Source organism: Pseudomonas sp. NFACC37-1 (assembly GCF_900101575.1).
Taxonomy (GTDB): Bacteria; Pseudomonadota; Gammaproteobacteria; order Pseudomonadales; family Pseudomonadaceae; genus Aquipseudomonas; species Aquipseudomonas fluorescens_AA.
Genome location: NZ_FMUZ01000004.1, coordinates 113,223 through 170,893, shown reverse-complemented (window position 1 = coordinate 170,893; position 57,671 = coordinate 113,223). Strand labels below are relative to the sequence as shown.

Below are 57,671 nucleotides of genomic sequence, written 5' to 3'. Positions count from 1 at the left end.
CGAAACGCGGCAGCACCAGGAACAGGCGACCGGCCGGCTCCTGGACAGGAACACTGGGGCCGTACTTCAGAAGGCGCGCGAGCACCTGCTGTTCGTCGCCGGTCAAACCGCCGGTGACTTCGGCGAAGTGAGCGAATTCAGCATACAAGCCACTGACAGCCGGAACCTTTTGGCTCAGTTGCTCAAGGAGTTTGCTGTGGCGAAAGGCAGAAAGGGCAGGAGCGCCGCGCAGGATCAACATCTTCGGGACAGCCTCGGGAAGGGGGTGTGCTTTGAGGCCGTGCATTCTAGCCTAAACCGCCGGCAACGGCACCCGAAACGGCACGCACGGTGCTGGCCGAATGTCGGTCTTTGCGCATGCGGGGGTATTGGGGCCCCGTACCAAGGTTCGTGCAGAGATATTTTTCAGCGGCGCAAAGCCCGCCACACCCCGGCCGGCCGGTGTTGCGGACATGTTTTGCAACCGCTAGCAGACTGGCCTTTTGCTGTCGAGATATGGCGGTAGGGGCCGTTTGCGTATACTGCGCAGATGTTTTCCCCAACGGCTTTGCGTCCGCGATATGCCAAATGGCTGATCGCAACCGGACTCTTCCTGGTGCTCAGTGGTTGTGTTGAGAAACCCAACACACTGGAGCGCGTAAAGGAGGATGGCGTGCTGCGGGTGGTTACCCGAAACAGCCCTGCCACCTACTTCCAGGATCGCAACGGTGAAACCGGCTTCGAGTACGAGCTGGTGAAGCGCTTCGCCGACGATTTGGGGGTGGAGCTGAAGATCGAGACCGCTGACAACCTCGACGACCTGTTCAGCCAAATCGGCAAGCCCAACGGCCCGGTATTGGCGGCCGCAGGCCTGGTCAGCAGCGAACAGCGCAAGAAGCAGGTGCGGTTTTCCCACGCCTACCTGGAAGTCACCCCGCAGGTCATCTACCGCAATGGCCAGTCACGCCCCACCGACGCGGCCGCCCTGGCGGGCAAGAAGATCATGGTGCTCAAGGGCAGCAGCCACGCCGAACAGCTGGCGCAGCTGAAACAGCAATATCCCGGCATCGAATACGAAGAGTCCGACGCGGTTGAAGTGGTCGACCTGCTGCGCATGGTCGACGAGGGCCAGATCGACCTCACCCTGGTGGATTCCAACGAAGTGGCGATGAACCAGGTGTACTTCCCCAACGTGCGCGTGGCCTTCGACCTGGGCGATGCCCGCAACCAGAGCTGGGCCGTGGCCCCTGGTGAAGACAACAGCCTGCTCAACGAGATCAACAGCTACCTCGACAAGGTGCAGAAGAACGGCACGCTGCAACGCCTCAAGGACCGCTACTACGGCCACGTCGATGTCCTCGGCTACATGGGCGCCACCACGTTCGCCCAGCACCTGCAACAACGCCTGCCCAAATACGAACAGCACTTCAAGGCCTACGCCAAGAAAGAGAAAGTCGACTGGCGCCTGCTGGCCGCGATCGGCTATCAGGAATCGCTGTGGCAACCGGCGGTCACGTCCAAGACCGGCGTGCGCGGCCTGATGATGCTGACCCAGAACACCGCCCAGGCCATGGGCGTGTCCAACCGCCTGGACCCGAAGCAAAGCATCATGGGCGGCGCCAAGTACCTGGCCTACATGAAGGACCAACTGGACGAAAGCATCCAGGAGCCCGACCGTACCTGGTTCGCCCTGGCGGCCTATAACGTCGGCAGCGGCCACCTGGACGACGCCCGCAAACTGGCGGCCAAGGAAGGGCTGAACCCGGACAAGTGGCTGGATGTGAAGAAGATCCTGCCGCGCCTGTCCCAGAAACAGTGGTACAGCAAGACCCGCTACGGCTACGCCCGGGGCGGCGAGCCCGTGCATTTCGTGGCGAACATCCGTCGCTACTACGACATCCTGACCTGGGTGACGCAACCGCAGCTCGAAGGCGACCAGGTGGCCGAGGGCAACCTGCACGTGCCGGGTGTGGACAAGAGCAAGCCGAACCAGGAATCCCCGCAGCTCTGAAGCTGTACACCATCCCGATGCTGTGATGAATCTGTGGCGAGGGGATTTATCCCCGTTGGGCTGCGCAGCAGCCCCAAAGCAGTCAACTCAATCTGCCTGACACACCGAGGCGCCAGATTTTAGGGCCGCTTCGCAGCCCAACGGGGATAAATCCCCTCGCCACAATCAATCAAGCAGGCCTTAAATGAGCAGGCACATTGAGTTATGTGGTGGCATCAGGCTTTCGCGGCAGCCAGGATCAGCGCTTTCATTTCCGCCACCGCCGACTTAAACCCGACGAACAACGCATGGGCCACCAGCGCGTGGCCGATGTTCAGCTCGTTGATGCCCTTGATGGCCGCGACGGCTTCGACGTTGTGGTAGTGCAAGCCATGGCCGGCGTTGACGATCAAGCCCTGGGCCAGGCCAAAGGCGACGCCATCGGCGACCCGCTGCAGCTCGTCGGCCACCTCGGTGGGGGTTTCGGCATCGGCGTAACGACCGGTGTGCAGTTCGATGGCCGGGGCGCCGACCCGCTTGGATGCTTCGATCTGCCGTTCGTCGGCATCGATGAACAACGATACCTCGGCACCGATCTTCGACAGGCGCTCCACCGCCAGGCTGATCCGCGATTCCTGCCCCGCTACGTCGAGACCGCCTTCGGTGGTCAGTTCCTGGCGCGTCTCCGGCACCAGGCAGATGTGCGCCGGGCGGATGAGCTCAGCGAACGCCATCATTTCTTCGGTCACGCCCATTTCGAAGTTCATGCGGGTTTGCAGCACGTCCTTGAGCAGCAGCACGTCGCGCTCCTGGATGTGGCGACGGTCTTCACGCAGGTGCACGGTGATGCCGTCGGCACCCGCCTCTTCCGCGTCCAGCGCGGCCTTGACCGGATCCGGGTAGCGCGTACCGCGGGCCTGGCGCAGGGTGGCGACATGGTCGATGTTCACGCCGAGAAGAATGCGATTGCTGGTGCTCACAAAAAGGCTCCTGAAGGGACAGATAGTCGGCCCACAGCATACGGGTTGATCAGGGCTTGCGAAACAGCTCGCGACTGACCAGGGGCCGACCGCCCAGGTGCACGGCCAGGGCTTGGCGCATCAGCCGCTTGGCCGCCGACAAGGCGCCCGGCGCGCTCCAGTCGGCCTCGGCCATGGCCAGCAGCTCGGCGCCATTGAACAGCCCCGGTTGCAGCAGGTAGACCCGCTCCAGGCCAGCATCCACTTGCAAACGGTAGAGGCCGTCGGCGGCGATGGGCTCGCCGTGCAGGTCGGCGCTCAAGGCGAAGCCATAGCCCAGGTCATCCAGCAGCCGCCATTCGAACGAACGCAGCAGCGGCTCCAGCGGACGGCCTTCTGCCAGGGCCAGCAGCGTGGCGGCGTAGTGGTCGAAGACGGCCGGGTGAGGATCTTCGGCGGGCAGCAGGCGGATCAGCAATTCATTGAGGTACAAGCCGCTGAACAACGCCTCGCCATTGAGCCAGGCGGCGACGCCGTTGCTTTCCATGCGCCCGACGTTCTTCAACTCGCCCCGCCCGCGAAATTCGACTTCCAGCGGCACGAAGGGCCGTGCCAGCGTCCCCGCTTTGCCCCGCGCCCCCCGCAACACCGCCCGCAGCCGCCCTTGGGGCGTGAGGAAGTCCACCAGGGCGCTGCTTTCACGGTAGGCGCGGCTGTGGAGGACGTAGGCGGATTGGCCGGTGGGTTGGGTTGGGGACATGGAAATGGAGTCTCGCTGACGGAGCACAATTTTATAAACGACCCCAAACCAATGTGGGAGCGGGCTTGCTCGCGAATGCGGTGTGTCAGTTAACAATGATGTCGACTGACAGGACGCATTCGCGAGCAAGCCCGCTCCCACAAGGTCCGTGGTGTACTGCCGGATGGATTACAGGTCGCCGTAACCCAACGACCGCAGCGCACGCTCGTCATCGGACCAGCCGCCCTTCACCTTGACCCACAGGTTGAGCATGATCTTGGAGTCGAACAGCAGCTCCATGTCCTTGCGCGCCTCGGTGCCGATGCGCTTGATGCGCTCGCCCTTGTCGCCAATGATGATTTTCTTCTGGCCATCACGTTCGACGAGGATCAATGCATGAATGTGCAGGGTCTTGCCCTGTTGCTTGAACTCTTCGATCTCGACCGTGATCTGGTACGGCAGCTCGGCGCCCATCTGGCGCATGATTTTCTCGCGCACCAGCTCGGCGGCAAGGAAACGGCTGCTGCGGTCGGTGATCTGGTCTTCAGGGAAGAAATGATCGTTTTCCGGCAGGTGTTCGGCAATCACCCGCTCCAGCGCGTCGAGGTTATGGCCATGCTGGGCAGAGATCGGGATGATCTGGGCGTTGGGCAACTGTTCCTGCAACCAGGACAGGTGCGGCATCAGTTCAGCCTTGTCTTCGATACGGTCGGTCTTGTTCAGTGCCACGATCAGCGGGCCGGTGACGTACTGGACACGCTCGAGGACCATCTGGTCTTCTTCGGTCCATTTGGTGCGGTCGACCACGAAGATCACCACGTCGACGTCTTTCAACGCCGCCGAGGCAGTCTTGTTCATGTAGCGGTTCAAGGCCTTTTCGCCACCCTTGTGCATGCCCGGGGTGTCGACGTAGATCGCCTGCACGGCGCCTTCGGTCTTGATACCCAGCATGTTGTGGCGGGTGGTCTGGGGCTTGCGCGAGGTGATCGCCAGTTTCTGGCCCAGGATGTGGTTCAGCAGCGTGGACTTGCCCACGTTCGGCCGACCGACAATGGCGACATAGCCGCAGCGGGTGACGGTTGTATCAGTCATTGCCATTCTCCACGCCCAGGGCGATCAGTGCTGCGGCGGCCGCTACCTGTTCGGCAATACGACGACTCACACCCTGACCCCGGCTTTTTTCATTCAGTAGGACAACTTCGCATTCGACGAAGAAGGTTCGGCAATGCGGCTCACCCTGGATATCCACCACTTCGTAGCGCGGCAGTTCGCAACTGCGCGACTGTAGGAACTCCTGCAAACGGGTCTTGGGATCCTTGTTGGTGTCCACCAGCGTCAGGCTGTCGATCTCGGAAGTCAGCCAGGCCAGCACGCGTTCGCGCGCCATGTCCATGCCTGAGTCCAGGTAGATCGCGCCAATCAACGCTTCCAGGGCATCGGCCAGGATCGACTCGCGACGGAAACCGCCGCTTTTCAATTCACCGGAGCCCAGGCGCAGGTAATCGCCCAGGTCGAAACCACGGGCCAGCACGGCCAGGGTCTCACCTTTTACCAATCGCGCGCGCAAACGCGACAACTGGCCTTCGCGGGCCAGCGGGAAGCGTTCGAACAGCGCCTCGCCGGCCACGAAGTTGAGGATGGCATCACCGAGGAATTCCAGGCGCTCGTTGTTGCGCCCGGCAAAACTGCGGTGAGTGAGGGCCAGGAGCATCAGGTCCGGGTCCTTGAAGGTGTAGCCGAGCTGACGCTCGAGACGGCTTAGAGAAACGCTCACGGTTTACCCACGCTGAGTTCGTGGCTGGATTCCACCGCCACGGTGGCAAGGCACCGTTGGCTTGGGACAATTAACGCTGTGTTCAAAAATGACGTCCTGACTATCGTTGGCTTCATGCCTCCGGGCAACCCTGTGCAGGCTCCAGAAAAGCATTCGGCGCTGTGTTCAACAGCGCCGTGTGGGATTACTTGATCAAGCCAACCCGCGAGAAATTCGGCAGGTGGCTGAGTTTGGGTTCCGGCCAGCTCATCCAGACCGCAAAGGCCTTGCCGACGATGTTTCGGTCCGGGACCATGCCCAGCAGGTCCTTGGGAATGTTCGGATCATCCCAGTAACGGCTGTCGTTGGAGTTGTCGCGGTTGTCGCCCATCATGAAATAGTGCCCCGCCGGCACGGTCCACGAACGGTCCGGCGTTGCGCGGTAGCGGCTCATTTCCTTGCGGATCAGGTGTTCGGCCTCGCCGAGCTTTTCCCGGTAGAGTTCGGCACTGCCCAGCGTACCCGGCTCGGAGCCGAGCAATTGTTCAGCCACCGATTCGCCATTGACGAACAGACGCTTGTCGGCGGTGTAGCGGATCGTGTCGCCCGGCAAGCCGACCACCCGCTTGATGTAGTTGACGTTCGGGTCGCTCGGGAAGCGGAACACCATGACATCGCCGCGTTGCGGATCACCCACCTCGATGACTTTCTTGTCGATCACCGGCAGGCGGATCCCGTAGGAGAACTTGTTCACCAGAATGAAATCGCCCACGTCCAGGGTCGGCTTCATCGAACCGGACGGGATCTGGAACGGCTCCACCAGGAACGAACGCAGCACCAGCACGATGAACAGCACCGGGAAGAACGACTTGCCGTATTCGACCAGCAGCGGTTCCTTGTTGAGCTTTTCGATCACCACACCATCAGGCTGGCTGACGCTGCCCTGATAAGAGGCGATGGCCGCCCGGCGCCGAGGCGCCAGGAACAACAGATCAAGCAACGCCAACAGGCCGCAGACGAACACGGCGATAACCAGCAACAGCGGGAAATTTAGCGACATAGGACCTAACTATCCAACCTGAGCACCGCAAGGAAGGCTTCCTGTGGAATTTCCACGTTACCGACCTGCTTCATGCGTTTTTTACCGGCCTTCTGCTTTTCCAACAGCTTGCGCTTACGGCTGACGTCGCCGCCGTAGCATTTGGCCAATACGTTCTTTCTGAGCGCCTTGACGGTTGTACGCGCCACAATCTGCCCGCCAATGGCGGCCTGGATTGCCACATCGAACATCTGCCGCGGAATCAGTTCCTTCATCTTCTCGGTCAATGCACGACCTTTGTAGTGCGCGTTGTCACGGTGCACGATCAATGCCAGGGCATCGACTTTCTCACCGTTGATCAGCACATCCAGTTTCACCAGATTAGCCGATTGGTAACGATCGAAATGATAGTCCAGCGAAGCATAGCCGCGACTGGTGGATTTGAGGCGGTCGAAGAAGTCCAGCACCACTTCGTTCATCGGCAGGTCGTAGGTCACCTGGACCTGCGTGCCGAGGAACAGCATGTCGTGTTGTACGCCGCGTTTCTCGATGCACAGGGTAATGACGTTACCCAGGTGCTCCTGAGGCACAAGGATGTTGGCCCGCACGATCGGCTCGCGCATGTCCTCGATGGCCGACAGGTCCGGCAGCTTGGACGGGTTGTCGACGTAGAGGGTTTCGCCGTTCTTGAGCAGCAGCTCGAAGATTACCGTCGGTGCCGTGGTGATCAGGTCCAGGTCGTATTCGCGCTCCAGGCGCTCCTGGATGATTTCCATGTGCAACATGCCCAGGAACCCGCAGCGGAAGCCGAAGCCCAGGGCGTCGGAGCTTTCCGGGGTGTATTGCAGGGAGGAGTCGTTCAGGGTCAGCTTTTGCAGGGCTTCGCGGAAATCCTCGAAGTCGTCGGAGCTGACCGGGAACAGGCCGGCATAGACCTGCGGCTGGATGCGTTTGAAACCGGGCAGCACATCGACGTCGGGGGTGGAACTCAAGGTCAGGGTGTCGCCGACCGGCGCCCCGTGGATGTCCTTGATACCGGCGATGATGAAGCCCACTTCGCCGGCCTTCAGGTCGACGGTGGCGGTATGTTTCGGGTTGAAGACCCCGACGCTGTCCACCAGGTGGATCTTGCCGGTGGACTTGACCAGGATCTTGTCGCCCTTCTTCACGCGGCCATGGCGCACGCGTACCAGGGAGACTACACCCAGGTAGTTGTCGAACCAGGAGTCGATGATCAACGCTTGCAGCGGATCTTCGATGTTGCCGGTTGGCGCAGGAATGGTGGTGACCAGGCGTTCGAGCACTTCATCCACGCCCAGGCCGGTCTTGGCACTGCAGGTGACCGCGTCGGTGGCATCGATGCCAATGATTTTCTCGATTTCTTCCTTCACGCGGTCCGGATCGGCCTGGGGCAGGTCGATCTTGTTCAGCACCGGCATGACTTCCAGACCCTGCTCGATGGCCGTGTAGCAGTTGGCGACCGACTGGGCCTCGACGCCCTGGCCGGCATCGACCACCAGCAATGCACCCTCGCAGGCCGCCAGCGACCGGCTGACTTCATAGGTGAAGTCGACGTGACCCGGGGTATCGATGAAGTTCAGCTGATAGGTGACGCCGTCGCGGGCCTTGTAATACAGGGTAACGCTGTGGGCCTTGATGGTGATCCCGCGTTCACGCTCGAGGTCCATGGAGTCCAGGACCTGGGCTTCCATTTCACGCTCGGCCAGGCCGCCGCACATCTGGATGAAGCGATCAGCCAGCGTCGACTTGCCATGGTCAATGTGGGCGATGATGGAGAAATTGCGGATATGACTCAAATCACTCACGGATCAACACTCAAAAAGGCTGCAGGCATGGCCCGCCGAAAAATAGCCGGGAATTGTACCTGATACAGACGCCATTGTGGCGAGGGGATTTATCCCCGCTGGGCTGCGAAGCAGCCCTCGACCTATCAACCCTGGCGATGCGCCAGGGAGGATGCTGGGGACTGCTGGGCAGTCCAACGGGGATAAATCCCCTCGCCACATGAAGCCTGCTTGCCACAAGAATTGGGGTCAACCCGCCCTGCGCAGCAGCCAGAGCCCGGCCAACGCGCAGACAGCCGCGGGGACCAGCACCGCAAACAGCGGCGAGAAACCAAACACCAGGCTCGACGGCCCCAGCAGATCCTGGGCGATACGGAAGGTGAAGCCCACCAGCACGCCGGTAAACACTCGTTGACCAAGGGTCACCGAACGCAGCGGGCCGAAAATGAAGGAAATCGCCATCAACACCAGAGCGGCGGTGACCAGCGGTTGCAACACCTTGACCCAAAAAGCCAGCCAGTAGCGGCCATTGTTCAGGCCCTGGTCCGCCAGATAGTGGATATAGCCCCACAAACCGGTAATCGACAGCGATTCCGGCGCCATCACCACGGTGCTGAGCAACTGCGGGCTGATCGACACGTCCCAACGCTCTTGCGGGGCAGCGACCACCTCGGTGCGCTTGTCATGGAACAGGGTGGTGGTGACATCACTCAGTTGCCAGTGGTCCTCGGCGAAATTCGCGCGCTTGGCGAAGCTCGCTGACAGCATGTGCCGCTGGTCGTCGAAACGATAGCGGGTCACGCCATAGAGGATGCCATTGGGCTGGACCGAGTTGATGTGGATGAACTCGTCACCCTGGCGGTGCCACAGGCCGTGCTTGGCGCTTTGCGCATCACCGCCGCCCTGGGCCAGGGAACGGTTGGCCTGGGCGGTGTTCTCGGTGGCCGGGGCGATGTATTCGCCGATCAACACACCCACCAGCATCAGCACCAGCATCGGCTTCATCACCGCCCAGACGATCCGACCAATGGACACGCCTGCGGCGCGCATGATGGTCAGCTCACTGTTGCTGGCCAGGCTGCCCAGGCCGATCAGGCAGCCGATCAGCGCCGCCATCGGCAGCATGTCGTACAGGCGCCGAGGCGCGGTCAGCAGCACGTAGCTCGCCACGTCCGTCAGGGTATAGGTGTCGCTGACGTCGCTCATTTCATCGATGAAGGCAAACAGGGTCGCCAGGCCAAGGATGATCCCCAGCACCGCGAGAATCGCCATGAACACACTGCTGCCGATGTAGCGGTCGAGTTTAACCACGGGCCACCTCCAGCGCGCTGCGGCGACTGGCCAGTTTCAGGCGCAGGGGTTCCCAATAGAGCAGCCCCAGGCCAATGGCCAGGAAGATGCCATGCACCCACCACAAGCCCAGCGTCGGCGGGATCTTGCCCTTCTCCAGGGCGCCGCGGGCGGAAATCAGGATGGTCAGGTAAGCCATATACAGGAGAATCGCCGGCAGCAACTTGAGGAAACGGCCCTGGCGCGGGTTGACCCGCGACAGCGGGACCGCCATGAGGGTCACGATGAACACCAGCAGCGGCAACGACAGGCGCCATTGCAGCTCGGTGCGGGCACGAATGTCCTTGTTGCCCAACAGGCTGGCGGTGGGCATCGCGTCGCGATCGGTGACTTCGTCGCTGACCTCGGGCTTGGGCAACAGCACACCATAGGTGTCGTACTTGATGGCCCGGTAGTCGGCCTGCCCCGGCTTGCCATCGTAGCGATAGCCATTGTGCAGGATCAGGTAGCGGTTGCCGTCGGGGTTGATTTCCTGTCGGCCCTTCTCGGCCACCAGCACGGAAATGCCACGGTCCTTCTTGCTGTCCGAAGACAGGTTCTTTTGCGTAATGAAGACGCCGCCCAGGTCGATCCGGTCATCCGAGAGCTGTTCGGTGTAGGTCACCCGCGTGCCGTCGCGCAGGGCCTGGAAACGCCCTGGCACCAGGGTGTCGAATTCGGTCATGGCGTCCTGCTGGTTGATCAGCAGCTGGAATTGGTTGGCGCCCTGGGGCGACAGGCTCAGGCTCAGCCAGGCCACCACCAGCGCCACCAATGTGGCCGGGAACAGGGTCATGCGAAACAGCCGTTGCTGGCTCATGCCGGTGGCCGACAGCACGGTCATTTCACTGTCCAGGTACAGCCGCCCATAGGCCAGCAAAATACCGAGGAACAACCCCAGCGGCAGGATCAATTGCAGGAAGCCCGGCAGGCGGAACCCCATGATCAGGAACAGGGAGCCCGGATCCAGGGCACCGGAGGCCGCCTGGGCAAGGTATTTGATGAAGCGTCCGCTCATGATGATGACCAGCAGCACGGCGCTCACGGCGCTCAGGGTCAGCAGGACTTCGCGGGATAGATAACGAAAGACGATCACACCAGACACTCCAGGGTTGTCAGGCTGGGTTTTGTATGAAAAGTGCCTGCGCGACGATCATGCTGCGTTGAAAACAGGCTCGGAATGCTCATTGACAGCCAGTCAACTCCGCTTCCTCGCCTGTTTTCGCCTTGCCTGATCGCCGCTCGGCGACTTTTCATACAAACCCTTAGGCGGCCAAACAAGCAAACGTATCGAGCCGGTCCGCCAACGCGAACCGCCGAAAAAAGAGCCGCATTATCCTGTGATTGGAGGCGCCTGTCACTTCGCACGCTTTAAACCGGTGCTTAAAGCCAAAAGTTAGCGCCGTCGAGGGTTGTCAGGCTCGGCCGCCGGGGTTCAAACTGCGGCCTTTGTCGCCGGCAAGCACCGGCGCTTCTATATAGAAGAAGCTCGCTCAGCGCGCCATTGTGTCGGCGCCTGGCCTCTTGACCATTCACTCAGGGAACCGGACATGGAACTGGTTGTAAAAAGCGTCAGCCCAGAAACGTTGAAAACCGCCACGCTGGTGGTTGCCGTCGGTGAAAACCGCAAGCTCGGCGTCGTCGCCACCCAGCTCGACAGCCTGAGCGGCGGTGCCATCAGCGCCGTGCTCAAGCGCGGCGACCTGGCCGGCAAGGTCGGCCAGAGCCTGCTGCTGCACAGCCTGCCCAACCTCAAGGCCGATCGGGTGCTGCTGGTGGGCGTGGGCAAGGACGCCGAATTGGGCGACCGTCCGTTCCGTAAAATCATCGCTGGCGTGTTGGGCACCCTCAAGGGCCTGGGCGGCGCCGATGCCGTCCTGGCATTGGACGAGTTGGTGGTCAAGGGTCGCGACAGCTACGGCAAGAACCGCCTGCTGGCGGAAACCCTGGTGGACGGCGAATACCAGTTCGACCAGTTCAAGAGCCAGAAAGCCGAACCCCGCGCCCTGAAGAAAATCACCCTGCTGACCATCAAGGCCGCCCAGGCTGAAGTCCAGCGCGCCGTGACCCACGCCACCGCGATTGCCAACGGCATGGCCTTCACCCGTGACCTGGGCAACCTGCCGCCGAATATCTGCCACCCGACGTTCCTCGGCGAACGAGCCAAGGCACTGGGCAAGGAGTTCAAGGGCCTGAAGGTCGAAGTCTTCGACGAGAAGAAGATCAAGGACCTGGGCATGGGTTCGTTCTATTCCGTCGGCCAGGGCAGCGCCCAGCCGCCGCGCCTGATCGTCATGCAATACAACGGCGGCAAGAAGTCCGAGAAGCCATATGCGCTGGTTGGCAAGGGCATCACCTTCGACACTGGCGGCATCAGCCTCAAGCCAGGCGCCGGCATGGATGAAATGAAGTACGACATGGGCGGTGCCGCGAGCGTGTTCGGCACCCTGCGCGCCGTGCTCGAACTGCAATTGCCGATCAACCTGGTGTGCATCCTGGCCTGCGCCGAGAACATGCCCAGCGGCACCGCCTCGCGTCCGGGCGACATCGTCACCACCATGAGCGGCCAGACCGTGGAAATCCTCAACACCGATGCCGAAGGCCGCCTGGTGCTGTGTGACGCCCTCACCTACTCCGAGCGCTTCAAGCCGCAAGCGGTGATCGATATCGCCACCCTGACCGGCGCCTGCGTCGTCGCCCTCGGTGCCCACACCTCGGGCCTGCTGGGCAACAACGACGAACTGATCGGCCAATTGCTCAGCGCCGGCCAGCAAGCCGACGACCGCGCCTGGCAGTTGCCTTTGTTCGACGAGTACCAGGAACAACTGGACAGCCCGTTCGCCGACATCGCCAACATCGGCGGCCCGAAAGCCGGGACCATCACCGCGGCCTGCTTCCTGTCGCGTTTCACCAAGAACCTGAACTGGGCGCACCTGGACATCGCCGGCACGGCCTGGACCAGCGGCGGCAAGGACAAAGGCGCCACCGGCCGCCCAGTGCCCCTGCTGACCCAGTACCTGCTGGACCGCGCCAAGGCCTGACACCAATGACCGTCGTTGGCGTCACCCTCGGGTGGCGCCAGCGGCGGCTCAGGAACCGCAATGACCAAAGTCGATTTCTATATCCTGCCCAGCGCCGATCCGTCGGCGCGGCTGGATTTCGCCTGCAAGCTCGTCGAAAAGGCCTGGCGCATGGGGCACCGCATCTACCTGCATTGCAGCGATGCCGCCCAGCGCGATGACCTGGACGCACGCCTATGGGCTTTCAAGGGCGAGAGTTTCGTGCCCCACGGCCCGGCCGAAAGCGAACCCGAGGGGCTGATCGTACTGGGACTGGGAGATGACTGCGGCCATCATCAGGACCTGTTGGTCAACCTCGACCTGAAAGTACCGGCCTTTGCCCAGCGCTTCGCCCGCGTGGCGGAAGTGGTGGTGGAAGATCCGGCCATCCGACAAGCCGCGCGGGAGAGTTTCCGTTTCTACCGCGAACAGGGCTATCCTCTGCAAGACCACCGTTTACAGCGACTCTGAGCCCTACGATGGACACTCCAAAATCGCCACAAAAGCCCGCGCACCTGTTGGACGACCTCGAGTCGATCCGCCAGTTGCTCGGCGACGACAACCTGCAACCGCCACTGCTGACCGATACGGTCGTGCCCGAGCCGGTGCATGACGAGCAGATTCCCCTGCTGTTCGATCCGATCAACGGCCAGCCCGAACCCGAGCCTGCCGCCAAGACCGAAGCCAAGGGCCCCGACGCCCTGCTGCACCTGGACCGCGAATTGCGCGCTGCGGCGCAGTTGATCATGCAAGACGTCATCGACGACTTCGCCCCGCACATCGAAACCGAGATCAAGCGCCGGCTGGAGGCAAGGATGGAGCGGCTCGTCGCCGCAGCTACGAGCGGCAAGCTTTAAGCTGCAAGCAAAAGCAAAAGCCGGATCCCTCTTGCAGCTTGCAGCTTGTGGCTTGTACCTGCCCCCCCCGCTATACTTCCCGGCTTTTCCTGAATAAATGCCAATAGGGTCCCGCCGCGCATGGATAAGACCTACCAGCCGCACGCCATTGAAACTTCCTGGTACAACACCTGGGAGTCCGAGAATTATTTCGCTCCGCAAGGCGCGGGCGATTCCTACACCATCATGATCCCGCCGCCGAACGTCACCGGCAGCCTGCACATGGGCCACGGCTTCAACAACGCGATCATGGACGCCCTGATCCGTTTCCGCCGCATGCAAGGTCGCAACACCCTGTGGCAACCGGGTACCGACCACGCCGGTATCGCCACGCAGATGCTGGTGGAACGCCGCCTCGAAGCCCAAGGCCAGAATCGCCACGACCTGGGGCGCGAGAAATTCCTCGAGAAAGTCTGGGAATGGAAAGATGAGTCCGGTGGCAACATCAGCCGCCAGATCCGTCGCCTCGGCTCGTCCGTGGACTGGAGCCGCGAGCGCTTCACCATGGACGACGGTCTTTCGGAAGCGGTGAAGGAAGCCTTCGTGCGCCTGCATGAAGACGGGCTGATCTATCGCGGCAAGCGCCTGGTCAACTGGGACACCAAGTTGCACACGGCCATTTCCGACCTCGAAGTGGAGAACCACGACGAGAAAGGTTTCCTGTGGAACCTCAAGTACCCCCTGGCCGACGGCGCCAAGACCGCCGAAGGCAAGGATTACCTGATCGTCGCCACCACACGCCCGGAAACCATGCTGGGTGACGCCGCCGTCGCGGTAAACCCGAACGACGAGCGCTACCAGGCACTGATCGGCAAGTTCGTCGAGCTGCCCCTGGTTGGCCGTCGCATCCCGATCATCGGCGACGATTACTGCGACCCTGAATTCGGCACCGGCTGTGTGAAAATCACCCCGGCCCACGATTTCAACGACTACGAAGTCGGCAAGCGCCACAACCTGCCGCTGCTGAACATCTTCGACAAGAACGCCAACGTGTTGCCGGCGGCCCAGGTGTTCAACCTCGACGGCACGCTGAACGAAAGCGTCGACGGCACGCTGCCGGCCGAATACGCCGGCCTGGACCGCTTCGAAGCACGCAAGCAGATCGTCGCGGCATTCGAGGCCGCCGGCCTGCTGGTCAGCGTCGACGATCACGCCCTGAAAGTCCCGAAAGGCGACCGCTCCGGCACCATCATCGAGCCGTGGCTGACCGACCAGTGGTACGTGTCCACCAAACCGCTGGCCGAGCCGGCGATTGCCGCCGTGGAAGACGGCCGCATCCAGTTCGTGCCCAAGCAATACGAAAACATGTACTTCTCGTGGATGCGCGACATCCAGGATTGGTGCATCAGCCGTCAGCTGTGGTGGGGCCATCGCATCCCGGCCTGGTACGACGAATCGGGCAAGGTCTATGTCGGCCGCGATGAAGCCGAAGTCCGCGCCAAGCACAACCTCGGTCCGGACGTCGCCCTGACGCAGGACAACGACGTCCTCGACACCTGGTTCAGCTCGGGGCTGTGGACCTTCTCGACCTTGGGCTGGCCGCAACAGACCGAGTTCCTGAAGAAATTCCACTCCACCGACGTGCTGGTCACCGGCTTCGACATCATTTTCTTCTGGGTCGCCCGGATGATCATGTTGACCATGCACCTGGTGAAGAACGAAGACGGTACCCCGCAAGTACCGTTCAAGACGGTCTACGTTCATGGCCTGGTGCGCGACGGCCAGGGCCAGAAGATGTCCAAGTCCAAGGGCAACGTCCTGGACCCGCTGGACATCATCGACGGCATCGACCTGGAAACCCTGGTGCAGAAACGCACCTCCGGCCTGATGCAGCCGAAACTGGCGAAGAAGATCGAGAAGGCCACCCGCGAAGAATTCGCCGAGGGCATCGCCAGCTACGGCACCGATGCCCTGCGTTTCACTTTCTGCTCGCTGGCGTCCACCGGTCGCGACATCAAGTTCGACATGGGTCGCGTCGAAGGCTATCGCAACTTCTGCAACAAGATCTGGAACGCCGCGCGCTACGTGCTGGACAAGGGCGAAGACTGCGGCCAGAACGGCGAAGCCTACGAGCTGAGCCTGGCCGATCGCTGGATCATTTCGCAGTTGCAACGCACCGAGGCCGAAGTGACCCGCCAGCTGGACCAGTTCCGTTTCGACCTGGCCGCACAAGCCTTGTACGAGTTCATCTGGAACCAGTACTGCGACTGGTACCTGGAGCTGTCCAAGCCGGTGCTGTGGGACGAGAACGCACCGGTCGAGCGCCAGCGCGGCACCCGCCGCACCCTGGTTCGCGTGCTGGAAGTGGCCCTGCGCCTGGCGCATCCGTTCATGCCGTTCATCACCGAGGAAATCTGGCAGCGCATCGCACCGCTGGCGGGCATCCAGGGCAAGACGATCATGCTGCAACCGTGGCCGGTGGCCAACGAGACCCGCATCGATCCGGCAGCCGAGGACGACATCGAATGGCTCAAGACCTTCATGCTGGGCCTGCGTAACATCCGCGCCGAAATGAACATCGGCCCGGGCAAGCCGCTGACCCTGTTCCTGAAGAATGCCAGCGCCGAAGACCTGCGCCGCCTCAACGAAAACGAAGCGCTGCTCAAGAAGCTGGCGAAGCTCGAGTCGGTGACGGTGCTGACCGCCGGCGAAGAAGCGCCACTGTCGGCCACCGCCCTGGTCGGCGAGATGGAAGTGCTGGTGCCGATGGCTGGCCTGATCGACAAGGCCGCCGAACTGGCGCGCCTGGACAAGGAAATCCTGCGCCTGAAGGGTGAAGTGCAGCGGGTTGGTGGCAAGCTGTCCAACGCCGGTTTCGTCGACAAGGCTCCAGCCGAAGTCATCGAGAAGGAACGGGCCAAACTGGCCGAGGCCGAACAGGCCCTGGGCAAGCTGGCCGAGCAGCATGGGCGGATCTCCAGCCTGTAACGGCGGTTCGTCACTGAAGAAGGAGGCCCTGGTGGCCTCCTTTTTTTCTGCCTGGCACTTTCCTATTCATGCTGAGCCCCCCTAATGTGGGAGCGAGCTTGCTCGCGATAGCGGAGGGTCAGCTTGCATCAATGCTGGATGTGTCGCCGCCATCGCGAGCAAGCTCGCTCCCACATTTGAACTGCGCAGTCATCAAGACCAGTCTGGATGTGGGACAATACCCGCCACTTTTTGAGCCATCCCCGAATCGACCCGCCAATGACCGCCCCCCGCACACCCAAACCTGCACGCCAGAAGCCCAAGTCCACCACCGAGGCCAAAGCCGTGGCGCCGCGGGAAAAGGCCAGCCTACATCCACGCAACCGTCACCAGGGCCGCTACGACTTCCCGGCGTTGATCAAGTCCACGCCTGAATTGGCCAAGTTCGTGATCATCAACCCGTACGGCAAGGAAAGCATCGACTTCGCCAGCCCCGACGCGGTGCGGGTGTTCAACCGGGCGCTGCTCAAATCCTTCTATGGCATCGCCCATTGGGACATTCCGGCCGATTACCTGTGCCCGCCGGTGCCAGGTCGCGCCGACTATGTGCATTTCCTCGCCGATTTGCTCGCCAGCCATAACGACGGAGAGATCCCTCGGGGTGCGGCGGTGAAGGTGCTGGACATCGGCACCGGCGCCAACTGCGTCTATCCGCTGATCGGCTACAGCGACTACCGCTGGCACTTCCTCGGCTCGGAGATCGACCCGACCGCCATTGCCTCGGCCAAGGCCATCGTCCAATCCAATGGTTTGAACAAGGCCATCCAGTTGCGCCAGCAAGCCAACCGCAAGCAGATCCTCCTGGGCCTGCTGGAGGATGGCGAACGGTTCGACCTGACGATGTGCAACCCGCCATTCCACGCCTCCCTGGAAGAAGCCACCAAGGGCAGCCAGCGCAAGTGGCGGGCACTGGGCAAGGCCGATCCGAAGCGCAAGCTGCCGGTGCTGAATTTTGGCGGCCAGGCCGCGGAGTTGTGGTGCGAGGGCGGGGAAGCGCGATTCGTCACGCAATTGATCAGCGAAAGCGCACAATTGGCCAGCCAAGTGTTGTGGTTCAGCACCCTGGTGTCGAAGGTGTCGAACCTGCCGGCGATTCAGGCCGCGCTGAAAAAGGCCGGGGCGCTGCACAGCCACGTAGTGGAGATGTCCCAAGGCCAGAAGCAGAGTCGTTTCGTGGCCTGGACCTTCCAGACCGAGGCCCAGCAACAGGCGTGGCGCCAGGCGCGTTGGGTTCGCAAGGGCTGAATCGGCATAGCGCTCACCACCAATCCTTCAGCCAGCAAAAGAACCCTGTGGCGAGGGGATTTATCCCCGCTGGGCTGCGAAGCGGCCCTAAAAGCAGTCAACTCGGGTGTCAGGTCTTGCGAGCGCTTCGCGCCCAAGCGGGGATAAATCCCCTCACCACAGGCCACTTTTTCCAAGGCAATAAAAAACCGTGCCCGGATCACTCCGAGGCACGGTTTTTTTACAGCGATCTTACTTGTTGACCGCGTCGGTCAGGCCTTTGGCCACAACCAGCTTGATCACTTTCTTGGCAGCGATTTCGATGGCAGCGCCAGTCGAAGGGTTACGGCCGGTACGGGCAGGACGCTCGGTGACTTTCAGCTTGCCGATACCTGGCAGGGTGATTTCGCCGCCGTTTTCCAGCTGATCGGCAACGATTTGGCCCAGTTGGTCCAAAGCGTTACGCGCGGTGGTTTTTGGCGCGTCGATGGCTTCAGCGATGTCAGCGATCAGTTGGTCTTTAGTAAGAGCCATGTAGTGTTCCTTCCCTATCAAATTCATATGGATTGCAGAGTGCAGTGTCAGCCATCGAGCCCGATCTCTCTGGATCAGGCACCCTCGGCAATCACCACGACGGATCGGGGTAATAGATGCCGAAAACCGGGTTTGGTTCGACCTGACAGATGCTGAATGCACGCTTAACGCAGTGACTTCGCGTAAGACCGGGCAAAACTAGCACAACGCCTCTGAAATATCCGCCTCTAGCTACCCATTTGGTCAGCTTTCTTGCGCTAAAACGTTAAAAAAATGCATATAGGCAGTCGGACGGGCCTGAAAGGTCCTTTGCCGGGTTCCAAAACCAGTGATTGCGGTACACTGGGCCCTTTTCGGGGAGCACGCCCTCCTCTCTTTCATCAGCCGAGAAATCCATGCCGATCCGTCATTGCATCGTCCACCTGATCGACAAAAAACCCGACGGCACCCCTGCGGTGCTCCATGCCCGCGACTCCGAACTGGCAGAGTCCACGGCCATCGAGAACATGCTCGCCGACCTCAACGAAAGCTATAACGCCAAGCAAGGCAAGGCCTGGGGCTTTTTCCATGCCGAGTCCGGGGCGCATCCGTTCAGCGGCTGGCTGAAGGAGTACCTGGATGGCGGGAAGGATTTCACCGCGTTCAGTCGGGTGGCGGTGGAACACCTGCAAAAACTGATGGAAGAGTCCAACCTGTCGGTGGGCGGCCACGTGTTGTTCGCCCATTACCAGCAGGGCATGACCGACTACCTGGCCATCGCCCTGCTGCACCACAGCGAAGGCGTGGCGGTGACCGATGAACTGGACGTGACCCCGTCCCGCCACCTGGACCTGGGCCAGCTGCACCTGGCGGCGCGGATCAACGTGTCGGAATGGCAGAACAACAAACAGTCGAAACAGTACATTTCATTTATCAAGGGCAAGAACGGCAAGAAGGTCTCGGAGTACTTCCGCGACTTCATCGGCTGCCAGGAAGGCGTCGATGGCCCCGGCGAGACCCGCACCCTGCTCAAGGCCTTCAGTGACTTCGTCGAAAGCGAAGACTTGCCGGAAGACGATGCCCGGGAAAAAACCAAGACCCTGGTGGACTACGCCAGCAGTCAGGCCAAGCTCGGCGAACCCATGGGCCTGGAAGAACTGTCCGAGTTGATCGACGAAGATCGCCCGAAAGCCTTCTACGACCACATCCGCAACAAGGACTACGGGTTGTCGCCGGAAATCCCGGCGGATAAACGCACCCTCAACCAGTTCCGCCGCTTCACCGGTCGCGCCGAAGGCTTGTCCATCAGCTTCGAGGCGCACTTGCTGGGCTCCAAGATCGAGTATGACGAGGAAGCCGGTACGTTGATCATCAAGGGGTTGCCGACCTCGCTGACCGACCAGCTCAAGCGGCGTAATTGATGCTCGCTAGGGCGCTGAAGAAGTTTCTGCTGATTCTGCTGGTAGTGGTGGCGTACCAGAACTGGGGCAAGATCGAGCGGGTGTTCAACCCATCACAGATGGTTTCCGAGCAGGTCCGAACCCATGCTCGGGTCGTGCTGTATGCCACCGACTGGTGCGGCTACTGCAAGGCCACCCGACGGTTCCTGGATGAGAAAGGCGTGCCGTTTCGCGAGTTCGATATCGAGAAGGACCCCGAGGCGCGCAAGGCCTACGAGGCGCTGGGTGGTCGGGGGATTCCGATCCTCGATGTGAATGGCACGTTGATTCGTGGGTACGAGCCGGAGAATATTCTCAAGGCGTTGATGTAATCGATTTGCCCAATATTACGGTGCGTCAGTCATACCGCCTTCGCGAGCAAGCCCGCTCCCACAGTTGGATCTCATTGAACACAATACCTGTGACCAACACAGTTCCACTGTGGGAGCGGGCTTGCTCGCGAATACGGACTCACATCCAATAAAAGTCCAAAGTCTGCACCATCAGCGAACCTCGATCCGAAACCCGAACCGCGGAAAGTGCACATGCACCACCCCGCCACGCTCATCTTCGCGACGCAGAATCAACTCTTCGCTACCCGCAAACAACAACTCCCCTGCCACCGGATCAACGCCATAGTCCGTCGCGGCGATGGTCACCTGCTGCCCTGCGGTGAACCCGTTCGGCTCTTCGAACGACTCATCCGGCAGCGCTTGCGGTGTCGCGTTGCGGGCAACATCCAAGGCTTCTTCGGCACTTATCTGGCTTGACGCACCATGGCCGAAACCCAGCACCCGCGCCAACCATGCCGAAACAGCCGGATACGCGTCCACCAGCGGCGAGGTCACCGGGGTGCCCTTGAGGAACCACAGCGGATGGGCCATGGCGAAGTCGGCAATCGACGGCTCACCCAACAGGAAATCGCCCTCCTCGCGCTGCAACTGCTGCTCCAGGCGCGCCATGATCGTCGGCCACTGGTGCTTGGCCTGGTTGGCAGGCAAGCGTGTGGTCGTACCACCACTGAACAGCCCGGCGCGGTCGCTGATGAACGCCTTGATGGCTTCAGGCGAGAGCTTGGCGAAACGCACCGCCACGGATTCAGGCTGGAACACCAGGCTCACCGCATGCTGAAACACCACCGAGTCGGCCCAGGCGGCAAAGGACGCGGCCAGCATTTCCCGGCCTTCGGGGAACAGGGCCGGCGAGGCTTTTTCCTGCTCCAGCCGACGGGCGATCAGGGATGTGTCGCAATAGATGTCCGCGCCAATCTGCAATACCGGCGTCTTGCGATAGCCGCCCGTCAGTGCCGTCAGGTCAGGCTTGGGCATCATGGGCGGTATGCTCACCGAACGCCAGGACAGGCCCTTGAAGCCCAGCAGCAGCCGAGCCTTTTCCGCGAAGGGAGACGTTGGGTAATGATGAAGAATCAGCTCTGACATGAGATTCGCCACTGCAGGAAATGAAGTCTTGCAGCTTAGCGCGCCTGACCGGGCCAGCCTACCGGCCTGATAAAGGCCTATCAACCAGGCTGATGAAGCGACAGCGCACTGGCCACCAGGCATTCCTTGGCGCTTTTCCTGAGCTTTTTGATCAGTCGCTCCTGGCGCAGGGCCTCGCCCTTGTCGCGACAGGCCTCGGTATACACCAGGGCCACTGCCGGGCTGGACAGGAAGAAGCGCGCGCCCTTACCGCTTTGATGCTTGGCGAAGCGCCGCACCGGATCATCACTGATGCCGCAGTACAGCGAACCATTGGCGGCCCGTACCAAGTAGACGAACCAGGGTTTGTCCGCTTCGGCTGGGCCTTGCGCAGGCAGATCGGGAGAGAGGTCGGCGGTCGTCACAAGATGTTCAACAGGTGGGCAAAGACAAGCCGCAATCTTATCAGCGACTGCCTTGGAACGCCCGCAACCCCTTCAGCGCCTGGGCCCTGACGGCGTTGCGCACCAGCGGCGTCCACCCCAGCAGCAGGCCCTTGGTGCCCAACGCCTGGCGGGACCAGCGCCACAGATCGAAGCTGTCATGGTGCTCGCAGATCTTGCCATCGCGAAACACGAAGCGCGCCTGGATGTCGTTGATCACGATATTGCCGGTCTGGCTGAACAGGTACGTCGCCACCCAGTGAGCACCGCCGGTACGCTCGTCGCTGCGCACGTTATCGAAGGTCAGGGAAAAGTCCTTGGCCCGGGTCGTCAACATGCGCCACATGTCGCCGGCATCGCGCCCGCGCAGCTCGCCAAACGCCGGATCGCTGAACAGCACGTCGTCGGTGTAACAGGCGCTCATGGCGTCGGCGTCCAGGCGCTGGAAGGCCTGATAAAAACGGGTGATCAAGGCGTTGTGGGCATCACTCATGGACCGGCTCCGAAAAACGTTTCAGTAGGCCTGCACGATAATCTGCCCACGCAGGGAAAACTATCGTCATTCGCCATGAAAATGATATCAACGAAGGTCGGTAACGCGTTCACTCTCGACCCCGACGTACAACGCCCGACCTGCGCCGATGCCCGCGATGATCGCCCCCACGCCAACCACGCCGAAGATCCAGCCGAGGGCGTTCCAGCCACCGGTCAAGTCGTGGACCACCCCCACCGCGAAGGGCCCCAGCGAAGCCAGCGTATAACCGAAGCCCTGGGCCATGCTGGACAGGTTGGCGGCCACATGGGCATCCCGCGAACGCAACACGATCAGCGTGAGCGCCAGGCTGAAGGTTGCGCCCTGCCCCAAGCCCAGCAATATCGCCCAGCCCCACAAGCCATCAATGGGGGCATAGAGGCAACCAAACAGCCCTCCCAAGGTCATGACCATGACGATCACAATGGCCAGGCGCTGGTCCTTGCCACGCGTTGCCAGCCAGGGTGCCGCGAGGGAGCTGATCAATTGCACGATGACCGAGCCGGACAGCACGAGTCCGGCCTGGGTCGGGGTCAGGCCACGTCCAATCAGGATCGAGGGCAACCAGCCAAAGACGATATAGGCCAGGGACGATTGCAGCCCCATGTACAAAGTCACCTGCCAGGCCAGGGGATCACGCAGCAAGCCGCGGACCCGGTACGCCACCTGATGGGCGCCGTGTTTCTGGCCCACTTGCGGCAACCAGAACACCGCAGCCAGCAGCGCCGGGACCACCCAGAATCCCAGGCCCAAGGCCCAGCTGTGTCCAAGGTGCTCGCTCAGCGGCACTGTCGCCCCGGCCGCCAGCGCCGCGCCCAGGCACAGCGCCATGGTGTAGACACCGGTCATGGCACCGGCCTGTCTGGCGAAATCGCGCTTGACGATGCCCGGCAACAGCACGCCGATCACGCCGATGCTCGCACCGGCCAGGATACTGCCGGCGAACAGCCCAACCTGACCGAACGCACTGCGCAGGACAATCCCACCCGCCAGTGCCAGCAAGATCCCCAGCACCACGCGCTCGGCCCCGAAGCGCCGCGCCAGCACTGGCGCCAGCGGCGCGAACAGGCCCAGGCAAAGCACTGGCAACGTGGTCAGCAAACCGGCCTGGGCAGCCGACAGGCCCAGGCTTTTTGACACTTCACTGAGCAGCGGCGCCATGCTCGACAACGCCGGCCGCAGGTTCAGCGCCACCAGGATCAGCCCGAGCAGCAACAACCAGGGCCGGCGCACCGACGGCTGGCTCTGCTGGACCTGGGCGTCGTCGGCTTCGGCGTCGATCAACAGTTCTTCGAGTTCGGCGGCGCGTTTGGGCGCCGTCGAGGTGGCAGGGGCAAGCAGATCGCGGGACATGGAAAGCTCGGGTTCAGGGTTCATTGATCAACTGCCGGCACAGGGCCTTGGCCTGCTCCGGGTCTTGGCGTTCGACGGCTTCGAGAATGTCGACGTGCAGGTCGAACACATGTTGATGGCGCGGCTCGATGTTGAGGCTCTGGCGCAACTGCGCGCCGATGACGCTGGAAAAGTAACGATAAAGCTCGCTGAGCGTTGGATTGTGCGCGGCATCCACCAGCAGGCGGTGGAACACCAGGTCGCAGGCGATGTAATGCTCCAGGTCGCCGTGGTAATGCTCGCCACTGGCCTGGAGCGCCTTGCGCAAGGCCAGCAAGTCATCTTCGGTACGCCGCAGCGCGGCCAGGCCGATGGCCTCGACTTCGAGGATATGCCGGGTTTCCCGGGCCTGGTCCAGCGAACAGCGCGACAGCACCTTGAGGGTATCGAGCGGGTCCACCGTCGCCCGTACATAACTGCCGTCACCCTGGCGAATCTCGATCAGCCCGGAAAACGCCAGCACGCGCATGGCTTCGCGCACGGTGTTGCGGCTAATACCCAGCTCGGCCACCAACTCGGGCTCGGTGGGCAAACGCTGGCCCACGACCCACACGCCATCACTGATGCGCTGGCGCAGTTGGTCCAGGGCTTGATCGACTAAGGATCGCTTAATTAATGGAGAAATATCTGACATGGAATTCACCCCCTCATCCAATCATAGGATGAATTTTCTGACATGTTAGTCAGCTTCGCGTAGGACGGCAACCGCCTAGGGTCAACGGGAGGTAAAGAAACGAGATTTTCGATTAGTAAAAATTACCCTTTGAGGGTAATTTTAAGGACAAGGCACGCCGTTCTATGGAAAAGAACACACCCCACTACGCCTTGGCGGCGATACAGGCAGATGTCAGGCGGCTTAAAGGGAAAGCTTTCACCAGCACTGCGAAGAACACTGCTCGGACGCTCGGTTTAAACGTCTCGGACATGCAGCAGGTCATCCATGAGCTTGAGCGAAAACAGTTCTACAAATCGATGACCACCTATGACGATCATCGAGTCTGGCATGACGTCTACCACGCCAATTCACACGGTCTGCAGATTTACCTGAAGGTGACGTACCGCCCCAGCGGAGGCCCACCGGTAATTTCCTTCAAGGAGAAAAACTCATGAAACACCAGCAATGCTTCAGCTGTGGTGCCCCGGAAGGCATGTTGCATTTCGAAGGCCGCGGCGAAACCATGAGCGTCAAGGGGCTGGAGCGCCGGGTCGATGACTTGTCTGGCTGGGAATGTCAGATGTGCGGCGAAGTCGAGCTCGATTCTAGCTGCTCGGATCGCTACGACCACGCAGGTGATGAGCTGGTCAACGCGGCCAGGCGAATGATCGGCGAAGAGATCAAACGTGTCCGGCGCAAACTGCATCTATCGCAAAAGGAAGCGGTACTGCTGCTATCGGGCGGTGGACACAATGCGTTTTCCCGCTACGAGCGCGGCGAGGTAGTGCCACCCAAGGCGGTGATCTTGCTGATGCGCCTGCTTGATCGCTATCCGCATTTGCTTGCCGATGTCCATGCCTTCGCTGAAGACGCAGACTTGAGGCAATTCAAAACGACGGTGCACAAGGAACACGAGACCCTCACGGCTTGCTGAGCGACCCATTAAAAACAAACCCGGACACGTCCGGGTTTATTTCACTGCCTAAGACCGGATCAATGCAGGATCTGGCTCAGGAACAGCTTGGTGCGATCATTCTGCGGGTTATCGAAGAAGTCGTTTGGAGCGGCCTGTTCGACGATTTCACCCTTGTCCATGAAGATCACGCGGTTGGCCACGGTGCGGGCAAAGCCCATTTCGTGGGTCACGCAGAGCATGGTCATGCCGTCTTCAGCCAGGCCGATCATGGTGTCGAGTACTTCCTTCACCATTTCCGGGTCGAGGGCCGAGGTCGGCTCGTCGAACAGCATGATTTTCGGCTTCATGCACAGGGCACGGGCGATGGCCACACGCTGCTGCTGACCACCGGAGAGCTGGCCCGGGTACTTGTGCGCCTGCTCTGGAATGCGCACGCGCTCCAGGTAATGCATGGCGATTTCCTCGGCCTTGCGCTTGGGCATCTTGCGTACCCACATCGGCGCCAGGGTGCAGTTCTGCAGGATGGTCAGGTGCGGGAACAGGTTGAAGTGCTGGAACACCATGCCGACTTCACGGCGGATCGCTTCGATCTGCTTGAGGTCGTTGGTCAGTTCCACGCCGTCGACCACGATGCGACCCTGCTGGTGCTCTTCCAGGCGGTTGAGGCAGCGGATGGTGGTGGACTTGCCGGAGCCCGACGGGCCGCACAGCACGATACGCTCGCCCTGCTTGACGTTCAGGTTGATGTCTTTCAACACGTGGAACTGGCCGTACCACTTGTTGACGCCCTGCATCTGAATAATGCCTTCAGGGCTCACAGGCTGTTTGATCGCTTCACTCATAAACTACGCTCCTAACGCTTGTGGCCAGTGTCCAGCTTGCGTTCCAAATGCATGGAATAGCGGGACATACCAAAACAGAAAATCCAGAACACCAGGGCAGCGAACACATAGCCTTCAGTGGCCATGCCCAGCCATTTCGGGTCGGCGGCAGCTTGTTTCACGCTGTTGAGCAGATCGAACAGGCCGATAATGATTACCAGGCTGGTGTCCTTGAACAACGCAATGAAGGTGTTGACGATACCCGGGATCACCAGCTTCAGAGCTTGCGGCAGAATCACCAGGCCCATGCTGCGCCAGTACCCCAGGCCCATCGCCGCGGCCGCTTCGTACTGGCCCTTGGGAATGGCTTGCAGGCCGCCACGCACCACTTCGGCCACGTAGGCCGACTGGAACAGGATCACCCCGATCAGTGCCCGCAGCAGCTTGTCGAAGTTCATGCCTTCGGGCAGGAACAGCGGCAGCATCACCGACGACATGAACAGCACCGTGATCAACGGCACACCGCGCCAGAACTCGATGAAGGTCACACAGACCACACGGATCGCCGGCATGTTCGAACGCCGGCCCAGGGCCAGGACGATACCCAGCGGCAGCGCGCCGGCGATACCGACGGTGGCGATCACCAGGGTCAGCATCAGGCCGCCCCATTGGCTGGTTGCCACCGCGGCCAAGCCGAACACTCCGCCGTGCAACAGGCACCAGGCAATGATCGGGTACAGCACCAGGAAGCTCAGGCCGTAGATCGCCTTGCGCGGGAAGCGCGAGATGAACAGCGGCGCTACACCGAGTACCGCCAACCACACGGTCAGGTCTACGCGCCAGCGCAGGTCCATCGGGTAGTAGCCATACATGAACTGGCCGAAACGCTGCTGGATGAACACCCAGCAGGCGCCTTCCTTGGTGCAGTCGGCCTGGGTGGTGCCGACCCAGTTGGCATCGAGAATCGCCCAATCGAGAATCGGCGGAACCACCAGGTAGATCAAGTAGAACGCAAACAACGTCAGCAAGGTGTTGAGCCAGCTGGAGAACATGTTCGCGCGCATCCACGCCACCACGCCGATGCTGTTGCTCGGAGGGGGCATGTCAGGTTTGAAAGTATGGGATGTCATGCGCGTTTCCTCACCGCTCGATCAGCGCAATGCGCTTGTTGTACCAGTTCATCAGCAGGGAAATGCTGATACTGATCGCCAGGTACACGCTCATGGTGATAGCAATGACTTCAATGGCCTGCCCGGTCTGGTTCAGCACCGTACCGGCAAACAACGAAACCATTTCCGGGTAACCGATACCGGCCGCCAGCGAAGAGTTTTTCGCCAGGTTCAGGTATTGGCTGGTCAACGGCGGGATGATCACGCGCAGGGCTTGCGGGATGATCACCTTGCGCAAGGTCGGACCGTTGCGCAGGCCCAGCGAGTGAGCCGCCTCGGTCTGGCCATGGCTGACCGACTTGATGCCCGAGCGCACGATCTCGGCGATGAACGCCGCGGTGTACACGGTCAAGGCGAGGGTCAAGGCCAGCAGCTCGGGAATCAGTACCCACCCACCGACGAAGTTGAAGCCCTTGAGCTGCGGCATTTCCCAATGCACGGGAGCGCCGAAGATCAGCGCGCACAACGCAGGGATCACCAGGAACAGCGCCAGGCCCACCCAGAATTTATGGAACGGCTCGCCGGTCGCTTCGAAACGCTTGTTGGCCCAGCGGGTCATCAGCACGATGGCGACGATCGCCAGCACGACACTGGCCACGAACGGCCAGAATCCTTCCGCCACCAACGCTGCCGGCATGTTCAGGCCGCGGCTGCTGACAAAGAAGGTGTCCCCGAAGTTATGGCTGTTGCGCGGCCCCGGCATGGTCAGGAACACCGCGAAATACCAGAACAGGATCTGTAGCAGCGGTGGGATGTTGCGGAAAACCTCCACATACACGGTGGCTACTTTGGCGATGATCCAGTTTTTCGACAGTCGGGCCACGCCGACAATGAAACCAAGGATTGTTGCCAGGATCACGCCGATGAACGTCACCAGCAGAGTGTTGAGCAACCCGATGACAAAGACGCGGGCATAACTGTCCGCTTCGGTGTAGTCGATCAGGGTTTGAGCGATGCCAAAACCGGCACTGCGCTCCAGGAAGCTGAAACCGGAAGTGATGCCCCGGTGCTCGAGGTTGGTCTGCGTGTTATCGAACAGAAACCAGCCCAGCGAAATAACCGCCACGATGGTGACGATCTGAAATACCCACGCACGCACTCGTGGATCGCTGAGGCTGAGCCTCTGCTTAGGTGCGCCGATTGAATTTTGCATGAAGTGCCCCGCAAGGAATGGAACAGAACATCACCCGGTGGTTGGCCCACCGGGTGATAGAACCATCAGCGCACTGGTGGTGCGTATTGAATGCCGCCAGCGTTCCACAGAGCGTTCAGGCCGCGATCGATTTCCAACGGAGTGCCCTTGCCGAGGTTACGCTCGAACACTTCACCGTAGTTGCCGACTTGCTTGACGATCTGTACGACCCAGTCTTTCGGCAGTTTCAGGTCCTTGCCGTATTCCCCGTCTGCACCGAGCATACGCGCGACGTCAGGGTTCTTGGTGGCCTTGGCTTCAGCTTCGACGTTTTTCGAAGAGATACCGGCTTCTTCAGTGTTGAGCATGGCATAGCCAGTCCAGCGCACAACGGCCAGCCACTCGTCATCGCCATTACGCACGACCGGACCCAGAGGCTCCTTGGAGATGGTTTCCGGCAGAACCACATAGTCCTTCGGCGAAGCCAGCTTGCTGCGCTGGGCGAACAGTTGGGACTTGTCGGAAGTCAGCACGTCGCAACGGCCGGATTCCAGCGACTTGGCGCTTTCATCGGAGGTGTCGAAGGTAATCGGGGTGTATTTCAGGCCGTTGCCGCGGAAGTAGTCGGAAACGTTCAGCTCGGTGGTGGTACCGGCCTGGATGCAGATGGTTGCACCGTCCAGTTCCTTGGCACTCTTGACGCCCAGCTTGTTGTTAACCAGGAAGCCGATGCCATCGTAATAAGTGATGAAGCCTGGAAATTTCAGGCCCATGCCGGCATCACGGGAGCTGGTCATGGTGGTGTTGCGCGACAGGATGTCGATTTCGCCGGATTGCAGTGCGGTGAAGCGCTCCTTGGCGTTCAACTGGCTGAACTTGACCTTGGTCGCATCGCCGAATACCGCAGCGGCAACGGCACGGCAGAAGTCAGCGTCGATACCGACGATCTTGCCGGTCGAATCAGGCACCGAGAAACCCGGCAAGCCATCACTCACACCACATTGCACAAAACCTTTCTTCTTCACGGCATCCAGGGTTGCACCCGCCTGAGCGAACCCGCTGACACCCAGTACTGCTGCTGCAGTGACGATTGCCAGGGTGGATTTCAGTAACTTCATTCAAACCTCCAGTTTTGCTCTTGTTGTGTCGGAGCTCGAGCCCTGTCGCACCCTTTTGAGGCATTGCCGACCCTTGTTGGCTTTTTTTAGGGTCAACCGACGTCTGGACCTTCGCTATGAGTCTAATAATGAGGATGTCCGTAAACAGTGGTCATGCTCATCTCTCACCAATCGGCCGAACGGGCTGTAGCCCTTCACGTTCGCGAAGCCCGTAGCGGCTGCTGGCGAACATTCATCACCGGATTTCTGATATCCCATGCGACGCGTCTAACTGATAGTGTTACCGCGCAGCGTAAGAATCATCACTCAGCAACCCCATAGCAAAGCCCGTACCAGACCGCTGCGCTTGGGCCATGTAGAACACGTCAAGACAAAAACTTTCAACTTTGCGACATCTAATTAACTGAGGCACCGGGAACGCACTGTAATCACGCACTGATTGGGCGCACCCGCACAGATTTGGAGCACGACCATGACCGACCCCTTGATTCTCGAGCCCAGCGGCACTGTTGACGCGTGCGTTATCTGGCTCCACGGCCTGGGCGCCGATCGTTATGATTTCCTGCCAGTGGCCGAAATGCTGCAGCAAAAACTGCTCACCACACGTTTCGTTCTACCCCAGGCGCCAACCCAGCCAGTAACGATCAACGGCGGCTATGAGATGCCCAGTTGGTACGACATCCGCGCCTTGAGCCCGGCGCGGGCCATTGACGAACAGCAACTCGAAGCCTCGGCGCAACGGGTCATCGACCTGGTCGAAACCCAGCGAGCCAGCGGAATAGACGCCTCGCGGATTTTCCTCGCCGGTTTTTCCCAGGGGGGCGCGGTGGTCTATCACACCGCCTTCGTGAAATGGCAGGGGCCACTGGGCGGCGTGATCGCGCTGTCTACTTATGCACCGACGTTCAGCGATGAACTGCAATTGTCGGCCAGCCAGCAACGCATTCCGGTCCTGGCCCTGCACGGCCAATACGACGAAGTGGTACTCAACCCCATGGGCCGGACCGCAAAAGAGTACTTGAAGCAGCATGGTGTCACCGTGACATGGCAGGAATACCCAATGGGCCACGAAGTGTTACCCGAGGAGATTCATGACATCGGCACCTGGCTGGCCGAACGGTTGCGCTAAGAGGCCAAACGCCACGCCGGTCCTTTGACGATCCCACTACGCCGCGCCCGTTTCTTGCATTACACTGGCCGGCGTACATTCCTTAACCAATCGATGAGATGACCGTGCTCAAAGCACTCAAGAAGATGTTCGGTAAAAGCGAGGCCGAGCAACTCGCGCCTGGCTCCACTGCGCCGACCCACGGCCCGAGCCGTACCGATGCGCAACAACCGCGCCGGACGGCCCCCGTCGCACAGGCGAAAAAAGAACCCGTCGCCCAGCCTGTTACGCCCCCCGAGCCCGAGACACCCCGCAACGAAGCCCCCCGGCCGCGCCGCGAACGCGCACCCAAACCGCCGGTCGTCGCCTGGAAACTCGAGGACTTCGCCGTAGAACCCCAGGAAGGCAAGACGCGCTTCCACGACTTCAAGCTCGCCCCGGAACTGATGCATGCCATCCAGGACCTGGGTTTCCCATATTGCACGCCGATCCAGGCGCAAGTGCTGGGCTTCACCCTCGCCGGCAAGGACGCCATCGGTCGCGCCCAGACCGGCACCGGCAAGACGGCCGCGTTCCTGATTTCCATCATCACCCAGCTGCTCCAGACCCCACCGCCCAAGGAACGCTACATGGGCGAACCGCGGGCACTGATCATCGCGCCGACCCGCGAGCTGGTGGTGCAGATCGCCAAAGACGCCGCCGACCTGACCAAGTACACCGGCCTGAACGTCATGACGTTCGTGGGCGGCATGGATTTCGACAAGCAGCTCAAGCACCTCGAAGCCCGCCATTGCGACATCCTGGTCGCCACGCCGGGCCGTCTGCTGGACTTCAACCAGCGCGGCGACGTGCACCTGGACATGGTCGAAGTGATGGTACTGGACGAAGCCGACCGCATGCTCGACATGGGCTTCATCCCGCAAGTGCGCCAGATCATTCGCCAGACCCCACCCAAAAGCGAACGCCAGACCCTGCTGTTCTCCGCCACTTTCACCGAGGACGTGATGAACCTGGCGAAGCAGTGGACCACCGACCCGGCCATCGTCGAGATCGAAGCCGAGAACGTCGCCAGCGAAAACGTCGAGCAACATATCTACGCGGTCGCTGGTGCCGACAAGTACAAGCTGCTCTACAACCTGGTCAACGACAACGGTTGGGAGCGCGTGATGGTGTTCGCCAACCGCAAGGACGAAGTGCGGCGCATCGAAGAACGCCTGGTGCGCGATGGCGTCAACGCGGCCCAACTGTCGGGCGATGTGCCACAGCACAAGCGCATCAAGACCCTCGAAGGTTTCCGCGAGGGCAAGATCCGCGTGCTGGTGGCCACCGACGTGGCCGGTCGCGGGATTCATATCGACGGGATCAGCCATGTGATCAACTTCACCCTGCCGGAAGTGCCGGATGACTACGTGCACCGTATCGGCCGTACCGGGCGTGCCGGGGCCGCCGGGGTTTCGATCAGCTTCGCCGGTGAAGATGATTCCTACCAGTTGCCGTCGATCGAGGCGCTGCTGGGACGCAAGATCAGCTGTGAAATGCCGCCGACCCATCTGCTTCGCCCGGTTGAGCGCAAGCGCTCCTGACCGTCGCGACAACGAACAGAAAGCGCAGCCCTGAAAGCTGCGCTTTTTTTTCGCCCGGGATATTGCCCGAATAAACTAAAAGTCCATAATAGACAAATTAGTTTAAGTGGCACTCCGGAGCCCACGATGCCCAGCACGCCCTACGTGATGAACCAAGTCCAGGCCCGAGAACTGCTCGGACAAATCGACGTGCCGCAGATCCTGCGCAATCTGTTCCGCGATCTCGCCGCCGGGCAAGCGGTGCAGCCCGCCCAGCAACTCGTGGAATTTCCCCAGGGGGCCGGGGACTTCATCAACTACCTGGGCGTGCTGGCGCAAGACCAGGTCTATGGGGTCAAGACCTCGCCCTATATCGTGCGCGAGCAAGGCCCATTGGTGACCGCCTGGACCTTGCTGATGTCGATGCAGACCGGCCAGCCGCTGCTGCTGTGCGACGCCGCCGAGCTGACCACCGCCCGTACCGCCGCCACCACCGCTGTCGCCGTCGATGCCCTCGCCCCGCACAACGCCAGGCGCCTGGCGGTCATCGGCAGCGGCGCGGTGGCCCAGGCGCACGTGCACTACGTCAAGAACCTGCGGGACTGGCAAGGCATCCGCCTCTACTCACCAGGCCTGAAGACCAAGTCGGCACAGGAACGTGCCTCGCTCACCGGCCTGGATCCGCGCCTGCAAATCACCGACACCCTCGAAGCGGCGCTGCAGGACGTCGATGTGGTGATGCTCTGCACTTCGTCCGCCAAAGCAGTGCTCGACCCGCAGACCTTGGGCAAATCGGCGCTGATCACCTCCATCAGCACCAACGCCCCACGCGCCCACGAAATACCGCCCCAGCGCCTCAACGACATGGACGTGTTCTGCGACTATCGTCAGACCACCCCGGGCTCGGCCGGTGAAATGCTGATCGCCGGCGAACAGCACGGCTGGGAGGCATCGCGCATCGTCGGCGACTTGCCTGAATTACTCAGCGAACACGTGGCGCGTCCCGACTACCAACGCCACGTATTCTTCCGCTCGATCGGCCTGGGGCTGGAGGATGTTGCGCTGGCGAATGCGCTTTACCGTTTGCACCGCAATATCTGACACAACTCGATTTCCTGTGGGAGCGGGCTTGCTCGCGAAAGCGGTGTGCCAGCCACATCAATGTTGAATGTGCTGCCGCCTTCGCGAGCAAGCCCGCTCCCACCAGGGTCTGGCGAACGCCCGGCAATGTGCTCTACAGGAGAGCTTCATGACCTCAGCAGACTTCATCATCATCGGCGGCGGCATTGCCGATGCTTCCACCGGTTACTGGCTGGCGCCCCACGGCCGGGTGATTGTGCTCGAACGCGAATCCCATCCGGCCTATCACTCCACCGGACGTTCGGCGGCGCTGTACACCGCCGCCTACGGCACCCCGCAGGTGCGGGCGCTGACCCAGGCCAGCCGGGATTTTTTCGACGCCCCGCCGGCCGGTTTCTGCGAGCACCCATTGCTCAGTCCACGGGGCGAAATGACCGTGGATTTCACCGGTGACCCGGCCGAGCTGAACAACCAGTACCTGAGCGCCAAGGCCACGGTGCCGCAGATGCAACTGCTCAGCGCCGATGAAGCCTGTGTGCGGCTGCCGATCCTGCGGCGGGACAAGGTCCACGGCGCGATCTATGACCCGACGGCCTGCGACATCGACACCGACGCCCTGCACCAGGGCTACTTGCGCGGCATTCGCCGCAATGGCGGTGAAGTGCACACCGACAGCGAAGTACTGGGCCTGAGCCGCGACGACCAGGGACATTGGCAGGTGAAGACAACCAGCCAGAGCTTCACCGCCCCCATCGTGATCAACGCCGCCGGTGCCTGGGCCGATCAGGTGGCCGACCTGGCTGGCGCCCGGAAGCTGGGGCTGCAGCCCAAGCGGCGTGCGGCATTCATCTTCGCCGGCCCCGAAGGCGTGGATATCCATGACTGGCCGATGCTGGTGAGCCTGGACGAATCCTTCTACATGAAGCCCGACGCCGGCATGTTCCTCGGCTCGCCGGCCAACGCCGACCCGGTGGAGCCTCACGACGTCCAGCCGGAAGAGCTGGACATCGCCATGGGCATCTACCAGATCGAAGAAGCCACCACCCTGACCATCCGCCGCCCGACCCGTACCTGGGCCGGATTGCGCAGTTTCGTCCACGACGGTGATCTGCTGTCCGGTTTCGATCCACAGGTGCCTGGACTGTTCTGGGTCGCGGCCCAGGGCGGCTACGGCATCCAGACGTCACCGGCCATGGGCCAGGCCAGCGCGGCGCTGGTGCGTGGCGAACCGCTGCCCGAAGCCCTGGCCCGTTTCGGCCTGAGCAGCGCCATGCTCTCCCCCGAGCGCTTGGGGTGAGCCAACCGGCGTGACGCATCGCCACGATTGCGGCACACTTCCCGCGCCCCTGTTCCACGGGGCGCTGACGCTGCCTGGAGCCCTGTCATGACCGCTTCGCCATCCGATCCGGCGCTGGAAAACTTCCGCACCATCGCCGACGCCATCGCCACGCTGTTCTACCCCCACGCCGAAGTGGTGCTGCACGACCTGCGCAGCCAGAAAGTCGATTACATCGCCAATAATCTGTCCAAGCGCGAGATTGGCGACGATTCGTCCTTGGAAGACATGCTCAGCGAGGACGTCAGCGAACGTAATATCGGGCCGTACGAGAAACTGAACTGGGATGGACAGAAGATTCGCAGCCTCAGCAGCGTCCTACGCGACGCCCACGGTCATCCGCTGGCGGTGCTGTGCATCAACCTGAATATTTCGCTGTTCGAGAATGCCAAGGCCGCGCTGGATTTGTTCCTCTCGCCGGGCAAGTTGATTCCCCAGCCGGATTCACTGTTTCGCGATGACTGGCAGGAGCGGATCAACACCTTCCTGCACGCCTGGATGCGCGAGCGTCAGCTGAGCCTGAACCTGTTGACCCGCGATCACAAACGCGAGCTGGTGCTGGCGCTGCATGCCGAAGGCGCGTTCAAGGGCAAGAGCGCGTCCAACTATGTGGCCAATGTGCTGAACATGGGGCGGGCGACGGTGTACAAGCATTTGAAGGAGTTGAAGGGCTGAGACCTTGGATTGCCTTTGCTGACGCCTTCGCGAGCAAGCCCGCTCCCACAAGGGATTTGCGCTGAACTCAAGATTTATGTTCGACGAAGATCCAATGTGGGAGCGGGCTTGCTCGCGAAGGCGATGTATCAGTCGCCGAAGATGTCTGACTTGAAATACTTGCCCTGGATCTCCTGGTACTTCCCATTGGCCCGAATCCCATCGATGGCCTTGTTCAAGTCCGCCACCAGTTGGGTATTGCCTTTGCGCACCGCGATACCGGCACCCTCACCGACGTATTTCGGATCCTTGAGTTCGGGACCGACAAACGCGTAGCCCTTGCCACGGGGCATGGACAGGAAGTCTTCCAGCGGGATGGTGTCGGCGAAAATTGCGTCCAGGCGACCGGACGCCAGGTCCATGTAGATTTCTTCGTTGTTGCTGTAGCGCTTGACGGTCACACCCTTGGGTTCAAGCACCTCTGTGGCGTAGCGGTCAGTGGTGGTGGCCCGTTGCACGCCCACGGTCTTGCCCTTGAGGCTGGCGTACTGGTCATCGACCACCGCCCCTTCCTTCATGACCAGGCGCGATGAGGTGAAGTAGTACTTGTGGGTGAAATCCACCGACTTCTTGCGCTCTTCGGTGATGGTCATGGACGACAGCGCCAGGTCGATTTTCTTCACCTTGAGCGACGGAATCAGCCCGTCGAACTCACCCTCGATCCATTCGCACTTGACCTGCATCTGCGCGCACAGGGCATTGCCGATGTCGTAGTCGAACCCCTCGATTTTCCCTTCCGAGGTCTTGGAAGCAAACGGCGGATAAGCTGCCTCGATGCCGATGCGCAAGGTTTTCTCAGCGGCGAACAGGCTGCTGGAGGCCAACAGGCTCAGGGCCAGGCCAGTGATGAGGGGAAGTTTGCTCATGATGTTCTCTCGCGGGTTGTTGTTGGTTTGGCAGAGAAAGGTGGACACGGCTGATTTGTACTTATAAATCCATACTGGACTTTAATGTACACATCGTCAATCGGTAGGCAGGGGGATGTGATGGGTGGCTGATGGCCTCATCGCGAGCAAGCTCGCTCCCACACTGGATCTTTATGCATCAAGGATCCCCTGTTGGAGCGAGCTTGCTCGCGATGACGGACTCATGGCTTGCGAAACAACAACAGGGGACTTACTGCTTCCAGCGATCCGCCGCCGCATGATCACTGTCCCGCCCTTCAACCCAGCGCGGGCCGTCGACGGTGTTTTCCTTTTTCCAGAACGGCGCACGGGTCTTGAGGTAGTCCATGACAAAGGCGCAGGCGTCGAACGCCGCCTGGCGATGAGCACTGGCGGCCGCGACGAAGACTATCGGCTCGCCCGGTTCCAGGGCACCGATGCGGTGCAGCACTTCCAGCTTGAGCAACGGCCAGCGCTGCTCGGCCTCGATGGCGATCTTGCCCAAGGCCTTTTCAGTCATGCCCGGATAGTGCTCCAGGAACATCCCGGATACGTCGAGGCCGTCATTGAAGTCGCGCACGTAGCCGACGAAGCTCACCACCGCCCCCACGCCGACATTGGCCGCGTGCATCGCGTTGACTTCGACGCCCGGGTCGAACGGTTCGACCTGCACACGAATCGCCATGCTTCAGCCTCCCGTCACAGTGGGGAAGAACGCGACTTCGTCACCCTCCTCCAACGGTTCATCGAGCTGGCACAGCTCTTCGTTGCGCGCGCACATCAGGTTCTGCTCCCTCAGCACGTCGGCACCGTCACGCTGGGCAAGCAGCACGCGCACATCGTCGACCGTGGCGAAATCGCCTTCCACCTTTACCGCATCCACACCAAGTGCTTCACGGTAACGGGCAAAGAATTTCACGGTAATCTTCATGACGCATCCGCCTGGAAATGGCCGCTCTTGCCGCCGAGTTTCTCCAGCACTCGCACGCCTTCGATGGTCATGCCACGGTCGACGGCCTTGCACATGTCGTAGATGGTCAGCGCCGCAACGCTGGCGGCGGTGAGGGCTTCCATCTCCACGCCGGTCTGCCCCGACAGTTTGCAGCGGGCGACAATGCGCACCCGGTCTTCGCCCTCGGCGTTGAGCTCGACCTTGACGCCGGTGAGCAGCAACGGGTGGCAGAGCGGAATCAGGTCACTGGTTTTCTTGGCCGCCTGGATGCCGGCAATGCGCGCGACGGCGAACACATCGCCCTTGGGGTGACCGCCGCTGACGATCATCTGCAGCGTGTCGGGCAGCATGCGCACAAAGGCCTCGGCCGTGGCTTCACGGAACGTCACGGCCTTGTCGGTCACGTCGACCATATTGGCGCGACCTTGGGAATCGAGATGAGTCAGCACAGGGTTACTCCTGATCGGGAATGTCGATTGTAAACCTGTGGGTCAGATTCCGGCAGGGTTGATTGTCGCACCCCACTTGCGTATCGGACTCGAAAGTCAGCGCAAAACCTTGTGGGAGCGAGCTTGCTCGCGATGGCGGTGGGTCAGACACTTATTTTTTATCTGATACACCGTCATCGCGAGCAAGCTCGCTCCCACAGGTTTTTTGTACAGCCATAAAAAACCGGGCGGCTTGAAGGCCGCCCGGTTGGGTTGGGGTTACAGGTGGGATTCGGCGTATTCGGCCAGGATCGAGCGCGGTACGCCCTGCAGGGTGATGTGGACCCCGTTGGGGAAGTCCTTGAAGCGTTCGGTCAGGTAGGTCAGCCCGGAGCTGGTCGCGGACAGGTAAGGGGTATCGATCTGCGCCAGGTTACCCAGGCACACCACTTTGGAACCGGCGCCGGCACGGGTGATGATGGTTTTCATCTGGTGCGGGGTCAGGTTCTGGCATTCGTCGATCAGGATCAGGCTCTGCTGGAAGCTGCGCCCGCGAATGTAGTTGAGGGATTTGAACTGCAACGGCACTTTGCTGAGGATGTAGTCGACGCTGCCATGGGTGCTTTCGTCATCCATGTGCAAGGCTTCGAGGTTGTCGGTGATCGCACCCAGCCACGGTTCCATTTTTTCCGCCTCGGTGCCAGGCAGGAAACCGATCTCCTGGTCCAGGCCCTGCACGCTGCGGGTGGCGATGATGCGCCGGTAGCGCTTGCTGACCATGGTCTGCTCGATGGCGGCGGCCAGGGCCAGGATGGTCTTGCCGGAACCGGCGGCGCCGGACAGGTTGACCAGGTGGATATCCGGGTCGAGCAAGGCGAACAGGGCCAGGCTCTGGTAGATGTCACGTGGCTTGAGGCCCCAGGCTTCCTGGTGCAGCAGCGGCTCCTGGTGAAGGTCGAGGATCAGCAGTTTGTCGACCTGGATTTCCTTGATCCAGCCGACGAAGCCTTGTTCGTCGATGATGAACTCGTTGATGTGCACGGCCGGCAGGTTGTCGATCAGTTGCACCTGGTGCCAGGTGCGGCCATGGTCCTGGCGAGTCTCGACCTTGCTCACACGATCCCAGAAGGAGCCGGTCATGGTGTGGTAGCCGTTGGGCAACAGCGAAACGTCGTCAACCAGTTGGTCGGTGCTGTAGTCCTCCGCCGCGATCCCGCAGGCGCGGGCCTTGAGGCGCATGTTGATGTCTTTGGTCACCAGCACCACGGACTGGTCCTTGTTGCGCGCGTGCAGGTCGATCAACTGGTTGATGATGATGTTGTCGTTCAGGTGTTCAGGCAACACCAGGTTGGGCTCGGTGCGCTTGCTCATCAGGATCGAGAGCAGGCCCTTGGGACCGCTTTTGCCGCGCTGGATCGGCACGCCGAGCTCAACGTCTTCCGGGGAGGCATCCCCCAAGGTCTTGTCGATCAGGCGGATCGCCTGCCGGCATTCGGCCGCAACGCTATGGTGCCCGCTCTTGAGCTTGTCCAGCTCCTCAAGCACGGTCATCGGGATGGCGACGTGGTGTTCTTCGAAGTTCAGGAGCGCGTTTGGATCGTGGATCAATACGTTGGTATCGAGTACATAGAGGATTGGCTGGTTGGAGGAAGGGCTACGTCCGTGGTCATCCATACTCGGTCACCTATGTGGGGGCCATTCGACGCAATACCGTGACAGTGCTGCGCCTCGAGGTAGCCACCGAATTCACCCGCGAGGATTCAGGTGAACTGCACACAATCTGGGTCTTGGAAGACGCCACCTGTGTTGCAGGTTTCGGCGGTCTGACTTCTTGATACTCCAAAAACCATGACAGGAAAAAGCACTTTGACGCTTTTTTGAAGTTTATTTTTCAGAGTGACGAATAACCCTTGGCGTACCGCCGTCGCGCCGTTAAAGTCGGAAGTCCGGTTGTCATGAATGTGTCCCGGATTTTCCTCCTTCCCCAATGTTTCCGGGCCTTTCCCGGTTTCAGCGAAACGCCTCCTGACAGTCCGCCCAACCGATCCCGCTCTGCGCCGTTTGCGCCATGAGCCAGGGCATCGCCGTTTTCACTCCATCCTGCTTGGCGTTGAAATTGATCACCCCGTGGCGCCACAGGAGCATCAGGGTCAGCACACGCTGGGCGCTTTGCTCAGGCTTGAGCCGATTGCCGCTGTCCTGAGGATCGATGTCCCACAGCGCCACCTGCAGGCCCTGCTGTCGGAAAAATCCTTCGGCATCGCCACGACGCTGGCCTTGGGGCGGGCGGAACAGCGGCACGTAATTCTCGGGCAGCTTGCCCTTGACCAACTCGACACTGCGCCGGACCGAGTCTTGCCAGTCCTGCCAATGACTGTGGGAACGGAACTCCCAGCCCTGCACACCCACGCACTGTCCCGCATACAACATCTGGAGACTGTTGACCGAGCGCTCTTCCAACCGCGCCTGGATGTCCTTGCCCAACACGAAGAAGGTGCCGTTCATGTTCGCCTTGCGCAGGTATTCGGTCAGCCACGGGGTGTTGTCCGGCACCACGTTGGCGGCGCTGTCGAAGGTCAATAGAAACAGCCGGTCGTTCATGTCCTCGCCGTTGCGCTCGTATTCGCCAAAACGGGCGACTTCACTACTGGTTTGCGGAAAAAGCGCGGCTTTGCGTAGCAGTTCATCACGATATTGCGTATGAAAGATCTGGCTCGGTGCCGCCCACTTGATGTAGTAGGAGTCGTCATCGAGATGGAACCTGCGGGCCTCTTCACGCAGGGTCGCCATGTCCTCGACCAGGTAACAGAAAGAGGCATCCTGATCGCAACTGCGCTGGGCAAAGTTGTAGTTGTTCAGTAATCGTTGCCACAGCCGGGCGCGAAGGGCGTCGATCGCGGCCATATTGACCGTGCGCAGCCCCAGGTACTGCTTGAGCGCGATTTCGTCCATGGCATCGACGTCCAGCAAGCCCCGGGCGAACATCAGGATCTCGGCCCGCGAAGCCACGTCGAACAGCGTCGGGCTGGTGAGTTGTTCCGGCCAGGTCGTGCGGTCCAGGGTGGCGACGTCGTTGGGCGCCGCGAGGACGCCGAAGCTCAACAGCCAGGCCGATAACAGAAGGGCGATACGCAAAAGGGATGTCTCCATAACGAAACCCGCGCGGCATCATAGCCGATCTGTGGCGAGGGGATTTATCCCCGCTGGGCTGCGCAGCAGCCCCAACAAAAGTGGAATCAATCTGATTAATGAGGTTGCCGCGATGCAGGCGACACGGTCCATCTGCAAGACTGCGTCATCGTTCATCGCGAGCAAGCTTTGCTCCCACAGACTTTGCTCCCACAACTCCCTCGCCACAAAAGCCCATCAATGCTCGCCCATCCATCACCTATTGCCTCGATAGCTGGAGTCCACCCGGACAACCCCCTAGAATCGCCGAACCTTCAAGGAGACGATTGCATGCTGATGGTGATTTCCCCCGCCAAGACCCTCGATTACGAAACACCGCCGGCCACCGCGCGCTTTACCCAGCCGCAGTACCTGGATCACTCCCAGGAGCTGATCGAACAACTGCGCGAACTCTCGCCGGCACAGATCAGCGAACTGATGCACGTCTCCGACAAGATCGGCGGCCTCAATGCCGCGCGATTCGGCAGTTGGACGCCAGCGTTCACCCCAGCCAACGCCAAGCAGGCGCTGCTGGCCTTCAAGGGTGACGTGTACACCGGCCTCGATGCGCAAAGCTTTGGCGAAGCCGACTTCGACTATGCCCAGCAGCACTTGCGCATGCTCTCCGGCCTCTATGGCCTGCTGCGCCCACTGGACCTGATGCAACCCTATCGCCTGGAGATGGGCACGAAGCTGGCCAATGCCCGCGGCAAGGACCTGTATGCCTTCTGGGGCACGCGCATCAGCGAATGGCTGAACGAAGCCCTGGCCGAACAAGGCGATGACGTCCTGTTGAACCTGGCGTCCAATGAATACTTCTCGGCGGTCAAGCGCAGCGCACTGAAAGCGCGCGTCATCGATACCGAATTCCGCGACTTGAAAAATGGCCAGTACAAGATCATCAGCTTCTACGCCAAAAAGGCCCGGGGCCTGATGAGTCGCTTCGTCATTCAAGAACGCATCAACGACCCTGCGGCACTCCGCCAATTCGATGTTCAGGGTTATCGCTTCAACGCACAACAATCGAGCCAGGACAAACTAGTGTTCTTGCGCGATCATGCTCCCGAATAAGGCATAACCTTATATCGCCCCTGATCGGGGGCTTCGATCAAGCCCCGATCTGTCATCTTAGTTCCCCGCCTGTTTCGCCGGTTTCATGACGTCAATTAATCGCCCCACTCCCCCTCTAACTTTTCTTTCACTCGACACTCGTCAGTTTTTTGCGTAGTGGCACCAAAATTTTTTATCCGTAGTGGCACAAAACCATCCACCTCTCCTAACTCCCCATTAATAAAGGATGAAACGGTAAGTGCCATCATATTGAGGGCAGTGCCATCTTGGATAATATTTCGAAAAATTTCGAAAATCGCGATGAGCGGATCGGAACTATGTGAAATTGCACGGCTCATACCACCCGTAACGATTCTCACGGAGCGTGTAAGAGATGACTTACATAGGCCGTCGATCCAAGTAACCAAGTTGTCATGGCAATTTAGCGAAACGGTCGCCTATTTGGATCCATCTTATAAAGGACAGGAGATAACGCACCATTACTATCCCCTACAAGGCCAAGGCTGCGCCCCTATAACGTGCTCACCCGAGCACACAAGCTTCTGATTTTGTGGGCTTTTGCCAGGGATCAGAGGTGAGAGACTTTTTGCACGAGCGTTCTTGATTTACAGGGACTGGCTGCATAACAGGGCAGGTCATAACAACTAGGCCGCTTTGCGCACAACTTGAGTGCACTTATTTAGACACTCGGAACTTTGTATGCCTGCACACGGCACTGTGGCGCCTGCATTCCACACTTCCGAGTGCTCGATGACCGCTGAACACTATTAACTCCGGCCATTTAATGGCGTGAAAACAGAGGTAAATGCGATGCGCATTAGCATATTTGGTTTGGGTTACGTCGGTGCAGTATGTGCCGGTTGCCTGTCTGCACGGGGCCATGATGTAGTTGGCGTGGATGTCGCCAAAGACAAAATCGACATGATCAACGCCGGTAAATCGCCGATCGTTGAACCTGGTCTTGGCGAGCTATTGGCGCAAGGCATTCAAACTGGCCGACTGCGCGGCACGACCAACTTCGCCGAAGCGATTCGCGATACTGACCTGTCGATGATCTGCGTCGGTACACCGAGCAAAAAGAACGGCGACCTGGAACTGAACTACATCGAAGCGGTGTGCCGCGAGATCGGTTTTGTCCTGCGTGACAAGACCACCCGCCACACTATCGTAGTTCGCAGCACCGTATTGCCAGGCACTGTGGCAAACGTTGTCATTCCGATCCTGGAAGACTGCTCCGGCAAGAAAGCCGGCGTCGATTTCGGTGTCGCGGTCAACCCTGAGTTCCTGCGTGAAAGCACCGCGATCAAAGACTACGACCAGCCGCCGATGACCGTTATCGGTGAGTTCGACACCGCCTCCGGCGATGTCCTGCAGTCGCTGTACGAAGAACTCGATGCGCCGATCATCCGCAAGGACATCGCCGTCGCCGAGATGATCAAGTACACCTGCAACGTGTGGCACGCCACCAAGGTGACCTTCGCCAACGAGATCGGCAACATCGCCAAGGCCGTCGGCGTCGATGGTCGTGAAGTGATGGACGTGGTCTGCCAGGACAAGACCCTGAACCTGTCCCAGTACTACATGCGCCCGGGCTTCGCTTTCGGCGGCTCCTGCCTGCCCAAGGACGTTCGCGCCCTGACCTACCGCGCCGGCGCCCTGGACGTGGAAGCGCCACTGCTCAACTCGCTGATGCGCAGCAACGAGTCCCAGGTGCAGAACGCCTTCGACATCGTTTCCAGCCACGACAAGCGCAAAGTCGCCCTGTTGGGCCTGAGCTTCAAGGCCGGCACCGACGACCTGCGTGAAAGCCCGCTGGTGGAATTGGCGGAAATGCTGATCGGCAAGGGTTTCGACCTGAAGATCTACGACAGCAACGTCGAATACGCCCGCGTCCACGGTGCGAACAAGGATTACATCGAGTCGAAGATTCCTCACGTCTCGTCCTTGCTCAACGCCGACTTCGATTCGGTGATCGACAGCTCCGACATCATCATCCTGGGTAACCGCGACGAGAAGTTCCGCGCGCTGACCGAAAACGTACCAGAAGGCAAGCAGGTCATCGACCTGGTCGGTTTCATGTCCAAGGCCACCAACCCGAGTGGCCGGACCGAAGGCATCTGCTGGTAAGTCTGTTTGCCGGCCGGGGCATGCCTCGGTCGGCCTTTCGCCTGCCTTAACCCATCGGGCCGCCCACAAGGCCCGCCCGAGATAGAGACGGATGCAGATTATGCACAGGCTAAAGCACGGCCTGCTTCAGGCCGCCGGTTGGCTGTTTTACTTGAGTTTATTGATGGGCATCGCCATGGCGCTGCCCACGTCCACGTTCGACTCCGAATCCAAGGATTTCATCTTCCTGATCGGCGCCGTGGGCATCTGGCGTTACTCCATGGGAGCAACGCATTTCGTGCGCGGCATGATCTTCCTGTACATCGTCTACCCCCACCTGCGCCGCAAGGTCCGCAAGCTGGGCAAGGCGGCGGATCCGTCCCACGTGTACCTGATGGTCACCAGCTTCCGGATCGACGCGCTGACCACTGCCCAGGTGTATGGCTCGGTGATCCGCGAGGCCATCGACTGCGGGCTGCCCACCACCGTGGTCTGCTCCATCGTGGAAATGTCCGACGAATTGCTGGTCAAGAGCCTCTGGGCCCGCATGAACCCGCCTGAGCGGGTCAAGCTGGACTTCGTGCGCATCCCTGGCACCGGCAAGCGTGACGGCCTGGCCTACGGCTTCCGCGCCATCTCCCGTCACCTGCCGGACGACCGCGCCGTGGTCGCCGTGATCGATGGCGACACCGTGCTCGCCGAAGGCGTCGTGCGCAAGACCGTGCCGTGGTTCCAGCTGTTCGGCAACGTCGGCGGCCTGACCACCAACGAGTTCTGCGAAGTGCGCGGCGGCTACATCATGAGCGAGTGGCACAAACTGCGCTTCGCCCAACGCCACATCAACATGTGCTCCATGGCCTTGTCCAAGCGAGTGCTGACCATGACCGGGCGCATGTCGGTGTTCCGCGCCACCGTGGTCACCAACCCGGACTTCATCGCCGACGTGGAAAGCGACTCGCTGCAACACTGGCGCCTGGGCCGCTTCAAGTTCCTGACCGGTGACGACAAGTCGAGCTGGTTCAGCCTGATGCGCCTGGGCTACGACACATTCTACGTGCCCGATGCGGCGATCAACACCGTCGAGCATCCGCCGGAGAAGAGCTTCATCAAGGCCAGCCGCAAGCTGATGTTCCGCTGGTACGGCAACAACCTGCGGCAGAACTCCCGGGCACTGGGCCTGGGCATGCGCCGTCTGGGCCTGTTCACCTCGGTGGTGCTGTTCGACCAGCGCGTGTCGATGTGGACCTCGCTGCTGGGCCTGACCGTGGCACTGATCGCCAGCTTCAAGTACGGCACCGCGTTCATCCTGGTGTACCTGCTGTGGATCGGCATCACCCGGTTGCTGCTGACCCTGTTGCTGTCGTGCTCCGGACACAAGATCGGCCCTGCCTACCCGGCGATTCTCTATTACAACCAGATCGTCGGTGCCCTGGTGAAGATCTACGTGTTCTTCCGCCTTGACCAGCAGTCCTGGACCCGCCAGCCCACCTCACTGACCCGTGATCTCGCCAGCTTTCAACGTTGGTTCAACACTTGGTCGTCTCGGACCATGACCTTCTCCGCCGGCAGCATTTTTGTCGCCGTGCTGCTGACGATGGTCTGACCGGACTTGAATGAATTAACTAGGAAATCGCCCCTATGAACACCGCCGTGAATGTCAACGTAGTGCATGAATCCGAAGCCCAGCGCCAACATGCCCGGGTCAAAATCCCAGCCAAGCTGCGCTTCTTCGGCCCCGACCGTACGCCCATGGAAGTCAAGGTCCTGGACCTGTCCGCCGGTGGCCTGTGCTTCAACGCCGGCCAACTGCCGCTCAAGGTTGGCGAGACCTACAAGGCTCGCCTGCAGTTCGTGATCGACAACCTTGGCCTGGCCATGGACGTGGAGTTGCAGATCCGCTCCTACGACCGCCAGACCGGCCGCACCGGTTGCCAGTTCCAGAACCTGGAGCCGCGGGACATCTCGACACTGCGTCACATCATCACCTCGCACCTGGCCGGCGACATCGTCGGTGTCGGTGACGTGCTGGCGACCCTGCAGCGCGACAACTTCACCAAGGCCCGCAAGCAGAAAGACGAAAACGGTGGCATGAGTGCCATGGGTCGCCTGCGCGCCGTGACCTTCAGCCTGGGGGTCTTCGTCGTTGGCCTGGCGGCGTTCGGTTTCATCTTCAAGTCGGTGTACGGCATGTACTTCGTCAGCCACGCCCAGGCAGGCCTGGTGAACGTACCGGGCATGGCCATCACCATGCCGCGCGACGGCACCGTGCAGAGCCTGGTCAAGGCCGACGGTGTGGCCGCCAAAGGCGCGCCGCTGGCGACCTTCAGCACCAGCATGCTCGACGTGCTCAAGGGTCACCTGGACGACAACCAATTGCAGCCGGCCAAGGTCGAGGAGCTGTTTGGCAAGCAAATGACCGGCACCCTGACCTCCCCGTGCGACTGCATCGTGGCCCAGCAACTGGTCGCCAACGGTCAGTACGCCAGCAAGGGCGACGTGATCTTCCAACTGGTCCCACGGGGCACCGAAGCCAACGTCGAAGCGCGCTTCTCCTATCGCCAGTTCAGCGACGTGCGCCCAGGCACCCCGGTCAGCTTCCAGGTCGCCGGCGAAGACACCCCCCGTACCGGCAAGATCGTCAGCAGCACCAGCCTGAAAAGCGCCGACCTGTCCTCCGATATCCGTGTGCTGATCCAACCTGACGAACCCCTGGACAGCGCGCTGGCCGGCCGTCCGGTAGAAGTCACCAGCGACCGTGGCCCGAACCTGAACTGGCTGATCGACAAAGCCATGGCCGTCGGTATTTAAGTCGAGGATATGCCCGTGACCACTCCACAAAACAACAATGCACCGCATTCCCTGTGGGAGCGAGCTTGCTCGCGATGGGATCGACGCGGTCTGTCTGGTACACCGAGCGGCCTGCATCGCGAGCAGGCTCGCTCCCACACAGGATATGCGTTGTGTGCTCTGGCGCTGGCAGTCAGTCTTAGCGGCTGCGCCGGCCTGCCCGACCAGCGCCTGGCCAACGAAGCGCTCAAGCGCGGCGACACGGCGCTGGCACAGCAGAACTACCAGCAACTGGCCGACCTGGGCTATAGCGAGGCCCAGGTGGGCCTGGCCGATATTCAGGTGGACAGCCGCGACCCCGAGCAGATGAAAAAAGCCGAGGCGACTTACCGCGCCGCGGCCGATATCTCGCCACGGGCCCAGGCTCGCCTGGGTCGCCTGCTGGTGGCCAAGCCCGGTTCCACCGAAGCGGAAAAACACGAAGCCGAAGGCCTGCTGAAGAAAGCCTTCGCCAACGGAGAAGGTAACACCCTGATCCCGCTGGCGATGCTGTACCTGCAATATCCCCACAGCTTCCCGAACGTCAACGCCCAGCAGCAGATCAGCCAATGGCGCAGCGCCGGCTACCCGGAAGCGGGCCTGGCGCAGATTCTGCTCTACCGCACCCAGGGCACCTACGACCAGCACCTGGATGAAGTCGAGAAGGTCTGCAAGGCTGCGCTGGCGACCACGGACATCTGCTACGTCGAACTGGCCACGGTCTATCAGAAACGCGGCCAGCCGGAACAGCAGGCCGCATTGCTCAAGCAGATGCAGGACGGTCACGCCCGTGGCGTCGTCTCCGCCCAACGCGTGGACAGCGTCGCCCGTGTCCTGGCCGATGCAAGCCTGGGCAAGACCGACGAAAAGACCGCCCAGTCGTTGCTCGAAGGCATCGCCCCTGGCTACCCCGCAGCCTGGGTCAGCCTGGCGCAACTGCTCTACGACTTCCCGGAACTGGGTGACGTCGACAAGATGATGCAATACCTGGAAAACGGCCGCGCCGCCGACCAGCCTCGCGCCGAGCTGTTGCTGGGCAAGCTGTACTACGAAGGCAAGTGGGTCCCGGCCGATGCCAAGGCCGCCGAGGCGCATTTCCAGAAAGCCGTTGGCCGCGAAGTGGCCGCCGATTACTACCTCGGCCAGATCTATCGCCGCGGTTACCTGGGCCAGGTGTACTCGCAAAAAGCCCTGGACCACCTGCTCAAGGCCGCCCGCAACGGCCAGAACAGCGCCGACTTCGCCATTGCCCAGCTGTTCTCCCAGGGCAAGGGCACCAAGCCCAACCCGGTCAACGCTTATGTGTTCAGCCAGTTGGCCAAGGCGCAGAACACCCCGCAAGCCATCGAGCTTGCCCAAACCCTCGAAGCACAATTACCGCCGGAACAACTTGCACAAGCGCAACGCCTGCTACAACAAGAGCAGGCCATTCGCGGCGCAATGAGCCCCGATACGCTGGAACTGCAAGCCCTAAAAGAAGATGACGGCGAGGAACCTCTATGAAGCTTTTGAAGCTCAATCCTTTTGTGCAGGCTGGTATTGGCCTGTCGTTTGCGCTGCTGTGGTCCTGCCCGACCCTGGCGGCACTGACCGAGAGCAAGAATTTCGGCCTGGAAGTGAAGATCACCGGCCAGTCCGAAGACGACCGTGACCTCGGCACCCAGAGCGGTGGCGACGTCAACGGTGTCGGCCTGGACCTGCGTCCCTGGGTCTACGGTGAAAGCGAAAGCGGTGCCTGGAGCGCCTACGCCATGGCCCAGGCCGTGACGTCCTCCGACATCATCGAGACCGACACCCTGCAACAGTCCGATGGCAGCACCCAGCAAACCGACAGCGGCGATCGCGAAGCCAAGAAAAGCTACCTGGCCATGCGCGAGTTCTGGATCGGCTACCGCGGCCTGACCCCCTACCCGGGCGAGCAGTTGAAGTTCGGTCGCCAACGCCTGCGCAATGACGACGGCCAATGGCGTGACACCAACATCGAAGCCCTGAACTGGACCTTCGACACCACCTTGCTGCGGGCCAACCTCGGCATTGCCGAGCGTTTCAGCGAATACCGCACCGACCTCAAGGAATTGTCTCCCAAGGACAAGGATCGTATGCACGTCTACGGCGACGTGGGTTACCAGTGGATGCCAGGCCAGTGGGCCGGTATCCGCGCCCACCACTCCCATGACAATGGCAGCCTCGACTACCCGACCCCGGGCGAAGCCACCGACACCCTGGACAAGACCCAGAACGGCGACTTGACCTGGCTCGGCCTGGAAGCCAACAGCGACGCCTACAACTGGCGCAACACCAACACCGTCAACTACTGGGCCAGCATCACCGGCATGACCGGCGACCGCGACACCGTCAACCCGCTCAATGCCGACGGCACGCGCCCGACAGAAGCCAAGCACAGCGATGATGTGGACGGCTGGGCCACTGACCTGGGTATCCGCCTGCGCCTTGACCCGCAATGGCAGGTCGGTGCGGCCTATGCCCGCGCCAGCGAGGACTACGAACAGAACGGCCTGCAAAGCAACCGCTCGAACTTCACCGGCACCCGCTCGCGGGTCCACCGTTTCGGCGAAGCCTTCCGAGGCGAAATGGCCAACACCCAGAGCGCCAGCCTGTTCGGTTCCTGGCAGTTGCGTGACGAATACGACGCCAGCCTGGTGTACCACAAGTTCTGGCGCGTGGACGGTAACAAGCCGGTGGGCAGCAACGGCATCAACGCCGTGGAAAACAACACCGATGACGTGACCGGCGCGATCCTGTCCACCTCGACCCTGCCGCTGCGTGATGGCGACAAGGACCTGGGCCAGGAAGTCGATCTGGTCGTTACCAAGTACTTCAAGCAAGGCCTGCTGCCGGCCGCGCTGAGTCAGTCCATTGATGAGCCGTCGGCGCTGGTGCGCTTTCGTGGCGGTGTGTTCAAGCCAGGCGACGCCTACGGCAAAGAGGTCGATTCGTACATGCATCGCGCCTTTGTCGACGTGATCTGGCGCTTCTGATGCGAATGGCCATGGGAGTGCCCGATATGAACCGCTACCTCAGGAACAGCCAGGCGATGAAAGGTTCGATCAGCCTGTTGGTCGCAGCGATGCTGCTGGCCGGCTCGCCGGCGTTCGCCAACGTTGAACCGGTGGTCAAACCGGGCAACGTGGTCAAGGAACTGCAACGGGCCAAGACCTACACCGTCAACAGTGCACCGACCGCACCACTGGAACTGGCCAAGCCAACCCTGCCCGACCTCTCCGGCTACACCGCCGAAGCGGTCGCGGCAAAAATCGTCCGCACCAAGCCCGGCAAGGTCAGCGTGCGTCGGATGATGCAGGAAAACGCCTTGAAGGACTTCATCGGCGGCGACAACAAGATGGCCGAGTGGGTCGTGCGTCAGCACGGTATCCCACAGGCCATCTTCCTCGACGACGGCTACATGAACCTCAAGGACCTGGCCAAGAAGGCGCCCAAGTACATCATCGAAACTTCGCCAGGCATCTACCTGGCGAAGATTCCGATCGTGGTCGGCCAGAAAGGCATCCTGGAAATCGACAAACAGACCCAGGAACTGCGCCTGTCCCAAGAGGGCGGCTCGTTCCTGGTCAACGATGGCCATATGTTCATCCGCGACACCAAGGTCACCGGCTGGCGTGAAAAGGACAACGGCCCCGCCACGTTCCGCTCGCCCAAGGAATTCCGTCCGTTCCTGCTGGCCTGGGGTGGCACCGAGACCTACATCGTCAACACCAAGATGGCGAGTTTCGGCTACGCCAACAGTAAGTCGTACGGGGTGAGTATTTCCCAGTACACGCCGAACATGGCCAAGGTCCTCAAGCGTCCGGAACCGACCGGCTGGATCATCGGTTCCGAGTTCTCGGACATGTGGTACGGCTTCTACTGCTACGAAACCCGCGACTTCGTGGTCAAGGGCAACACCTACAAAGACAACGTCGTCTACGGCATCGACCCCCATGACCGTTCCCATCGGCTGATCATTGCCGACAACACCGTCTACGGGACCAAGAAGAAGCACGGGATCATTATTTCCCGTGAGGTCAACGACAGCTTCATTTTCAACAACCGCAGCTACGACAACAAACTCTCGGGCCTGGTGATCGACCGTAACAGCGTGAACAACCTGATCGCCTACAACGAGATCTACAAGAACCACACCGACGGCATCACGCTCTACGAGAGTGCTGACAACCTGTTGTGGGGCAACAAGGTGATCAGCAACCGCCGCCACGGCATCCGGATTCGTAACAGCGTGAACATCCGCCTCTACGAAAACGTGTCCATGGCCAACGGCCTGACCGGTATCTACGGTCACATCAAGGACCTGTCCGACACCGACCGTGACATCAAGCTCGACCCGTTCGACGCCGAAGTCTCGCTGATCGTGGTCGGCGGCGAACTGGCTGCCAACGGCAGTGGCCCGCTGTCCATCGACTCGCCGTTGAGCGTCGAGCTGTACCGCGTGTCCATGCTCGCGCCGACCAAATCCAGCGGCATCAGCTTCACGGGGATCCTTGGCGAACGCCAGGATGAAATTCTCGACCTGCTGGTACGCCAGCAGAAAGCCGTGCTGATCGACCCTGTCGAACGCCAGACCGAATTGCGGGACTGAGGATGACCTTTATGAACCCACAGATGATCAAACTTTTGGGCCTGTCCGCCCTGACTGCCGGCATTCTCGCCGCTGCAAGCGGCGCGCGCGCCGATGAAATCAAGGCACCGAGCTTCACCGCCGAACCGTGCTGCAACCTGTGCCCGGCGGCCCATGATGCGAAGAACTACACCACGCGCTACCAGCAGAACTTCACCACGCTGGTGCAGGCCCAGGGCGACTGGCTGTTCCGGACCCAGGAAGACCTGCGCACCGAGTTCAACACCACCCCCGCCGGCTACAAGCGCATGCAACAGTTGCACGATGCGTTCAAGGCAAAAGGCGTCGAGCTGGTGATCGTCTACCAGCCGACCCGGGGCCTGGTGAACCGCAACAAGCTCAACCCACAGGAAAAGGCCGCCTTCGACTACGAGAAAGCCCTGACCAACTACAAATCCATGCTCGGCCGCTTCGCCCAGATGGGTTATGTGGTGCCGGACCTGTCGCCGCTGACCAACGAAAACCTGCCCGAGACGCTGCCGGCCCACGATTTCTATTTCCGTGGCGACCAGCACTGGACGCCGTATGGCGCCCAGCGCACCGCCAAGATCGTCGCCGAGAAGGTCAAGCAGATCCCGGCCTTCGCCGACATTCCCAAGCGTGAGTTCGAGACCAAGAAGTCCGGCCGCATGGGCAAGACCGGCACCCTGCACAACATGGCCGGGCAGCTGTGCGGCACCAGCTATGCGATCCAGTACATGGACCAGTTCACCACCGAGCCCAAGGGCGAGGCTGGCGACGGCGACCTGTTCAGCGATTCCGGCAACCCGCAGATCACCCTCGTGGGCACCAGTCACAGCGGCAAGAACTACAACTTTGCCGGTTTCCTGGAAGAAGCCATCGGCGCCGACATCCTCAACGTCGCCTTCCCTGGCGGCGGTCTGGAAGGCGCGATGATCCAGTACCTGGGCAGCGAAGAGTTCCAGAAGAGCCCGCCGAAAATCCTCATCTGGGAATTCTCGCCGCTGTATCGCCTGGACCAGGAAACCATCTACCGCCAGATGATGGCGCTGCTGGACAACAACGGTTGCGAAGGCAAGCCGGCACTCATGAGCAGCAAGACCGCGCTCAAGCCAGGCAAGAACGAATTGATGGTCAATACCAAGAACATGGATCTGCGTAACAGCAGCCACCAGGTCGACATCCGCTTCGCCGATACCTCGGTGAAAACCTTGCAAGCCACCCTCTGGTACATGAATGGGCGCCACGAGGATATCAAGATCGAAAAACCGGATACCTCCGACACCGACGGACGTTTCGCCTTCCAATTGCGCACCGACGAGGACTGGGCTTCGCAGAACCTGCTAGCCGTTGAAGTCCAGGGCCCTGAAGCCGGTAAAGAGCCACTGCAAATCGAAGCGAAAATCTGCAAACGCAACGCATCTCCGCAAGCCGGGCAACAAACGGCTCAAATCGGACAATGAGGTCTCGTCTCATGACCAGTACCACGCGCACCCGAACGTTGAAAACGCTGCTGGCGCCCTCCCTGCTGACCCTGGCGCTGTTCGCCGGGGCCACGCAGGCCGCGGCCCCGCTGCGCCCGCCACAGGGTTACTTCGCACCGATCGAAAAGGTCAAGGCCGGCGACGCTGCCAAAGGTTGCGACGCCACGCCGACGCCCTACACCGGCTCCCTGCAATTTCGCAGCAAGTACGAGGGCTCCGACAAGGCCCGCGCGACGTTGAACGTGCAATCGGAAAAAGCCTTCCGCGACAGCACCGCCGACATCACCAAGATCGAGCGTGGCGTCAGCAAGCAAGTCATGCAGTTCATGCGTGACGGCCGCCCCGAGCAGTTGGAATGCACGCTGAACTGGCTGACCGCCTGGGCCCAGGCCGATGCGCTGATGTCCAAGGACTTCAACCACACCGGCAAGTCCATGCGCAAATGGGCGCTGGGCAGCATGGCTTCGGCCTATGTGCGCCTGAAGTTCTCCGAGTCGCGCCCATTGGCCAACCACCAGGAGCAGGCGCAACTGATCGAAGGCTGGTTCAGCCGGATGGCCGATCAGGTGGTCAGCGACTGGGACAACCTGCCGTTGGACAAGACCAACAACCATTCCTACTGGGCCGCCTGGTCGGTGATGGCCACCTCCGTGGCAACCAACCGTCGCGACCTGTTCGACTGGGCTGTCAAGGAATACAAGGTCGGCGTCAACCAGGTCGATGCCGACGGCTTCCTGCCCAACGAACTCAAGCGCAAGCAACGGGCCCTGTCCTACCACAACTATGCCCTGCCGCCGTTGGCGATGATCGCCAGCTTCGCCCAGGTCAACGGCGTGGACCTGCGCCAGGAAAACAACGGCGCCCTCAAGCGACTGGGTGACCGGGTGCTGGCCGGGGTGAAAGACCCGGACATCTTCGAAGAGAAGAACGGCGACGAGCAGGACATGAAAGACCTGAAGGTCGATTCGAAATTCGCCTGGCTCGAACCGTTCTGCAGCCTCTACACCTGCTCCGAGGATGTGTTGGAGCGCAAGCATGAAATGCAACCGTTCAAGACCTTCCGCCTCGGCGGGGACTTGACCAAGGTGTACGACCCTTCGCGGGAAAAAGGTGAGAAAGGAAGCTGACTCACCGCTGGTCGTTCCCACGCTCTGCGTGGGAATGCAGCCGGGGACGCTCTGCGTCCCAAAAAGCCGAACGCGGAGCGTCCGTAGAGGCATTCCCACGCAGAGCGTGGGAACGATCATGCAATAGCCCCCCGGTTTTCATGGGGGGGTTTGGGGGGGCTCTGGCCCTTGACTGTTGATTCAACATGGAGAGATCGGGATGGTATTTTCATCCAACGTGTTCCTGTTCCTGTTCTTGCCGATCTTTCTCGGCTTGTACTACTTGAGCGGGCAACGCTATCGCAACCTGCTGCTGCTGATCGCCAGCTACGTGTTCTATGCCTGGTGGCGGGTGGACTTCCTCGCCCTGTTCGCCGGCGTGACCCTGTGGAACTACTGGATCGGCCTGAAAGTCGGCGCCGCCGGTGTGCGCACCAAACCGGCCCAGCGCTGGCTGTTGCTCGGCGTGGGCGTGGACTTGGCCATCCTGGGCTATTTCAAGTACGCCAACTTTGGCGTGGACAGCCTCAACGCCATCATCACCGGCTTCGGTCTCAACCCGTTCATCCTGACCCACGTGTTGTTGCCGATCGGGATCTCGTTCTACATCTTCGAGTCCATCAGCTACATCATCGACGTCTATCGCGGTGACACGCCGGCGACCCGCAACCTGATCGACTTCGCAGCGTTCGTGGCGATTTTCCCGCACCTGATCGCCGGCCCCGTGTTGCGTTTCCGCGACCTGGCCGACCAGTTCAACAACCGTACCCACACGCTGGACAAGTTCTCCGAAGGCTGCACGCGCTTCATGCAGGGCTTCATCAAGAAAGTGTTCATCGCCGACACCCTGGCGGTGGTGGCCGACCATTGCTTCGCCTTGCAGAACCCGACCACGGGCGACGCCTGGCTCGGCGCCCTGGCCTACACCGCGCAGCTGTACTTCGACTTCTCCGGCTACAGCGACATGGCCATCGGCCTGGGCCTGATGATGGGTTTCCGTTTCATGGAAAACTTCAAGCAGCCCTACATCAGCCAGTCGATCACCGAGTTCTGGCGCCGCTGGCACATCAGCCTGTCGACCTGGCTGCGTGACTACCTCTACATCACCCTGGGCGGTAACCGCAAAGGCACGCTGATGACCTATCGCAACCTGTTCCTGACCATGCTGCTCGGTGGTCTGTGGCACGGCGCGAACATCACCTACGTGATCTGGGGTGCCTGGCACGGCATGTGGCTGGCCATCGAAAAAGCGGTGGGCATCAACACCACGCCACGCAGCATCAACCCGATCCGCTGGGCGCTGACTTTCCTGCTGGTGGTGATGGGCTGGGTGATCTTCCGGGCCGAGAACCTGCACGTGGCCGGTCGCATGTACGGCGCCATGTTCAGCTTCGGCGACTGGTCGCTGTCGGAACTGACTCGCGCCAACCTCACCGGTCTGCAGATCGCCACGCTGGTGGTGGCCTACGTGACCCTCGCCTTCTTCGGCCTGCGGGACTTCTACACCAACCGTCCGCCGGTCAAGGCCAAGCCTGAGGTCAACACCGAGGCCAACGGTCCTGCCACCGCGCAGCCGGGGATGATCAAGGCCGTGCCGGGTGACAACCCAGCGGCGATCCATGAGCCGGGCTACACCGTCGGCGTCGAGGCCCAGGTGCAACCGGCCTATTGGACCGTGGACTGGTCACGCTACGTGATGCGTGCCTTGGTGCTGCTGCTGTTCATTGCCTCGATTCTCAAACTTTCGGCGCAAAGCTTCTCGCCGTTCCTTTACTTCCAGTTCTGAGGGATCTGAATATGACCCGCTCATTACGCATCTTCTACGTCGTGCTGTTCATGCTGATCCTGACAGCCCTGGGTATTTGGTCGATGCGCAGCTTCTTCGGCTTCAGCACCAACCCCGACGCGACCGTGCTCAACGGGCGCTGGGCCAAGGCCGTGGAAACTCACTACGACGACGAGTTCCCGATCAAGCGCCTGGGCACCAACATCTGGGCCGCACTGGACTACAAGCTGTTCAATGAAGGCCGCAAAGGCGTGGTCCTGGGCCGCGACCAATGGCTGTACAGCGACGAAGAGTTCAACCCGATCGTCAACGAAGAGCTGAACCTGCAAGGCAACTACGCGCTGGTCGAAGGCGTGCGCCAGAAGCTCAAGGAGCAAGGCATCACCCTGGTCATGGCGATCGTGCCGGCCAAGGCACGGCTGTACCCCGAGCACCTGGGCGAAGTGAAGCCATCGAGCATTCACACCAACCTCTACCAGGATTTCCATGCTCGCGTCGCGGCCGACAATATCCTCGCGCCTGACCTGCTCGGCCCGCTGCAACAGGCCAAGCAAAGCGGCCAGCAAGTGTTCCTGCGCACCGACACCCACTGGACCCCGGAAGGCGCCCAGGTCGCTGCCGAGAACCTGGCCAAGGCCATTGCCGAGCGCACGCCACTCAACGGCGAGCCGCAGCGCTTCGTCACCGAGCCTGCAGAAAAAATCACCCACAAGGGCGACCTGCGCCAGTTCCTGCCGCTGGACCCGCTGTTCGAAAACCTGATGCCAGCCCAGGAGCCGCTGGTCAAGCGCAACACCCGCGAAGCCGACGACCAGCCGGCCGGCGACGACGCGCTGTTCGCCGATGCCCAGGTGCCCGTGGCCCTGATCGGCACCAGCTACAGCGCCAACCCTAACTGGAACTTCGTCGGTGCGCTCAAGCAAGCCCTGCACAGCGATGTCGTGAACTACGCCGAAGACGGCCACGGCCCGATTCTGCCAATGCTCAGTTATCTCAAGAGCGATGCCTTCAAGAACAGCCCGCCACAGGTGCTGATCTGGGAGTTCCCTGAACGTTATCTGCCCGTGAACAACGAAATCGGCGACGCCGACCCACAGTGGGTCGCAGAGCTCAAGCAAGCCGGCGCTCGCCAACAGAACGTAGCCGCCAACACCCCATCCGAGACGCCCGACCGGGCGCAAAACTGAAAGAGAGGTCCACCATGACTTTCAACACTACTCCTCGCCGTCTCGCTGCTCGCTCCTTCAAGGCCGTTGCCCTCGTCGCCAGCATGAGCGCCCTCTCACTGTCCGCCTTTGCCGGTGACTCGGCCCTGTACGGCCCGGTCGCGCCAAAAGGCTCGAGCTTCGTACGCATCTACAACGCCAGCAACGCCGAAGTCAGCGCCACTGTCGGCAGCACCAACCTCAACGACGTGGCTCCCCTGGCCAGCAGCGATTTCAGCTTCATGCCCGGTGGCGACTACAGCGCCAAGGTCGGCAGCCAGACCGTCCCGGTAAAACTGGCCCCTGACCACTATTACACCCTGGTCAACAACGCCAGCGGCCAGCCTCAGTTGATCGAAGAACCACCGTTCAAGAACAAGCAGAAGTCCCTGGTCCGCGTGCAGAATCTCAGCGACAAGGCACTGACCCTCAAGACCGCCGACGGCAAGACCGAAGTGGTGCCGAACGTGGCCGCCAAGGGCCGTGGCGAACGTGAGATCAACCCGGTCAAAGTGTCCCTGGCCCTGTTCGAAGGCGACAAGAAAGTTGGCGACCTCAAGCCTGTGGCCCTGGAGCGCGGCGAAGCGGCCGTGCTGTACGTCACCGGTTCGGGTAGCAGCCTGTCGCCAGTGTGGGTGAAACGCCCTGTGTCGACACGATAAGAGCAGCGGCGAGCTTCTAGCTTCAAGCGGCAAGCTTTTACTTGCAGCTTGAAGCTTGAGGCTCGCCACTGCCGCAGGAACAAAAACAAGAGAGTGAAACGACAGAACGCAGTAGCTCTAACAACCATTTCGCTTCAAGGAGTAACAACATGATTCCGGTGATCTTGTCAGGTGGTAGTGGCTCACGTCTTTGGCCGCTTTCGCGCAAGCAATTCCCTAAACAGTTCCTGGCCCTGACCGGTGAACACACCCTGTTCCAGCAGACCCTCGAGCGCCTGGTGTTCGAAGGCA

The 57,671-nt window shown here is 61.0% G+C and carries 54 protein-coding genes (2 of these 54 cut by a window edge); 28 read left to right on the top strand and 26 right to left on the bottom strand.

The annotated features are described in order from the left end of the window. Window positions 1–241 carry the start of a phosphoribosylformylglycinamidine synthase gene (gene purL, locus BLP82_RS07050; protein ID WP_092166286.1) on the bottom strand. The gene continues 3,656 nt to the left of window position 1, outside the view, so only the first 241 of its 3,897 coding nucleotides appear in the window; the start codon lies at window positions 239–241; its stop codon lies beyond the left edge, outside the window. Window positions 242–529: 288 nt separating this feature from the next. On the opposite strand from purL, the gene mltF reads away from it, so the two are divergent. Beyond that, window positions 530–1,990 carry a membrane-bound lytic murein transglycosylase MltF gene (gene mltF, locus BLP82_RS07045; RefSeq protein ID WP_092166284.1) on the top strand — a complete coding sequence of 487 codons (1,461 nt, stop codon included), beginning with the start codon at window positions 530–532 and terminating at the stop codon, window positions 1,988–1,990. Window positions 1,991–2,205: 215 nt separating this feature from the next. Here mltF and pdxJ read toward each other — a convergent pair whose 3' ends face one another. The 8 genes from pdxJ to lptF all read right to left on the bottom strand — a co-directional run bounded on the left by pdxJ (window position 2,206) and on the right by lptF (window position 10,689). Then, entirely contained in the window at window positions 2,206–2,949 is a 744-nt protein-coding gene (pdxJ, locus tag BLP82_RS07040; protein ID WP_092166282.1) for a pyridoxine 5'-phosphate synthase, read from the bottom strand. Between the two features lie 49 nt (window positions 2,950–2,998). Continuing rightward, window positions 2,999–3,784 carry a DNA repair protein RecO gene (gene recO / locus BLP82_RS07035; RefSeq protein ID WP_305883175.1) on the bottom strand — a complete coding sequence of 262 codons (786 nt, stop codon included), beginning with the start codon at window positions 3,782–3,784 and terminating at the stop codon, window positions 2,999–3,001. Window positions 3,785–3,856: 72 nt separating this feature from the next. After that, window positions 3,857–4,759 (bottom strand): GTPase Era, encoded by a 903-nt coding sequence (gene era / locus BLP82_RS07030; RefSeq protein WP_072345611.1) that lies wholly within the window; start codon window positions 4,757–4,759, stop codon window positions 3,857–3,859. After that, window positions 4,752–5,441: a ribonuclease III gene (gene rnc / locus BLP82_RS07025; protein ID WP_092166278.1), complete on the bottom strand. Its 690-nt coding sequence runs from the start codon at window positions 5,439–5,441 to the stop codon at window positions 4,752–4,754. Before rnc ends, era begins: the two co-directional genes overlap by 8 nt. Window positions 5,442–5,625: 184 nt before the next feature. Then, the gene (gene lepB, locus BLP82_RS07020; protein WP_092166276.1) at window positions 5,626–6,480 is read right to left on the bottom strand and encodes a signal peptidase I; all 855 of its coding nucleotides are present in this window, start codon (window positions 6,478–6,480) and stop codon (window positions 5,626–5,628) included. A 5-nt stretch (window positions 6,481–6,485) separates the two neighbouring features. Then, window positions 6,486–8,285 (bottom strand): translation elongation factor 4, encoded by a 1,800-nt coding sequence (gene lepA, locus BLP82_RS07015; protein WP_060740809.1) that lies wholly within the window; start codon window positions 8,283–8,285, stop codon window positions 6,486–6,488. 228 nt (window positions 8,286–8,513) lie between these two features. Next, a complete protein-coding gene (gene lptG, locus BLP82_RS07010; RefSeq protein WP_072408974.1) occupies window positions 8,514–9,575 on the bottom strand; it encodes an LPS export ABC transporter permease LptG in 1,062 nt (353 codons plus the stop codon). Continuing rightward, entirely contained in the window at window positions 9,568–10,689 is a 1,122-nt protein-coding gene (lptF, locus tag BLP82_RS07005; RefSeq protein ID WP_092166274.1) for an LPS export ABC transporter permease LptF, read from the bottom strand. Before lptF ends, lptG begins: the two co-directional genes overlap by 8 nt. A 454-nt stretch (window positions 10,690–11,143) precedes the next feature. Between lptF and BLP82_RS07000 the strand changes: the two genes are divergently transcribed. The 5 genes from BLP82_RS07000 (at window position 11,144) to rlmF (ending at window position 17,760) form a co-directional block, all read left to right on the top strand. Next, window positions 11,144–12,634, top strand: coding sequence for a leucyl aminopeptidase (locus BLP82_RS07000; protein ID WP_060740806.1), 1,491 nt, complete (start codon window positions 11,144–11,146; stop codon window positions 12,632–12,634). Window positions 12,635–12,694: 60 nt separating this feature from the next. After that, window positions 12,695–13,123 (top strand): DNA polymerase III subunit chi, encoded by a 429-nt coding sequence (locus BLP82_RS06995; protein WP_092166272.1) that lies wholly within the window; start codon window positions 12,695–12,697, stop codon window positions 13,121–13,123. An 8-nt stretch (window positions 13,124–13,131) separates the two neighbouring features. After that, a complete protein-coding gene (locus tag BLP82_RS06990) occupies window positions 13,132–13,509 on the top strand; it encodes a DNA polymerase III subunit chi (protein ID WP_092166270.1) in 378 nt (125 codons plus the stop codon). A gap of 120 nt (window positions 13,510–13,629) precedes the next feature. Then, entirely contained in the window at window positions 13,630–16,476 is a 2,847-nt protein-coding gene (locus tag BLP82_RS06985) for a valine--tRNA ligase (protein ID WP_092166268.1), read from the top strand. 258 nt (window positions 16,477–16,734) lie between these two features. Further along, on the top strand, window positions 16,735–17,760 hold the full coding sequence (rlmF, locus tag BLP82_RS06980) for a 23S rRNA (adenine(1618)-N(6))-methyltransferase RlmF (protein ID WP_092166266.1): 1,026 nt from the start codon (window positions 16,735–16,737) through the stop codon (window positions 17,758–17,760). Window positions 17,761–17,991: 231 nt separating this feature from the next. Here rlmF and BLP82_RS06975 read toward each other — a convergent pair whose 3' ends face one another. After that, window positions 17,992–18,273, bottom strand: coding sequence for an HU family DNA-binding protein (locus tag BLP82_RS06975; protein WP_007905514.1), 282 nt, complete (start codon window positions 18,271–18,273; stop codon window positions 17,992–17,994). Between the two features lie 395 nt (window positions 18,274–18,668). On the opposite strand from BLP82_RS06975, the gene yejK reads away from it, so the two are divergent. Beyond that, window positions 18,669–19,673, top strand: coding sequence for a nucleoid-associated protein YejK (gene yejK / locus BLP82_RS06970; protein ID WP_014340016.1), 1,005 nt, complete (start codon window positions 18,669–18,671; stop codon window positions 19,671–19,673). After that, entirely contained in the window at window positions 19,673–20,023 is a 351-nt protein-coding gene (locus BLP82_RS06965; protein ID WP_092166264.1) for a glutaredoxin family protein, read from the top strand. The genes yejK and BLP82_RS06965 overlap by 1 nt, the downstream gene beginning before the upstream one ends. 171 nt (window positions 20,024–20,194) lie before the next feature. On the opposite strand, the gene BLP82_RS06960 is transcribed toward BLP82_RS06965, so the two are convergent. From BLP82_RS06960 to BLP82_RS06940, 5 genes are all read right to left on the bottom strand, one after another. Next, a complete protein-coding gene (locus tag BLP82_RS06960; protein WP_092166262.1) occupies window positions 20,195–21,130 on the bottom strand; it encodes a glutathione S-transferase family protein in 936 nt (311 codons plus the stop codon). A gap of 80 nt (window positions 21,131–21,210) precedes the next feature. Next, complete coding sequence (locus BLP82_RS06955; RefSeq protein WP_092166260.1) at window positions 21,211–21,534, bottom strand: GIY-YIG nuclease family protein; 324 nt, start codon at window positions 21,532–21,534, stop codon at window positions 21,211–21,213. Window positions 21,535–21,574: 40 nt separating this feature from the next. After that, the gene (locus tag BLP82_RS06950) at window positions 21,575–22,045 is read right to left on the bottom strand and encodes a nuclear transport factor 2 family protein (protein WP_060740798.1); all 471 of its coding nucleotides are present in this window, start codon (window positions 22,043–22,045) and stop codon (window positions 21,575–21,577) included. 87 nt (window positions 22,046–22,132) lie between these two features. Next, window positions 22,133–23,461: a CynX/NimT family MFS transporter gene (locus tag BLP82_RS06945; RefSeq protein WP_092166258.1), complete on the bottom strand. Its 1,329-nt coding sequence runs from the start codon at window positions 23,459–23,461 to the stop codon at window positions 22,133–22,135. Continuing rightward, on the bottom strand, window positions 23,451–24,110 hold the full coding sequence (locus BLP82_RS06940) for a FadR/GntR family transcriptional regulator (protein WP_092166257.1): 660 nt from the start codon (window positions 24,108–24,110) through the stop codon (window positions 23,451–23,453). The genes BLP82_RS06945 and BLP82_RS06940 overlap by 11 nt, the downstream gene beginning before the upstream one ends. A gap of 164 nt (window positions 24,111–24,274) precedes the next feature. On the opposite strand from BLP82_RS06940, the gene BLP82_RS06935 reads away from it, so the two are divergent. Both BLP82_RS06935 and BLP82_RS06930 read left to right on the top strand, forming a co-directional pair. Then, entirely contained in the window at window positions 24,275–24,586 is a 312-nt protein-coding gene (locus BLP82_RS06935; RefSeq protein WP_092166256.1) for a type II toxin-antitoxin system MqsR family toxin, read from the top strand. Further along, on the top strand, window positions 24,583–25,065 hold the full coding sequence (locus BLP82_RS06930) for a type II toxin-antitoxin system MqsA family antitoxin (RefSeq protein WP_092166255.1): 483 nt from the start codon (window positions 24,583–24,585) through the stop codon (window positions 25,063–25,065). Before BLP82_RS06935 ends, BLP82_RS06930 begins: the two co-directional genes overlap by 4 nt. A 59-nt stretch (window positions 25,066–25,124) precedes the next feature. Here BLP82_RS06930 and BLP82_RS06925 read toward each other — a convergent pair whose 3' ends face one another. The 4 genes from BLP82_RS06925 to BLP82_RS06910 form a co-directional block, all read right to left on the bottom strand. Further along, a complete protein-coding gene (locus BLP82_RS06925) occupies window positions 25,125–25,889 on the bottom strand; it encodes an amino acid ABC transporter ATP-binding protein (protein ID WP_003178331.1) in 765 nt (254 codons plus the stop codon). 11 nt (window positions 25,890–25,900) lie between these two features. After that, window positions 25,901–26,998 carry an amino acid ABC transporter permease gene (locus BLP82_RS06920; RefSeq protein WP_092166254.1) on the bottom strand — a complete coding sequence of 366 codons (1,098 nt, stop codon included), beginning with the start codon at window positions 26,996–26,998 and terminating at the stop codon, window positions 25,901–25,903. Between the two features lie 10 nt (window positions 26,999–27,008). After that, complete coding sequence (locus BLP82_RS06915; protein WP_092166253.1) at window positions 27,009–28,190, bottom strand: amino acid ABC transporter permease; 1,182 nt, start codon at window positions 28,188–28,190, stop codon at window positions 27,009–27,011. Between the two features lie 65 nt (window positions 28,191–28,255). Beyond that, the gene (locus BLP82_RS06910; protein ID WP_072408945.1) at window positions 28,256–29,287 is read right to left on the bottom strand and encodes an amino acid ABC transporter substrate-binding protein; all 1,032 of its coding nucleotides are present in this window, start codon (window positions 29,285–29,287) and stop codon (window positions 28,256–28,258) included. Window positions 29,288–29,759: 472 nt separating this feature from the next. On the opposite strand from BLP82_RS06910, the gene BLP82_RS06905 reads away from it, so the two are divergent. From BLP82_RS06905 to BLP82_RS06885, 5 genes are all read left to right on the top strand, one after another. Further along, on the top strand, window positions 29,760–30,416 hold the full coding sequence (locus tag BLP82_RS06905) for an alpha/beta hydrolase (RefSeq protein WP_092166252.1): 657 nt from the start codon (window positions 29,760–29,762) through the stop codon (window positions 30,414–30,416). Between the two features lie 98 nt (window positions 30,417–30,514). After that, the gene (gene rhlB / locus BLP82_RS06900; protein WP_092166251.1) at window positions 30,515–31,978 is read left to right on the top strand and encodes an ATP-dependent RNA helicase RhlB; all 1,464 of its coding nucleotides are present in this window, start codon (window positions 30,515–30,517) and stop codon (window positions 31,976–31,978) included. 126 nt (window positions 31,979–32,104) lie between these two features. After that, on the top strand, window positions 32,105–33,058 hold the full coding sequence (locus tag BLP82_RS06895; protein WP_092166248.1) for an ornithine cyclodeaminase family protein: 954 nt from the start codon (window positions 32,105–32,107) through the stop codon (window positions 33,056–33,058). Between the two features lie 148 nt (window positions 33,059–33,206). After that, a complete protein-coding gene (locus BLP82_RS06890) occupies window positions 33,207–34,334 on the top strand; it encodes an NAD(P)/FAD-dependent oxidoreductase (RefSeq protein ID WP_092166247.1) in 1,128 nt (375 codons plus the stop codon). Window positions 34,335–34,421: 87 nt separating this feature from the next. After that, window positions 34,422–35,048, top strand: a complete 627-nt coding sequence (locus BLP82_RS06885; RefSeq protein WP_060740787.1) for a helix-turn-helix transcriptional regulator — start codon at window positions 34,422–34,424, stop codon at window positions 35,046–35,048. 128 nt (window positions 35,049–35,176) lie between these two features. Here BLP82_RS06885 and BLP82_RS06880 read toward each other — a convergent pair whose 3' ends face one another. The 6 genes from BLP82_RS06880 to BLP82_RS06855 all read right to left on the bottom strand — a co-directional run bounded on the left by BLP82_RS06880 (window position 35,177) and on the right by BLP82_RS06855 (window position 40,486). After that, a complete protein-coding gene (locus BLP82_RS06880) occupies window positions 35,177–35,953 on the bottom strand; it encodes an ABC transporter substrate-binding protein (protein ID WP_092166474.1) in 777 nt (258 codons plus the stop codon). Between the two features lie 250 nt (window positions 35,954–36,203). Next, complete coding sequence (gene moaE / locus BLP82_RS06875) at window positions 36,204–36,656, bottom strand: molybdopterin synthase catalytic subunit MoaE (protein WP_092166246.1); 453 nt, start codon at window positions 36,654–36,656, stop codon at window positions 36,204–36,206. Between the two features lie 3 nt (window positions 36,657–36,659). Further along, window positions 36,660–36,902: a molybdopterin converting factor subunit 1 gene (moaD, locus tag BLP82_RS06870; protein WP_092166245.1), complete on the bottom strand. Its 243-nt coding sequence runs from the start codon at window positions 36,900–36,902 to the stop codon at window positions 36,660–36,662. Then, window positions 36,899–37,372, bottom strand: a complete 474-nt coding sequence (gene moaC, locus BLP82_RS06865) for a cyclic pyranopterin monophosphate synthase MoaC (RefSeq protein ID WP_058542774.1) — start codon at window positions 37,370–37,372, stop codon at window positions 36,899–36,901. Before moaC ends, moaD begins: the two co-directional genes overlap by 4 nt. A gap of 258 nt (window positions 37,373–37,630) precedes the next feature. Then, on the bottom strand, window positions 37,631–39,025 hold the full coding sequence (locus BLP82_RS06860) for a PhoH family protein (RefSeq protein ID WP_060740782.1): 1,395 nt from the start codon (window positions 39,023–39,025) through the stop codon (window positions 37,631–37,633). Window positions 39,026–39,361: 336 nt separating this feature from the next. Next, window positions 39,362–40,486 (bottom strand): polysaccharide deacetylase family protein, encoded by a 1,125-nt coding sequence (locus BLP82_RS06855; RefSeq protein ID WP_092166244.1) that lies wholly within the window; start codon window positions 40,484–40,486, stop codon window positions 39,362–39,364. Window positions 40,487–40,810: 324 nt separating this feature from the next. Here BLP82_RS06855 and yaaA point away from each other — a divergent pair, with 324 nt between their 5' ends. Continuing rightward, on the top strand, window positions 40,811–41,590 hold the full coding sequence (gene yaaA / locus BLP82_RS06845; RefSeq protein WP_092166242.1) for a peroxide stress protein YaaA: 780 nt from the start codon (window positions 40,811–40,813) through the stop codon (window positions 41,588–41,590). Window positions 41,591–41,685: 95 nt separating this feature from the next. On the opposite strand, the gene BLP82_RS30255 is transcribed toward yaaA, so the two are convergent. After that, complete coding sequence (locus BLP82_RS30255; protein WP_139197820.1) at window positions 41,686–41,928, bottom strand: hypothetical protein; 243 nt, start codon at window positions 41,926–41,928, stop codon at window positions 41,686–41,688. Window positions 41,929–42,400: 472 nt separating this feature from the next. Between BLP82_RS30255 and BLP82_RS06840 the strand changes: the two genes are divergently transcribed. The 12 genes from BLP82_RS06840 to BLP82_RS06780 form a co-directional block, all read left to right on the top strand. After that, window positions 42,401–43,717 (top strand): nucleotide sugar dehydrogenase, encoded by a 1,317-nt coding sequence (locus BLP82_RS06840; RefSeq protein WP_053124910.1) that lies wholly within the window; start codon window positions 42,401–42,403, stop codon window positions 43,715–43,717. Between the two features lie 100 nt (window positions 43,718–43,817). Then, window positions 43,818–45,299, top strand: coding sequence for a mannuronan synthase (alg8, locus tag BLP82_RS06835; protein WP_371914118.1), 1,482 nt, complete (start codon window positions 43,818–43,820; stop codon window positions 45,297–45,299). A 35-nt stretch (window positions 45,300–45,334) separates the two neighbouring features. Then, a complete protein-coding gene (locus tag BLP82_RS06825; protein WP_092166230.1) occupies window positions 45,335–46,504 on the top strand; it encodes an alginate biosynthesis protein Alg44 in 1,170 nt (389 codons plus the stop codon). 9 nt (window positions 46,505–46,513) lie between these two features. Further along, window positions 46,514–48,025 (top strand): alginate biosynthesis TPR repeat lipoprotein AlgK, encoded by a 1,512-nt coding sequence (algK, locus tag BLP82_RS06820; protein WP_092166228.1) that lies wholly within the window; start codon window positions 46,514–46,516, stop codon window positions 48,023–48,025. A gap of 5 nt (window positions 48,026–48,030) precedes the next feature. After that, window positions 48,031–49,521 carry an alginate export family protein gene (locus BLP82_RS06815; RefSeq protein WP_092166464.1) on the top strand — a complete coding sequence of 497 codons (1,491 nt, stop codon included), beginning with the start codon at window positions 48,031–48,033 and terminating at the stop codon, window positions 49,519–49,521. Window positions 49,522–49,547: 26 nt separating this feature from the next. Continuing rightward, window positions 49,548–51,137 carry a mannuronan 5-epimerase AlgG gene (algG, locus tag BLP82_RS06810; protein ID WP_092166226.1) on the top strand — a complete coding sequence of 530 codons (1,590 nt, stop codon included), beginning with the start codon at window positions 49,548–49,550 and terminating at the stop codon, window positions 51,135–51,137. A gap of 11 nt (window positions 51,138–51,148) precedes the next feature. Further along, window positions 51,149–52,600, top strand: a complete 1,452-nt coding sequence (locus BLP82_RS06805; protein WP_092166225.1) for an alginate O-acetyltransferase — start codon at window positions 51,149–51,151, stop codon at window positions 52,598–52,600. A gap of 11 nt (window positions 52,601–52,611) precedes the next feature. Continuing rightward, a complete protein-coding gene (locus tag BLP82_RS06800; RefSeq protein ID WP_092166223.1) occupies window positions 52,612–53,748 on the top strand; it encodes a mannuronate-specific alginate lyase in 1,137 nt (378 codons plus the stop codon). Between the two features lie 199 nt (window positions 53,749–53,947). Continuing rightward, the gene (locus BLP82_RS06795; RefSeq protein WP_092166221.1) at window positions 53,948–55,513 is read left to right on the top strand and encodes an MBOAT family O-acyltransferase; all 1,566 of its coding nucleotides are present in this window, start codon (window positions 53,948–53,950) and stop codon (window positions 55,511–55,513) included. A gap of 11 nt (window positions 55,514–55,524) precedes the next feature. Further along, the gene (locus BLP82_RS06790; RefSeq protein WP_092166220.1) at window positions 55,525–56,700 is read left to right on the top strand and encodes an alginate O-acetyltransferase; all 1,176 of its coding nucleotides are present in this window, start codon (window positions 55,525–55,527) and stop codon (window positions 56,698–56,700) included. Between the two features lie 14 nt (window positions 56,701–56,714). Further along, window positions 56,715–57,380 (top strand): alginate O-acetyltransferase AlgF, encoded by a 666-nt coding sequence (locus tag BLP82_RS06785; protein ID WP_042729903.1) that lies wholly within the window; start codon window positions 56,715–56,717, stop codon window positions 57,378–57,380. Window positions 57,381–57,529: 149 nt separating this feature from the next. Continuing rightward, a protein-coding gene (locus BLP82_RS06780) for a mannose-1-phosphate guanylyltransferase/mannose-6-phosphate isomerase (RefSeq protein ID WP_092166219.1) crosses the window boundary here: on the top strand, window positions 57,530–57,671 show its beginning. Its footprint extends 1,310 nt past the window's final position; only the first 142 of its 1,452 coding nucleotides appear in the window; it begins with the start codon at window positions 57,530–57,532; the stop codon falls past the right edge of the window.

Bases quoted from the DNA above. Each gene is read 5' to 3' on its own strand.
- mltF (WP_092166284.1), top strand. From the start codon at position 530: ATGTTTTCCCCAACGGCTTTGCGTCCGCGATATGCCAAATGGCTGATC.
- era (WP_072345611.1), bottom strand. From the start codon at position 4,759: ATGACTGATACAACCGTCACCCGCTGCGGCTATGTCGCCATTGTCGGT.
- lepB (WP_092166276.1), bottom strand. From the start codon at position 6,480: ATGTCGCTAAATTTCCCGCTGTTGCTGGTTATCGCCGTGTTCGTCTGC.
- BLP82_RS07000 (WP_060740806.1), top strand. From the start codon at position 11,144: ATGGAACTGGTTGTAAAAAGCGTCAGCCCAGAAACGTTGAAAACCGCC.
- BLP82_RS06995 (WP_092166272.1), top strand. From the start codon at position 12,695: ATGACCAAAGTCGATTTCTATATCCTGCCCAGCGCCGATCCGTCGGCG.
- BLP82_RS06990 (WP_092166270.1), top strand. From the start codon at position 13,132: ATGGACACTCCAAAATCGCCACAAAAGCCCGCGCACCTGTTGGACGAC.
- BLP82_RS06985 (WP_092166268.1), top strand. From the start codon at position 13,630: ATGGATAAGACCTACCAGCCGCACGCCATTGAAACTTCCTGGTACAAC.
- rlmF (WP_092166266.1), top strand. From the start codon at position 16,735: ATGACCGCCCCCCGCACACCCAAACCTGCACGCCAGAAGCCCAAGTCC.
- BLP82_RS06975 (WP_007905514.1), bottom strand. From the start codon at position 18,273: ATGGCTCTTACTAAAGACCAACTGATCGCTGACATCGCTGAAGCCATC.
- yejK (WP_014340016.1), top strand. From the start codon at position 18,669: ATGCCGATCCGTCATTGCATCGTCCACCTGATCGACAAAAAACCCGAC.
- BLP82_RS06965 (WP_092166264.1), top strand. From the start codon at position 19,673: ATGCTCGCTAGGGCGCTGAAGAAGTTTCTGCTGATTCTGCTGGTAGTG.
- BLP82_RS06960 (WP_092166262.1), bottom strand. From the start codon at position 21,130: ATGTCAGAGCTGATTCTTCATCATTACCCAACGTCTCCCTTCGCGGAA.
- BLP82_RS06950 (WP_060740798.1), bottom strand. From the start codon at position 22,045: ATGAGTGATGCCCACAACGCCTTGATCACCCGTTTTTATCAGGCCTTC.
- BLP82_RS06945 (WP_092166258.1), bottom strand. From the start codon at position 23,461: ATGAACCCTGAACCCGAGCTTTCCATGTCCCGCGATCTGCTTGCCCCT.
- BLP82_RS06940 (WP_092166257.1), bottom strand. From the start codon at position 24,110: ATGTCAGATATTTCTCCATTAATTAAGCGATCCTTAGTCGATCAAGCC.
- BLP82_RS06935 (WP_092166256.1), top strand. From the start codon at position 24,275: ATGGAAAAGAACACACCCCACTACGCCTTGGCGGCGATACAGGCAGAT.
- BLP82_RS06930 (WP_092166255.1), top strand. From the start codon at position 24,583: ATGAAACACCAGCAATGCTTCAGCTGTGGTGCCCCGGAAGGCATGTTG.
- BLP82_RS06925 (WP_003178331.1), bottom strand. From the start codon at position 25,889: ATGAGTGAAGCGATCAAACAGCCTGTGAGCCCTGAAGGCATTATTCAG.
- BLP82_RS06920 (WP_092166254.1), bottom strand. From the start codon at position 26,998: ATGACATCCCATACTTTCAAACCTGACATGCCCCCTCCGAGCAACAGC.
- BLP82_RS06915 (WP_092166253.1), bottom strand. From the start codon at position 28,190: ATGCAAAATTCAATCGGCGCACCTAAGCAGAGGCTCAGCCTCAGCGAT.
- BLP82_RS06910 (WP_072408945.1), bottom strand. From the start codon at position 29,287: ATGAAGTTACTGAAATCCACCCTGGCAATCGTCACTGCAGCAGCAGTA.
- BLP82_RS06905 (WP_092166252.1), top strand. From the start codon at position 29,760: ATGACCGACCCCTTGATTCTCGAGCCCAGCGGCACTGTTGACGCGTGC.
- rhlB (WP_092166251.1), top strand. From the start codon at position 30,515: ATGACCGTGCTCAAAGCACTCAAGAAGATGTTCGGTAAAAGCGAGGCC.
- BLP82_RS06895 (WP_092166248.1), top strand. From the start codon at position 32,105: ATGCCCAGCACGCCCTACGTGATGAACCAAGTCCAGGCCCGAGAACTG.
- BLP82_RS06890 (WP_092166247.1), top strand. From the start codon at position 33,207: ATGACCTCAGCAGACTTCATCATCATCGGCGGCGGCATTGCCGATGCT.
- BLP82_RS06885 (WP_060740787.1), top strand. From the start codon at position 34,422: ATGACCGCTTCGCCATCCGATCCGGCGCTGGAAAACTTCCGCACCATC.
- BLP82_RS06880 (WP_092166474.1), bottom strand. From the start codon at position 35,953: ATGAGCAAACTTCCCCTCATCACTGGCCTGGCCCTGAGCCTGTTGGCC.
- moaE (WP_092166246.1), bottom strand. From the start codon at position 36,656: ATGGCGATTCGTGTGCAGGTCGAACCGTTCGACCCGGGCGTCGAAGTC.
- moaD (WP_092166245.1), bottom strand. From the start codon at position 36,902: ATGAAGATTACCGTGAAATTCTTTGCCCGTTACCGTGAAGCACTTGGT.
- BLP82_RS06860 (WP_060740782.1), bottom strand. From the start codon at position 39,025: ATGGATGACCACGGACGTAGCCCTTCCTCCAACCAGCCAATCCTCTAT.
- yaaA (WP_092166242.1), top strand. From the start codon at position 40,811: ATGCTGATGGTGATTTCCCCCGCCAAGACCCTCGATTACGAAACACCG.
- BLP82_RS30255 (WP_139197820.1), bottom strand. From the start codon at position 41,928: ATGAGCCGTGCAATTTCACATAGTTCCGATCCGCTCATCGCGATTTTC.
- BLP82_RS06840 (WP_053124910.1), top strand. From the start codon at position 42,401: ATGCGCATTAGCATATTTGGTTTGGGTTACGTCGGTGCAGTATGTGCC.
- alg8 (WP_371914118.1), top strand. From the start codon at position 43,818: ATGCACAGGCTAAAGCACGGCCTGCTTCAGGCCGCCGGTTGGCTGTTT.
- BLP82_RS06825 (WP_092166230.1), top strand. From the start codon at position 45,335: ATGAACACCGCCGTGAATGTCAACGTAGTGCATGAATCCGAAGCCCAG.
- algK (WP_092166228.1), top strand. From the start codon at position 46,514: ATGCCCGTGACCACTCCACAAAACAACAATGCACCGCATTCCCTGTGG.
- algG (WP_092166226.1), top strand. From the start codon at position 49,548: ATGAACCGCTACCTCAGGAACAGCCAGGCGATGAAAGGTTCGATCAGC.
- BLP82_RS06805 (WP_092166225.1), top strand. From the start codon at position 51,149: ATGAACCCACAGATGATCAAACTTTTGGGCCTGTCCGCCCTGACTGCC.
- BLP82_RS06800 (WP_092166223.1), top strand. From the start codon at position 52,612: ATGACCAGTACCACGCGCACCCGAACGTTGAAAACGCTGCTGGCGCCC.
- BLP82_RS06795 (WP_092166221.1), top strand. From the start codon at position 53,948: ATGGTATTTTCATCCAACGTGTTCCTGTTCCTGTTCTTGCCGATCTTT.
- BLP82_RS06790 (WP_092166220.1), top strand. From the start codon at position 55,525: ATGACCCGCTCATTACGCATCTTCTACGTCGTGCTGTTCATGCTGATC.
- BLP82_RS06785 (WP_042729903.1), top strand. From the start codon at position 56,715: ATGACTTTCAACACTACTCCTCGCCGTCTCGCTGCTCGCTCCTTCAAG.